The 55,946-nt window shown below is 61.1% G+C and carries 54 protein-coding genes (2 of these 54 running past the window's edge); 27 read left to right on the plus strand and 27 right to left on the minus strand.

The features are described from left to right. Positions 1 to 738, minus strand: the 5' portion of a protein-coding gene (gene rsmI, locus BW967_RS11450; protein ID WP_076485202.1) for a 16S rRNA (cytidine(1402)-2'-O)-methyltransferase. 177 nt of this gene lie to the left of the window's left edge; 738 of the gene's 915 nt are visible here — the first part of the coding sequence; its start codon is at positions 736 to 738; its stop codon lies beyond the left edge, outside the window. Between the two features lie 96 nt (positions 739 to 834). Between rsmI and BW967_RS11455 the strand changes: the two genes are divergently transcribed. The 3 genes from BW967_RS11455 to murJ are packed head-to-tail and all read left to right on the plus strand — an operon-like array spanning position 835 to position 6,368. Beyond that, positions 835 to 2,010, plus strand: a complete 1,176-nt coding sequence (locus BW967_RS11455) for a penicillin-binding protein activator (protein WP_076485203.1) — start codon at positions 835 to 837, stop codon at positions 2,008 to 2,010. A gap of 54 nt (positions 2,011 to 2,064) precedes the next feature. After that, entirely contained in the window at positions 2,065 to 4,830 is a 2,766-nt protein-coding gene (locus tag BW967_RS11460) for a [protein-PII] uridylyltransferase (protein ID WP_076485204.1), read from the plus strand. Continuing rightward, positions 4,827 to 6,368: a murein biosynthesis integral membrane protein MurJ gene (gene murJ, locus BW967_RS11465; RefSeq protein WP_076485205.1), complete on the plus strand. Its 1,542-nt coding sequence runs from the start codon at positions 4,827 to 4,829 to the stop codon at positions 6,366 to 6,368. The genes BW967_RS11460 and murJ overlap by 4 nt, the downstream gene beginning before the upstream one ends. A 15-nt stretch (positions 6,369 to 6,383) precedes the next feature. Here murJ and BW967_RS11470 read toward each other — a convergent pair whose 3' ends face one another. After that, positions 6,384 to 7,067: a rhomboid family intramembrane serine protease gene (locus BW967_RS11470; RefSeq protein WP_076485206.1), complete on the minus strand. Its 684-nt coding sequence runs from the start codon at positions 7,065 to 7,067 to the stop codon at positions 6,384 to 6,386. An 86-nt stretch (positions 7,068 to 7,153) separates the two neighbouring features. Here BW967_RS11470 and trpS point away from each other — a divergent pair, with 86 nt between their 5' ends. Beyond that, the gene (gene trpS, locus BW967_RS11475; RefSeq protein WP_076485207.1) at positions 7,154 to 8,206 is read left to right on the plus strand and encodes a tryptophan--tRNA ligase; all 1,053 of its coding nucleotides are present in this window, start codon (positions 7,154 to 7,156) and stop codon (positions 8,204 to 8,206) included. 73 nt (positions 8,207 to 8,279) lie between these two features. On the opposite strand, the gene BW967_RS11480 is transcribed toward trpS, so the two are convergent. The 3 genes from BW967_RS11480 to BW967_RS11490 are packed head-to-tail and all read right to left on the minus strand — an operon-like array spanning position 8,280 to position 10,529. Beyond that, positions 8,280 to 9,590: an MATE family efflux transporter gene (locus BW967_RS11480; RefSeq protein ID WP_076485208.1), complete on the minus strand. Its 1,311-nt coding sequence runs from the start codon at positions 9,588 to 9,590 to the stop codon at positions 8,280 to 8,282. Further along, positions 9,583 to 10,095 (minus strand): PaaI family thioesterase, encoded by a 513-nt coding sequence (locus BW967_RS11485; RefSeq protein ID WP_076485209.1) that lies wholly within the window; start codon positions 10,093 to 10,095, stop codon positions 9,583 to 9,585. Before BW967_RS11485 ends, BW967_RS11480 begins: the two co-directional genes overlap by 8 nt. Beyond that, positions 10,092 to 10,529, minus strand: a complete 438-nt coding sequence (locus BW967_RS11490; protein ID WP_076485210.1) for a PaaI family thioesterase — start codon at positions 10,527 to 10,529, stop codon at positions 10,092 to 10,094. The genes BW967_RS11485 and BW967_RS11490 overlap by 4 nt, the downstream gene beginning before the upstream one ends. 130 nt (positions 10,530 to 10,659) lie before the next feature. Here BW967_RS11490 and BW967_RS11495 point away from each other — a divergent pair, with 130 nt between their 5' ends. The 7 genes from BW967_RS11495 (at position 10,660) to BW967_RS11525 (ending at position 19,516) form a co-directional block, all read left to right on the plus strand. Further along, positions 10,660 to 11,028 carry a MerR family transcriptional regulator gene (locus BW967_RS11495; RefSeq protein WP_076485211.1) on the plus strand — a complete coding sequence of 123 codons (369 nt, stop codon included), beginning with the start codon at positions 10,660 to 10,662 and terminating at the stop codon, positions 11,026 to 11,028. 229 nt (positions 11,029 to 11,257) lie between these two features. Next, positions 11,258 to 11,641, plus strand: a complete 384-nt coding sequence (locus BW967_RS11500; protein ID WP_170952538.1) for a MerR family transcriptional regulator — start codon at positions 11,258 to 11,260, stop codon at positions 11,639 to 11,641. A 33-nt stretch (positions 11,642 to 11,674) separates the two neighbouring features. Continuing rightward, positions 11,675 to 13,450, plus strand: a complete 1,776-nt coding sequence (locus tag BW967_RS11505) for an acyl-CoA dehydrogenase C-terminal domain-containing protein (RefSeq protein ID WP_076485212.1) — start codon at positions 11,675 to 11,677, stop codon at positions 13,448 to 13,450. Between the two features lie 144 nt (positions 13,451 to 13,594). Next, positions 13,595 to 13,807, plus strand: coding sequence for a hypothetical protein (locus BW967_RS11510; protein WP_076485213.1), 213 nt, complete (start codon positions 13,595 to 13,597; stop codon positions 13,805 to 13,807). A 187-nt stretch (positions 13,808 to 13,994) separates the two neighbouring features. Further along, complete coding sequence (locus BW967_RS11515; RefSeq protein ID WP_076485214.1) at positions 13,995 to 15,206, plus strand: acetyl-CoA C-acetyltransferase; 1,212 nt, start codon at positions 13,995 to 13,997, stop codon at positions 15,204 to 15,206. A gap of 11 nt (positions 15,207 to 15,217) precedes the next feature. Beyond that, a complete protein-coding gene (locus tag BW967_RS11520) occupies positions 15,218 to 17,404 on the plus strand; it encodes a 3-hydroxyacyl-CoA dehydrogenase NAD-binding domain-containing protein (protein ID WP_076485215.1) in 2,187 nt (728 codons plus the stop codon). 93 nt (positions 17,405 to 17,497) lie between these two features. After that, positions 17,498 to 19,516, plus strand: coding sequence for a M3 family metallopeptidase (locus BW967_RS11525; RefSeq protein ID WP_076485216.1), 2,019 nt, complete (start codon positions 17,498 to 17,500; stop codon positions 19,514 to 19,516). A 6-nt stretch (positions 19,517 to 19,522) separates the two neighbouring features. Here the strand turns inward: BW967_RS11525 and BW967_RS11530 are convergent, their stop codons facing one another. From BW967_RS11530 to BW967_RS11545, 4 genes are all read right to left on the minus strand, one after another. Further along, a complete protein-coding gene (locus BW967_RS11530; RefSeq protein ID WP_076485217.1) occupies positions 19,523 to 19,951 on the minus strand; it encodes a hypothetical protein in 429 nt (142 codons plus the stop codon). Positions 19,952 to 19,955: 4 nt separating this feature from the next. Next, the gene (locus tag BW967_RS11535) at positions 19,956 to 20,291 is read right to left on the minus strand and encodes an ElaB/YgaM/YqjD family protein (RefSeq protein WP_076485218.1); all 336 of its coding nucleotides are present in this window, start codon (positions 20,289 to 20,291) and stop codon (positions 19,956 to 19,958) included. 63 nt (positions 20,292 to 20,354) lie between these two features. Next, the gene (locus BW967_RS11540; protein ID WP_076485219.1) at positions 20,355 to 21,239 is read right to left on the minus strand and encodes a cation diffusion facilitator family transporter; all 885 of its coding nucleotides are present in this window, start codon (positions 21,237 to 21,239) and stop codon (positions 20,355 to 20,357) included. A gap of 52 nt (positions 21,240 to 21,291) precedes the next feature. After that, a complete protein-coding gene (locus BW967_RS11545; RefSeq protein WP_076485303.1) occupies positions 21,292 to 21,771 on the minus strand; it encodes an SH3 domain-containing protein in 480 nt (159 codons plus the stop codon). A gap of 207 nt (positions 21,772 to 21,978) precedes the next feature. Between BW967_RS11545 and BW967_RS11550 the strand changes: the two genes are divergently transcribed. Further along, a complete protein-coding gene (locus BW967_RS11550) occupies positions 21,979 to 22,965 on the plus strand; it encodes a 2-hydroxyacid dehydrogenase (protein ID WP_076485220.1) in 987 nt (328 codons plus the stop codon). A 73-nt stretch (positions 22,966 to 23,038) separates the two neighbouring features. Here BW967_RS11550 and BW967_RS11555 read toward each other — a convergent pair whose 3' ends face one another. Then, positions 23,039 to 23,686 (minus strand): hypothetical protein, encoded by a 648-nt coding sequence (locus BW967_RS11555; RefSeq protein ID WP_076485221.1) that lies wholly within the window; start codon positions 23,684 to 23,686, stop codon positions 23,039 to 23,041. A 120-nt stretch (positions 23,687 to 23,806) separates the two neighbouring features. Then, complete coding sequence (locus BW967_RS11560; protein WP_076485222.1) at positions 23,807 to 24,607, minus strand: hypothetical protein; 801 nt, start codon at positions 24,605 to 24,607, stop codon at positions 23,807 to 23,809. A 216-nt stretch (positions 24,608 to 24,823) separates the two neighbouring features. On the opposite strand from BW967_RS11560, the gene BW967_RS11565 reads away from it, so the two are divergent. Then, positions 24,824 to 27,325: a GcvT family protein gene (locus BW967_RS11565; protein ID WP_076485223.1), complete on the plus strand. Its 2,502-nt coding sequence runs from the start codon at positions 24,824 to 24,826 to the stop codon at positions 27,323 to 27,325. Positions 27,326 to 27,451: 126 nt separating this feature from the next. Here the strand turns inward: BW967_RS11565 and BW967_RS11570 are convergent, their stop codons facing one another. The 6 genes from BW967_RS11570 to carB all read right to left on the minus strand — a co-directional run bounded on the left by BW967_RS11570 (position 27,452) and on the right by carB (position 35,145). Beyond that, complete coding sequence (locus BW967_RS11570; RefSeq protein WP_076485224.1) at positions 27,452 to 28,276, minus strand: GH25 family lysozyme; 825 nt, start codon at positions 28,274 to 28,276, stop codon at positions 27,452 to 27,454. 111 nt (positions 28,277 to 28,387) lie between these two features. Continuing rightward, positions 28,388 to 29,128, minus strand: a complete 741-nt coding sequence (locus tag BW967_RS11575) for a hypothetical protein (protein WP_076485225.1) — start codon at positions 29,126 to 29,128, stop codon at positions 28,388 to 28,390. Positions 29,129 to 29,217: 89 nt separating this feature from the next. Then, complete coding sequence (locus BW967_RS11580; protein WP_076485226.1) at positions 29,218 to 29,568, minus strand: carboxymuconolactone decarboxylase family protein; 351 nt, start codon at positions 29,566 to 29,568, stop codon at positions 29,218 to 29,220. A 46-nt stretch (positions 29,569 to 29,614) separates the two neighbouring features. Beyond that, the gene (locus tag BW967_RS11585) at positions 29,615 to 30,688 is read right to left on the minus strand and encodes an NAD(P)/FAD-dependent oxidoreductase (protein WP_076485227.1); all 1,074 of its coding nucleotides are present in this window, start codon (positions 30,686 to 30,688) and stop codon (positions 29,615 to 29,617) included. A 227-nt stretch (positions 30,689 to 30,915) separates the two neighbouring features. Then, a complete protein-coding gene (locus BW967_RS11590) occupies positions 30,916 to 31,614 on the minus strand; it encodes an outer membrane beta-barrel protein (RefSeq protein WP_076485228.1) in 699 nt (232 codons plus the stop codon). Positions 31,615 to 31,812: 198 nt separating this feature from the next. After that, on the minus strand, positions 31,813 to 35,145 hold the full coding sequence (gene carB / locus BW967_RS11595; RefSeq protein WP_076485229.1) for a carbamoyl-phosphate synthase large subunit: 3,333 nt from the start codon (positions 35,143 to 35,145) through the stop codon (positions 31,813 to 31,815). A 312-nt stretch (positions 35,146 to 35,457) separates the two neighbouring features. Here carB and aspS point away from each other — a divergent pair, with 312 nt between their 5' ends. After that, complete coding sequence (aspS, locus tag BW967_RS11600) at positions 35,458 to 37,239, plus strand: aspartate--tRNA ligase (protein WP_076485304.1); 1,782 nt, start codon at positions 35,458 to 35,460, stop codon at positions 37,237 to 37,239. An 82-nt stretch (positions 37,240 to 37,321) separates the two neighbouring features. On the opposite strand, the gene BW967_RS19030 is transcribed toward aspS, so the two are convergent. Further along, the gene (locus tag BW967_RS19030; protein ID WP_258223557.1) at positions 37,322 to 37,456 is read right to left on the minus strand and encodes a hypothetical protein; all 135 of its coding nucleotides are present in this window, start codon (positions 37,454 to 37,456) and stop codon (positions 37,322 to 37,324) included. A 134-nt stretch (positions 37,457 to 37,590) separates the two neighbouring features. Here BW967_RS19030 and BW967_RS11605 point away from each other — a divergent pair, with 134 nt between their 5' ends. Beyond that, positions 37,591 to 38,307, plus strand: coding sequence for a GNAT family N-acetyltransferase (locus BW967_RS11605; RefSeq protein WP_076485230.1), 717 nt, complete (start codon positions 37,591 to 37,593; stop codon positions 38,305 to 38,307). A 4-nt stretch (positions 38,308 to 38,311) separates the two neighbouring features. Here BW967_RS11605 and BW967_RS11610 read toward each other — a convergent pair whose 3' ends face one another. Continuing rightward, positions 38,312 to 39,016, minus strand: coding sequence for a response regulator (locus BW967_RS11610; protein WP_076485231.1), 705 nt, complete (start codon positions 39,014 to 39,016; stop codon positions 38,312 to 38,314). Positions 39,017 to 39,157: 141 nt separating this feature from the next. On the opposite strand from BW967_RS11610, the gene mce reads away from it, so the two are divergent. Beyond that, complete coding sequence (mce, locus tag BW967_RS11615) at positions 39,158 to 39,562, plus strand: methylmalonyl-CoA epimerase (protein WP_076485232.1); 405 nt, start codon at positions 39,158 to 39,160, stop codon at positions 39,560 to 39,562. A gap of 18 nt (positions 39,563 to 39,580) precedes the next feature. Here mce and BW967_RS11620 read toward each other — a convergent pair whose 3' ends face one another. Continuing rightward, entirely contained in the window at positions 39,581 to 40,270 is a 690-nt protein-coding gene (locus BW967_RS11620) for an EI24 domain-containing protein (protein ID WP_076485233.1), read from the minus strand. Then, positions 40,267 to 40,872, minus strand: coding sequence for a nitroreductase family protein (locus tag BW967_RS11625; protein ID WP_076485234.1), 606 nt, complete (start codon positions 40,870 to 40,872; stop codon positions 40,267 to 40,269). Before BW967_RS11625 ends, BW967_RS11620 begins: the two co-directional genes overlap by 4 nt. A 97-nt stretch (positions 40,873 to 40,969) precedes the next feature. Between BW967_RS11625 and BW967_RS11630 the strand changes: the two genes are divergently transcribed. The 8 genes from BW967_RS11630 (at position 40,970) to BW967_RS11665 (ending at position 48,055) form a co-directional block, all read left to right on the plus strand. After that, positions 40,970 to 41,218, plus strand: coding sequence for a DUF167 domain-containing protein (locus tag BW967_RS11630; RefSeq protein ID WP_076485235.1), 249 nt, complete (start codon positions 40,970 to 40,972; stop codon positions 41,216 to 41,218). Positions 41,219 to 41,336: 118 nt separating this feature from the next. Beyond that, positions 41,337 to 42,401 (plus strand): coiled-coil domain-containing protein, encoded by a 1,065-nt coding sequence (locus BW967_RS11635; protein ID WP_076485236.1) that lies wholly within the window; start codon positions 41,337 to 41,339, stop codon positions 42,399 to 42,401. Further along, positions 42,402 to 43,526 carry a hypothetical protein gene (locus BW967_RS11640; protein WP_076485237.1) on the plus strand — a complete coding sequence of 375 codons (1,125 nt, stop codon included), beginning with the start codon at positions 42,402 to 42,404 and terminating at the stop codon, positions 43,524 to 43,526. It abuts the gene before it with no gap. 7 nt (positions 43,527 to 43,533) lie between these two features. Next, positions 43,534 to 45,468, plus strand: a complete 1,935-nt coding sequence (locus BW967_RS11645) for an AAA family ATPase (protein ID WP_076485238.1) — start codon at positions 43,534 to 43,536, stop codon at positions 45,466 to 45,468. Next, on the plus strand, positions 45,465 to 45,770 hold the full coding sequence (locus BW967_RS11650) for a hypothetical protein (protein ID WP_108188589.1): 306 nt from the start codon (positions 45,465 to 45,467) through the stop codon (positions 45,768 to 45,770). The genes BW967_RS11645 and BW967_RS11650 overlap by 4 nt, the downstream gene beginning before the upstream one ends. A 6-nt stretch (positions 45,771 to 45,776) precedes the next feature. Continuing rightward, complete coding sequence (locus BW967_RS11655; protein WP_076485240.1) at positions 45,777 to 47,189, plus strand: DUF6638 family protein; 1,413 nt, start codon at positions 45,777 to 45,779, stop codon at positions 47,187 to 47,189. Then, positions 47,186 to 47,452, plus strand: coding sequence for a hypothetical protein (locus tag BW967_RS11660; protein ID WP_076485241.1), 267 nt, complete (start codon positions 47,186 to 47,188; stop codon positions 47,450 to 47,452). Before BW967_RS11655 ends, BW967_RS11660 begins: the two co-directional genes overlap by 4 nt. A gap of 9 nt (positions 47,453 to 47,461) precedes the next feature. Beyond that, positions 47,462 to 48,055, plus strand: coding sequence for a DUF1523 family protein (locus BW967_RS11665; protein WP_076485242.1), 594 nt, complete (start codon positions 47,462 to 47,464; stop codon positions 48,053 to 48,055). A 49-nt stretch (positions 48,056 to 48,104) separates the two neighbouring features. On the opposite strand, the gene BW967_RS11670 is transcribed toward BW967_RS11665, so the two are convergent. Both BW967_RS11670 and deoC read right to left on the minus strand, forming a co-directional pair. Further along, positions 48,105 to 50,279, minus strand: a complete 2,175-nt coding sequence (locus tag BW967_RS11670) for an aldehyde dehydrogenase family protein (protein WP_076485243.1) — start codon at positions 50,277 to 50,279, stop codon at positions 48,105 to 48,107. A gap of 7 nt (positions 50,280 to 50,286) precedes the next feature. Then, on the minus strand, positions 50,287 to 51,240 hold the full coding sequence (deoC, locus tag BW967_RS11675; RefSeq protein ID WP_076485244.1) for a deoxyribose-phosphate aldolase: 954 nt from the start codon (positions 51,238 to 51,240) through the stop codon (positions 50,287 to 50,289). Between the two features lie 72 nt (positions 51,241 to 51,312). Here deoC and BW967_RS11680 point away from each other — a divergent pair, with 72 nt between their 5' ends. Further along, positions 51,313 to 51,759 (plus strand): hypothetical protein, encoded by a 447-nt coding sequence (locus BW967_RS11680; protein ID WP_076485245.1) that lies wholly within the window; start codon positions 51,313 to 51,315, stop codon positions 51,757 to 51,759. 252 nt (positions 51,760 to 52,011) lie between these two features. Then, the gene (locus tag BW967_RS11685; RefSeq protein ID WP_076485246.1) at positions 52,012 to 52,554 is read left to right on the plus strand and encodes a hypothetical protein; all 543 of its coding nucleotides are present in this window, start codon (positions 52,012 to 52,014) and stop codon (positions 52,552 to 52,554) included. A gap of 20 nt (positions 52,555 to 52,574) precedes the next feature. Here BW967_RS11685 and cowN read toward each other — a convergent pair whose 3' ends face one another. The 3 genes from cowN to BW967_RS11700 all read right to left on the minus strand — a co-directional run bounded on the left by cowN (position 52,575) and on the right by BW967_RS11700 (position 54,766). After that, positions 52,575 to 52,853, minus strand: coding sequence for a N(2)-fixation sustaining protein CowN (gene cowN, locus BW967_RS11690; RefSeq protein ID WP_076485305.1), 279 nt, complete (start codon positions 52,851 to 52,853; stop codon positions 52,575 to 52,577). A gap of 162 nt (positions 52,854 to 53,015) precedes the next feature. Then, positions 53,016 to 53,411, minus strand: coding sequence for a VOC family protein (locus BW967_RS11695; protein ID WP_076485247.1), 396 nt, complete (start codon positions 53,409 to 53,411; stop codon positions 53,016 to 53,018). Positions 53,412 to 53,470: 59 nt separating this feature from the next. Then, positions 53,471 to 54,766: an Nramp family divalent metal transporter gene (locus BW967_RS11700; protein WP_076485248.1), complete on the minus strand. Its 1,296-nt coding sequence runs from the start codon at positions 54,764 to 54,766 to the stop codon at positions 53,471 to 53,473. Positions 54,767 to 54,900: 134 nt separating this feature from the next. Here BW967_RS11700 and mntR point away from each other — a divergent pair, with 134 nt between their 5' ends. After that, positions 54,901 to 55,332, plus strand: coding sequence for a manganese-binding transcriptional regulator MntR (mntR, locus tag BW967_RS11705; RefSeq protein WP_076485249.1), 432 nt, complete (start codon positions 54,901 to 54,903; stop codon positions 55,330 to 55,332). On the opposite strand, the gene BW967_RS11710 is transcribed toward mntR, so the two are convergent. Then, positions 55,329 to 55,946 carry the 3' portion of a TIGR03915 family putative DNA repair protein gene (locus tag BW967_RS11710; RefSeq protein WP_076485250.1) on the minus strand. Its footprint extends 219 nt past the window's final position, so 618 of the gene's 837 nt are visible here — the last part of the coding sequence; the start codon falls outside the window, past its right edge; the stop codon is at positions 55,329 to 55,331. The genes mntR and BW967_RS11710 overlap by 4 nt on opposite strands.

Raw genomic sequence — 55,946 nt, forward strand, 5'->3', positions numbered from 1 at the left:
GACCACAATCTCACCCTTGATGGGCGCGGTTTCGAGGCTCTCGATCAGTTCCGCTACGGTGCCCCGGCGCACTTCTTCAAAGCGTTTGGTGAGTTCGCGGCACAAAACGGCGCGACGCTCGGGCCCAAAGGTTTCTGCCAAATCGGCGAGCATGGCCGCCACCCGTTTGGGTGATTCATAGAAGATCACCGTGGCTTGCAGATCAGCCATTTCAGAAAGCCACTTGCGGCGCGCGCTTTGCGTGTTGGGCGGAAAGCCCGCAAATAGGAACCGATCCGACGGCAGGCCAGAGACGGTCAGCGCGGCGAGCACCGCCGATGGGCCGGGCGCGGCAAAGACGTCATAGCCCTCGGCAATGGCGGCGCGGCCCAATTGAAAGCCGGGGTCCGCCACCAAGGGCGTGCCTGCCTCAGATGCGTAGCCGACCGATTTGCCTTCGGCCAAAGCCGCCAAAAGACGCGGGCGGGCTTGTTCGCCATTATGATCGTGATAGGCGACCACCGCGCGGCCATTGAGCGGAATACCGTGAATTTCCATCAGATGGCGCAAGGTGCGCGTGTCTTCGGCGGCAAGCACATCTGCCATGCGCAAAATATCCAGCGCGCGCAGGGTAATATCGCGCGCGGTGCCGATGGGGGTGGCAATGAAGTGCAGCCCCGGTGCCGGTTTGCGCGGCGCGCCGCCGAAGGTTTCGTTTTGCATCGGCACGCTTTCGCCCAAGTCGTTATCCGCTGTCATGGTTATGCGTCCCGCTGCCAAGCCAAGTTTACTTATTAAGGCGGAACGCTTAGGGTTCGCCACAGTTAAACCCCCGCCGATCCGGAGGCCCATTTCATGTTCGCTACTTTGCGCATCTCCCGCAACCCCCTGTTGCGGCTGTTCATTCTGTTCTCAGCTTTGTGGCTGGCAGCTTGCGAACCGATTCCCGGTGGCGGTGCTGGTCCGAGCCTTGGCGCGGGCGAAGCCGTGCCCGTGGCGCTTCTTGTCCCCTCGGGCTCGGGGGAGACGAATGACGAATTCTTGGCAACGTCGCTGCGCCAAGCAGCGGAATTGGCGATTTCTGACCTCAATGGCGTGAAGATAGACCTGCGCATCTACAACACTGGCGCACAGCCCGCGCAGGCCGCTGCGATGGCGACAAAAGCCGTGGATGAGGGGGCAAAGATCATTCTTGGCCCGGTTTATTCCGGCTCTGCCAATGCGGCAGCTGTCGCGGTGGCGGATCGTGGTGTGAGCGTTCTGGCCTTTTCCAACAACACCGATATCGCGGGCGGCAACCTCTTTGTCTTGGGGCCGACTTTCCCCAATACCGCGAACCGGATGGCGTCCTTCGCCGTGTCGCAAGGCAAGCGCCGGATTTTGGTTGTGAGCGAGCAGACGCTTGCGGGCCAAGTGGGCGCCAGTGCGATCAAAACCGCCGTTGGGCGCTTTGGTGGCTCGGTCGCGGGTGAGGTGAGCTTCCCCTATTCGCAAACCGATGTGGTCAATGCCGTGCCGCAAATCGCCAGCCGTGTGAAAGCGGGTGGGGTGGATGCGCTCTTTATCACCTCCGACGCGGGCGGTGCGCTGCCGCTTTTGGCGCAGATGTTGCCCGAGCAGGGCGTGAACCCCGCCGTCACCAAATTTATCGGCCTGACCCGGTGGGACACGCCGCCTGCCGCAATGGCGCTGCCGGGGCTGCAAGGGGGGTGGTTCGCATTGCCTGATCCGAACCTGAATGAGCGGTTCAGCGCGCGCTATCAAACGGCCTATGGCTCCGCGCCGCATCCGATCGCCGGGCTTGCCTATGATGGGATCGCGGCGATTGGTGCGTTGGTGAAATCGCGCAATCCCGACCCGCTGGGCCGTGCCGCGCTGACCCAACCCTCGGGCTTTGTTGGCGTGAATGGTATCTTCCGTCTGCGCCCCGATGGCACCAATGAACGCGGCCTTGCTGTGGCTGAAATTCGTGACGGGCGGGTGGTCGTGATTGATGCGGCGCCGCGCTCTTTCGGCGGGTTCGGCTTCTAAGCCGACCGCCCAACCCAACCCGTGCCGCGAGGCCAATAGGGACATGAGGCTCACGTGAGTGACACTAAACTGATCGCCCCGGCAGATGCCGGGGCGCCCTTGCTTTTCGATACCCCCGCACTTTTGACTGCGCTCGATGCGCGGCTGACGGCAACGGATGCAAAAGGTCTGCGGGCAGAAACGGTGAAGTTCCTCTCCGAACAGCGAGAGATGGCGCTGCCGCAGATCGTGGCGGATTTCGAGACCCATCCTCGCAGCGCCGAAGCCACGGTGCAGGCCTATGCCAATATGACCGATGGGCTGGTGTGCGCGGTTTTCCACGTTGCGACCACGCGGCTGCATCCGGTACAGCCGCGCACCGCGGCGGAGAATATCTCGGTGCTGGCTGTGGGCGGTTATGGCCGTGCCGAGATGGCACCGTTTTCTGACGTCGATCTCTTGTTCCTGACGCCCTACAAGATCACCGCTTGGGCCGAGAGTGTGATCGAAAGCATGCTCTACATGCTGTGGGATCTGAAGCTGAAGGTCGGCCATTCCTCCCGCACGGTGGATGATTGCCTGCGCCTTGGCCGTGAAGATATCACGATCCGCACCGCGCTTTTGGAAAACCGCCCGATCTGTGGCGATGCGCCTTTGGCCGAAAAGCTCGACCAGACCCTGCGCAACGACCTTTTCAAATCCACCGGGCCGGAGTTCATTGAGGCGAAGCTTGCCGAACGGGCCGAGCGGCACCGCCGCCAAGGCGGGCAACGCTATGTGCTTGAGCCGAACGTGAAAGAGGGCAAGGGCGGGTTGCGCGACCTGCAAACGCTTTACTGGATCGCCAAATATATCCACGGCGTGAATGATACCGCCGATCTTGTGGGCTTGGGGGTGTTCACCGTCGAGGAATTTCGGGCTTTCCAACAGGCCGAAGACTTCCTTTGGGCGGTGCGCTGTCATTTGCATCTGATCGCCAACCGCGCCTCGGATCAGCTTTCTTTCGATGCGCAAGTGGAGGTGGCAAGGCGCATGGGGTTCAGCGACATGGCGGGCCGCCGTGGGGTTGAGGTCTTCATGCAGCATTACTTCCGCCATGCCACGCAGGTGGGGGAGGTCACGCGGATCTTTTTGACGGTGCTGGAACAACAGCACGCCAAGCCCGCCCCGGTGCTCAAGCGGCTGTTCCGTCGCCGTCGCCCGCTGATGGCGCCTTTCATTGACGACATCGGCCGGATCAATATTTCGGACCGCGATGCTTTTCTGTCGGACCCGCTCAATTTCCTGCGGATCTTTGAAGAGGCTTTGCGCACGGGGATGTTGATTCACCCTGATGCGATGCGGCTGATTTCGGCCAACCTGCGCCGCATCGACGACAAAATGCGCGAAGACAAGGAAGCCGCGCGGATCTTTCTTGATCTGCTTTTGAAGCACGGCAACCCGGAACGTGCTCTGCGGCGGATGAATGAAATGGGCGTTTTGGCCGCCTTCATCCCCGAGTTTGAACCGATTGTGGCGATGATGCAGTTCAACATGTATCACAGCTACACGGTGGACGAGCACACGATTCAGGTGATTTCGACGCTCGCGCAGATCGAGCGCAGTGAGTTGACCGAAGATCTGCCGCTCTCGTCGCATATCTTGGACGAGGGGGTGAACCGCCGCGTGCTGTATGTGGCGCTGCTTTTGCATGACATCGGCAAAGGACGGCCCGAGGATCATTCGATCCTTGGGGCGAAAATCTCGCGCAAAGTGGCTCCGCGCTTGGGGCTGAATGCGGAAGATTGCGAAACCGTGGAATGGCTTATCCGCAACCACCTGCTGATGTCCGATGTGGCGCAAAAACGCGACCTGAGCGACCCGCGCACGATCCGCGAATTCGCCAAACAGGTGAAAAACCGCAAGCGGCTCGATCTGCTCACGGTGCTGACGGTTTGCGACATTCGCGGCGTTGGTCCGAATGTGTGGAACAACTGGAAAGCCTCGCTTCTACGGCGGTTGCATTCGGAAACCGCGCGCGCGCTGGAACATGGGCTTGAGGCGGTGAACCGTGCGCAACGCTCGGATGCCGCCAAGAAGGCCTTGCGCGAAGCGCTTGCGGATTGGGATGCCAAAGATCTGCGGGCGGAGCTTGCCCGCCATTATGACCCGTACTGGCAGGGCCTCACCACCGGCACCCATGCCGATTTGGCCAAGCTTTTGCGCGGTTTGGGCGATGACGAAATTCGCATCGACCTGCACCCAGACCCGGATCACGACGCTACGCGTGCCTCTTTCGCGCTGGGCGATCACCCGGGTATCTTCTCGCGGCTTGCGGGGGCGCTGGCGCTGGTGGGCGCAAACGTCGTGGACGCGCGCACCTATACCTCGAAAGACGGCTATGCCACGGCGGTCTTTTGGATACAGGATGCCGAGGGTCACCCCTATGAGGCCTCGCGCCTGCCGCGCCTGCGCAAAATGATCGAGCGCACGCTCAAGGGCGAGGTGGTCGCGCGTGATGCGCTGAAAGACCGCGATAAGCTCAAAAAGCGCGAACGCGAGTTCAAATTCCCGACCCATGTCACCATCGACAACGAAGGCTCGGATATTTACACGATCGTCGAGGTGGATACCCGCGACCGGCCCGGCCTGCTTTATGATCTGACGCGGGCCTTGGCGGCTTCGAACATCTATATCGCCTCTGCGGTGATCGCGACCTATGGCGCGCAGGTGGTCGACACCTTCTATGTCAAGGACATGTTCGGGCTGAAGCTGCATTCCAAATCGCGCCAAGAGGCGCTGGAAAAACGCCTGCGTGAGGCGATCACGCGTGGGGCCGAAAGGGCGGCAGAACAATCATGACACCGATCCGTTTGGTGCGCGGCTTTTTTACGGTGGGCGGCTGGACGATGGCGAGCCGCATCCTTGGCTTCGTGCGCGACGCCTGGATTGCCGCTGTTTTGGGGACCGGGCCTGCCGCGCAGGCCTTCATCGTGGCGTTTTCGCTGCCCAATATGTTTCGTCGCTTCTTTGCAGAAGGCGCGTTCAACACCGCCTTCGTGCCAATGTTTTCCAAAAAGCTGGAAAGCGGCGCCGGGGCGGAGGAGTTTGCGCGCGAGGCAATGGCGGGATTGGCGACGGTCGTGCTGGCCCTGACGCTCGTGGCGCAACTGTTCATGCCCGGTCTTGTCTATCTTATGGCCTCTGGGTTTGAGGGCGAGAAGTTCGATCTGACCGTCGGCTTCTCGCGGATCGCCTTCCCCTATATTTTCTTCATCTCGCTTGCTGCGCTTGCCTCGGGTGTTCTCAATGCCTCCGGGCGTTTTGCGGCGGCGGCGGCGGCGCCGGTGCTTTTGAACCTTACGTTTGTCGCGGCGCTTTGGGCGGTACCGCGGTTTGGGCTCGATCCGGGGCTAGCCATCACGTGGGCGGTTCCTGTGGCTGGGGTGGCGCAGCTTGCGCTCGTTTGGGAGGCGGCGCGGCGCGCGGGTATCCGCCTGATCCCACGCTTGCCGCGGCTTTCGCCCGATATGAAGCGGCTTGCTGCGGTGGCTGCGCCGGCCATGCTTGCGGGCGGGGTGGTGCAGATCAACCTGCTCGTCGGGCGGCAGGTCTCCAGCTATTTCGACGATGCGGTGGCGTGGCTTTATAACGCTGACCGGCTTTATCAATTGCCGCTTGGCGTGGTGGCGATTGCGATTGGTGTGGTGCTGTTGCCGGACCTGTCGCGCCGCTTGCAAAACGGCGATGCCGCAGGCGCGCGGCATAGTTTTAACCGCGCGACCGAGTTTTGCCTTGCCCTCACGCTGCCCGCCGCCGTTGCGCTGGTCGTGATCGCCGAGCCGTTGACGACGGTCTTGTTTGAGCGCGGCCGCTTTGGCCCGGAAGACACGGTGGCGACAGCGTTGGCCGTCGCGGTATATGGCGTGGGGCTGCCCGCTTTCGTGCTGCAAAAGGTGCTGCAACCCTTGTTCTTTGCCCGCGAAGATACCCGCAGCCCGTTCCATTACGCGCTCGTTGCGATGGTGGTGAATGCGGTGCTCGCGGTGGGGTTGGCGTTTCTTTTGGGCTATATCGCCGCCGCGCTGGCCACCACACTCGCCGCTTGGGTGATGGTGGTGCAGTTGTGGCTTGGTAGCCGCGCGATGGGCGAAAGCGTCACGCTGGATGATGGCTTGCGCAAACGCGCGCCGCGCATTGCCGTGGCCTCTGCCGTGATGGGGCTGTGCCTTTGGCTTGGCGATCTGTTCCTTGACCCCGCGCTGCATATGGCAAGCTGGCGCTACTTGGCGCTTGCCGGGCTGATTGGCATTGGGATTGTAAGCTATTTCGGGTCCGGTGCGGTGATTGGCGCATTCCGGCTGAGCGATTTCAAATCGGCGGTGCGGCGGGGCCGGTAACGGCCCCCGCCAATTTTAGCGTTTGCGCAGCTTGCGCAGCAGGTGCCGCCAGCCGCCGGGCGCGACGATGAAGCTGAGCAAAAATCCCACGCCAAAGCCCGCGAATTGCGCGATCCAATCGGGGCGCGCACCGAAAAGCGCGCCAAAGACCAGTTGCAAACCCGCTAGCATCCCAATCAGCGAAAACGCCCGCATCCGGTTTGGATCACCGGGGCCAAGCTTCATCCACAAAAGCCAGGTAAAGGCGCCAATCAGCCCATAAGCGCCCGGATAGCCGCCGATCAAAAAGCCGCTGGTAAAGGGCATAAGCGCATAGACGAGCCCGCCCAAGATCGAAGCCCCCAGAAAGACCGCGGCAACGGCCCAACCGGCAAACACCTCGCCCACGAATTTGCCAATCGCAAGGGTGAACACCACCACAAAGGCCGCATGCGTCAGGCTTGTGTGCACAAAGGCATAGCTGATCAGCGTCGCGAGCGGGCGCACCGACCAATCTTGCACCGCGATCATGCGCCGGAAGCCCTCTGGGTCGAAGCCCAACTGGCCCAAAATTTCATAGCGCCAGCCAATCGCGCTGGTGCCCATAACGCCCGTATTTGCCAGCGCAAAGATGATCTCAGTGACGATCATCGGCGCGACCAGTATCCAAACCACGGTGGGCAGCGGGTTGACTGGTTTTTCGTTATAGCCGTGATGCATTGTCTCTCCCTTCGGGCGCAACATTGCGCCGCGCGCCCTTTAGCGATAAGCGCTGATGGTCCGTATTTCCAGCCCGGAGCCCTATCATGACTGCCAAAGCCCTAGAAACTCCCGAAGATATCAACGCCAAGTTCACGCCGCGCATTTTTTCCGGCATCCAGCCCTCGGGCAACTTGACGCTGGGCAACTATTTGGGGGCGCTGAAGCGTTTTGCACAAAAGCAAGATGAGGGGATCGAGACGATCTATTGCTTGGTCGATCTGCATGCGATCACGGTGTGGCAAGACCCGGAAGCCTTGAAGCGGCAAACGCGTGAAGCGGCGGCAGGGTTCTTGGCCTCGGGCATCGACCCGTCGCGCTCGATCTTGTTCAACCAAAGCCAAGTGTCGGCCCATGCAGAGCTGGGCTGGGCTCTCAACTGTGTCGCGCGGATGGGCTGGATGAACCGCATGACGCAGTGGAAGGACAAGGCGGGCAAAAATGCCGAGAAGCAGTCGCTTGGCCTGTTTGCTTACCCCTCGCTGATGGCGGCGGACATTCTGGTTTACCACGCGACGATGGTGCCGGTGGGCGAGGACCAAAAGCAGCATGTGGAGCTGACGCGCGACATCGCCGCGAAGTTCAACCATGACTATGGGGTCGATTTCTTCCCCGCGCCGCTGCCGCTGATCGAAGGGGCCGCCACGCGGGTGATGAGCCTGCGCGATGGTTCGAAGAAAATGTCGAAATCGGACCCGTCGGATGCAAGCCGGATTAACCTCACGGATGATGCCGATACGATCGCCAAGAAGTTCCGCAAGGCGGTGACCGATCCCGAGCCGCTGCCGGAAACGGTGGAGGGGCTTGAGGGCCGGGCCGAGGCGCGCAACCTTGTGAACATCTATGCGGCGCTCGCCGATATGACGCCCGCGCAAGTGCTGGGCGAATTCGGCGGGCAGGGCTTTGGGGCCTTCAAACCAGCTTTGGCCGATTTGGCGGTTTCGAAATTGGAGCCGATCAGCACGGAAATGAGCCGCTTGATGAACGACCCTGCCGAGATCGACCGGATCTTGGGCGAAGGCGCGGCGAAGGCCGATGAGATTGCGCAGCCGATCTTGGCGAAAACGCTGGAGATCATGGGGATGATCCGCTCGCGCTGAGCCAAAGGCCGTGGGCGCTGCCCCCGGACCCCCGGGACATTTCGACAAAGTCGAAGGTAAGATTTGGCGGCCCCTAGAGCGATCTGGGGGCCGCTTTCAATTCGGCGCGCGGATAAAGCCGCCCCATCGCCACGCCGCGCGTGGCGTTGAGCACCATCAGCGCTGCCCAAAGCCCGTGGTTGCCAAAGGTGGGGACCAGCACGAAAAGCGCGGCAATATAGACCGCGACGGAAAAGATCATCGCATTGCGCATCTCGCGCGTAAGTGTGGCGCCGATGAAGATGCCGTCAAACATCCATGAGGCAATGCCAATCAGCGGTGCCGCGATGAGCCAAGGCAGGAAATCTCGCGCGACCTCGCGCACCATCGGGGCCGTGGTCATGAGGTCAATGATTGGTCCGCCAAAGAGCGTGAACACCACCCCAAGCGCCACTGCGCCCGCGACACCCCATTGCGCCGAAACGATGGCGGCGCGTCGCAGCCGTGCGGGGGCCCGTGCGCCCACGGCTTGGCCGACAAGGCTTTCAGCGGCGAAGGCAAAGCCATCCAGCGCGAAGGCGGTGATTTGCAAAAACTGCAACAGCACCTGATTGGCGGCGAGTTTCACATCCCCTTGCCCCGCGCCAAGGAACAAGAAGGTGGTGAAGCTGCCTTGCAAGATCACCGAACGGATCATGATATCGGTATTGACGCGTGCCATTTGTTTGAGCGGCGCGGCTGAGAAGAGCGCAGCCCGGCTAAGCCCTGCAGCAAAAGTCGTGCGGGTGAGCCACAAAGCCAAGGCCAGCCCGGCGAGTTCTGAGATCAAGGTGGCCCCAGCGACGCCTTGCACGCCCCAGCCAAAGCCCAACACAAACAGCAGATCGAGCCCGACATTCAGCCCGTTCATCGCCACTTGCAACAGCAGCACCGCGCGGGTGCGTTCCAGCGCGATTAGCCAGCCGGTGAAGGCGTAAAGTGCAATGGTGGCGGGGGCGCCCCAGATGCGGATGGCTAGATATTGCCGCGCCAAAGCTTCCACCTCTTCTGAGGCGGGGGCGATCTGGAAGGCAGCCCAGAAAAGGGGCAGTTGCAAGGCGATCAGCCCGAGCCCTGCCGCCCCGGCGATAAGAAGCGCGCGCAACAGCCCGGCGGCGACCTCTTGGGCATCTCCCTCGCCCTTGGCCTGGGCGACAAGCCCGGTGGTGCCCATGCGCAAAAAGCCAAAAATCCAATAGACCGAGGCGAGGATCACCGCGCCAATCCCGACCGCGCCAATAGGTGCCGCCGCCCCCATTTGGCCGACAACGCCGGTATCCACCGCGCCCAGTAGGGGAACGGTGGCGTTGGAGATCACGATCGGGGCAGCGATTTTTAAAACGCGGCGGTGGGTAACCTCAGACATCCGCGCTGCGGTCCGGCATCAGAAAATGCCCTGTGGCTTGGGCAAACAGCTTGGCGCGATTGTCTTGCCACGCCTCCACATGCACGGAGGCATAGCGCCGCCCGGAGCGATTTACCCGCGCGCGGGCATAGGCATCGCGCGGCAGGCCGGAGCGCAGATAATCCACAGTGAAGTCAATGGTTTTGGGCAGGCGCGGCAGTACCGGATCGGGCGCGGTCAGATCAATCCGCCCCGCTTCGATATCTTCCCAAAGCGTGGACCAGCTCAGTTCCATAATCGCGGCCACTTCCATGAACGCCGCTGTCACACCGCCATGCAGCGCGGGCAGCAATGGGTTGCCGATCAGCTTGTTGTCATAGTTCAAAACGGCGGTCAGTTCATCGCCGCGGCGTTCAAACTCAATGCCCAAAAAGCGGATATAGGGCACGCCAGAGACCAGCGCGCGCAAAGCGGCATCGCGGCGTTGTTTGACCACTTGAACGGGTTCGGGTTTCGGGCGGCTCATTGCGCACCCCCTTTCGGGCGTTCGACGGTAAAAGCCCCGGTTGCGGTGGCCACGGGCAGCCCATCTTCTTCATCATGTGCGGTGGCACGCAAAAAGGCGACGGTGCGGGTCATGTGATAGACCTCTGCGCGCGCGGTAATACGCTGGCGGGGCGTCGCGGCGCGCATATAGTCGATCCGCAGATCAATCGTCGCTGTGCCTGCGGGCGTTTCTGGGTGGCTGATCACGGCCGCGCCACAGCAGGTATCCATCAGTGCGGAAACTGCGCCGCCATGAATCACCCCGGTGCGCGGATCGCCGACCAATTCCTCGCGCCACGGCATCGACAGCACGGCTTTGCCGTCGCCAAGGGATTCAAACCGCATTTCCAGCGCCTGCGCATGCGGGATCGCCTCGATGAATTGCCGCGCCAAAGTGAGTTTATCCGCGCTCATGCTGCCCTCCGTTTGGCAAACGATGCCGCGACGGCGCGCCAAGCGCAAGCGGATGGGGAGTTGAAGCAGCCTGTCCCAAGCGTTAGCTTCCGCGCAGACAGTCTGGATCGCCCAGGGGAGGGGGGAGACCATGGCAGATGTGCTAAGCTTTAAGGAGATGTGCGCGCGCTTCGATGTGACGCCGCGCACCTTGCGTTACTACGAATATATCGAGCTGCTTTCGCCGCAAAAGGAGGGGCGGGCGCGGTTTTATGGGCCCCGCGAAGTGGCGCGGATGACGCTGATTTTGCGCGGGCGGCGCTTTGGGTTCAGCCTTGAGGAATTGCGCCAATGGCTGCTGATCTATGATCACCAAGGCACCGAGGCGCAAAACCGCGCTTGGATCGAATTGGCGGATCGCCAGCTAGGCGTGCTGACAGGCCAACTCGACGATCTTCAAGCTGCGATCACCGATTTGCGGCAATTGCGCGACGATGTCGCGGAAACGCTTAAGGATTAGAAAGAGATACGATTGCGTAGGGCGCGGGCGCTTTCGATCGCCCGCCGCGACGGTATGACAATGGATCGTAACGGTTTTTCCATTTTCCTGCTGTTTTCTTCCTGACATTACGTCAACGTCACTGTGACGCGACGTTACGGTGACGCGAACGTCAACTTCAAATGTAATATGGGCTCGGAAAATTCATCCGCCGCCCTACATTACCCTAAGGAAAGCATGGGGCGGCACGATGAGTGACGAACTGATGACGATCCGCGAGATGTGCGACGCCTTTGAGGTGACGCCGCGCACCTTGCGGTTCTACGAGGCGAAAGAGTTGCTGTTTCCGCAACGTGAGGGGCAGAAGCGGCTGTTTACTCGGCGTGACCGGGCGCGGTTGAAGCTGATTTTGCGTGGCAAGCGCTTTGGCTTCAGCCTTGAGGATATTCGCCAGCTTCTGGACCTCTACGACATGGGGGACCAGCAGCGCACGCAATTGGCCGAGACGCTGAAATTGGCGCGTCAACGGCTGGAGGAGATGGAGCGCCAGCGCGACGAACTCGGTCAGGCGATCGACGAGTTGGCGAAGCAGATTGCTTGGGGCGAGGAGAAGCTGGCCAATTCGGCCGAGTGATCCTGTCCCCGGGTCGGGAGAAGGGAGAGGATCATGACGAGTTACACCGCCAATGTGCGCGATATGCAATTCGTGCTGCATGAATTGCTGAAAGTGGCCGAGCAAGATGTGCCGGGCTATGCGGATATGGAGCGCGATTTCACCGAGGCTGTGCTTGATGCTGCGGGCAAGGTCTCGTCTGAGGTGCTGGCCCCGCTGAACGCGGTTGGCGATCACGAGGGCTGCGTGCTGGAAAATGGCGCTGTGCGCACCCCCAAAGGCTTTGATGCTGCCTTTGCCGCGATGAAAGAGGGCGGCTGGACCGCGCTCGATTGCAACCCGGAATATGGCGGGCAGGGCATGCCCTATGTGCTCAACTGCGCGGTGGGGGAGATGTTTGTGTCTTCCAACATGGCGTTCAACATGTATCAGGGGCTGACGCATGGCGCGGTCTCGGCGATTGAGGCGCATGGGACCGAAGAACAGAAAGCGACCTTCCTGCCGAAGATGATCGCTTGCGACTGGACCGGGACCATGAACCTGACCGAGCCGCATTGCGGCACCGATCTGGGGCTTTTACGCACCAAGGCCGAGCCGCAGGAAGATGGCAGCTACAGCATCACCGGCACCAAGATTTTCATCTCGGCGGGCGAGCACGATCTGGCCGAGAATATCATCCACCTTGTGCTGGCCAAAGCGCCGGGCGGGGGCGAGGGCACGAAGGGGATTTCGCTTTTCATCGTGCCGAAATTCCTTGTGAACGCGGATGGCAGCTTGGGCGCGCGCAATGCAGTGAGCGCGGGCAAGGTGGAGCATAAAATGGGCATCCACGGCTCTGCCACCTGCGTGATGAACTACGATGGCGCGACGGGCTACCTGTTGGGCGATCTGCACAAAGGCATGCGCGCGATGTTCACGATGATGAACGAAGCCCGGCTGGGCGTGGGCTTGCAAGGCTATGCGGTGGCCGAGGCGGCCTATCAAAATGCGGTCGCTTACGCCAAAGACCGGCTTCAAGGCCGCGCTGTGACCGGGGCGGAAAATCCGGGGGGCGCTGCCGATCCGCTGATTGTGCACCCCGATATTCGTCGCAGCTTGATGGATCAAAAAAGTTTCCTCGAAGGGGCACGGGCCTTCACCTATTGGGGGGCGACGCTGATCGACCGCGCGCATCTGATGCAAGATCACGAGGCCGAGGGGCTGATTTCGCTGATGACCCCGGTGATCAAAGGGTTCCTGACCGACAAAGGCTTTGAAGCCTGCGTGCAGGCCCAGCAGGTCTGGGGCGGGCATGGCTATATTGAAGAACAGGGCATGAGCCAGTTCACCCGCGATGCGCGGATCACGATGATCTATGAAGGCGCAAACGGGGTGCAGGCGCTTGACCTTGTGGGCCGCAAGCTCGCCGCCGATGGGGGCAAGCCCTTGATGGCGTTCTTTGAAATGGTGAAGGCCGAATGCAAAGCGCATGAGGGTGATGCGCGGATGACACCCTTCACCGAGGCGCTGAAGGTGGCTTCAAAGCAGCTGCAAACGGCGGGGATGTTCTTCATGCAAAACGGCATGAAAAACCCCAATGCGGCGCTCTCTGGCAGCTATGACTTCATGCATATGATGGGGCATGTCTGCCTTGGGCTCATGTGGACCCGGATGGCCAAGGCCGCCTATACCGCACTTGATGGTGGCGCGACGGATACCGCGTTTTACGAGGGCAAGATTGCCACCGGGCGCTATTACATGGCGCGGCAATTGCCGGCTTGTTCCATGCATTTGACGCGGATCGAAAGCGGGGCCGACCCGGTGATGGCGCTCTCGGCGGATCAGTTCTAAGATCCCGGAAGTTCGGAAAAGGGGGCCGCTCTGGCCCCCTTTTTGTTGCGCTCCGGTTCTTGTTTCGCGACTTGATGGTATTGGGTTTTCTCTGGCCTTCGGCGCGCCGCCCCCTTACCTTTGACGCAAAGCAAGGACCGCCCAATGCCCAAACGCCTGCGCCTGACGCGCCGCTTTCCGGTGGCGATGACCAATGACGCCTATCGCAGCCTGCACCGCTTTGCGGCGGAGGCCGAGATCACGCCCGACGAGGCGCTTTGCTTCTTGTTTGAGCATTTCAATTCGGTCACCAATGCCGAAAACCTGACCGCGCGGCTGCGGCTCTTTAAGGCCGAATTGCCGGATCGAAAGGCGTAAGCGCCCCTTTTTGCTTGGCATCTGTCCGCGAAGCCCCATCATCTGCCTTGCCTGCTGCGTGACGTTGCGCCACGAGGCTTGCTTGCCCCTTACGCGCACGTCAATTCGTTGCAATATGGTGGGGATCAAGCGGCGCGCGTGACGTGCCCTGACAGGATACCGGCCCGACCGGGTCAGAGGAGGAGCAATGACCGAAGCCTATATCTATGACGCCTGCCGCACCCCGCGGGGCAAAGGCCGCCGCGATGGCAGCTTGCACGAGGTGACCTCGCTCGCGCTGTCGGCGCGGCTTCTGAATGCGGTGAAGGAACGCAATGGTCTGTCGGGCCATGCGGTTGAAGATGTGATTTGGGGCAATGTCACGCAGGTGGGCGAGCAGGGCGGCTGCTTGGCGCGCTCTGCGGTGCTGATGTCTGGCTTGGATGAAGCGATCCCGGGGCTCTCGATCAACCGGTTTTGCGCCTCTGGCATGGAGGCGGTGAACTTGGCCGCGAACCAAGTGAAGGGTGGGGCGGGCCAAGCCTATATCGCGGGCGGTGTTGAGATGATGGGCCGCGTCGCGATGGGCTCGGACGGGGCTGCGATTGCCGTGGACCCGGCGCTTGCGCTGAAAACCTATTTTGTGCCGCAGGGCATTTCGGCCGATCTGATCGCCACCGAATACGGTTTTAGCCGCGAAGACGCGGATGCTTTGGCGGTGGAAAGTCAGCGCCGCGCGGCGGAAGCTTGGGCCGAAAACCGCTTTGGCAAATCCATCGTTCCGGTGCTGGATCAAAACGGGCTGACGATCTTGGGCCATGATGAATTCATGCGGCCCGGCACGACGATGGAAGACCTCGGCAAGCTCAAGGCCAGCTTCAAAGATATGGGCGAGGTGATGCCCGGCTTTGATAAGGTCGCGCTGCTCAAATACCCGCATCTGGAAAAGATTGAACACATCCACCATGCGGGGAACTCCTCGGGGATTGTGGATGGCGCTGCGGCGGTGCTGGTGGGCTCCAAAGAGTTTGGCATTGCGCATGGGCTCAAGCCCCGCGCGCGCATTCGCGCCACCGCGAAAATTGGCACCGACCCCACCATCATGCTGACCGGCCCGGTGCCGGTGACCGAAAAGATCCTGCGCGACAGCGGGATGGCGATTGGTGACATCGACCTGTTTGAGGTGAACGAGGCCTTCGCCGCAGTGGTGCTGCGCTTCATGCAGGCGTTCAACGTCAGCCCCGATAAGGTCAACGTCAACGGCGGCGCGATGGCGATGGGCCACCCGCTGGGCGCGACCGGCGCGATTATCATCGGCACGCTGCTCGATGAACTGGAGCGGCGCGATCTATCGACCGGCCTTGCCACGCTTTGCATCGCATCCGGCATGGGTGCAGCCACCATCATCGAACGGGTCTGAGGGAGGAAACCATGACCGATTTCACCTATGACCTTGGCGCCGATGGCGTGGCGACCATCACTTGGGATGTGGTCGCCAAGTCGATGAATGTGATGAGCACGGAAGGTTTGATCCTGCTTGATCAGTTGATTGATCAAGCCTTGGCGGATGAAGCTTGCAAGGGCGTGATCATCACCTCGGCCAAGAAAGATTTCGCGGGCGGAATGGATCTCAACGTCATCGCGCAAATGCGCGCGGGTGGCGCGCAGGCGATGTTCGACGGCGTGATGCAATTGCATGGTGTGCTGCGCAAGATCGAACGTGCGGGGATGGACCCGAAAACGCTCAAAGGTGGCAAGCCGATTGTGACGGTGCTGCCGGGCACGGCGCTGGGCATTGGGTTGGAACTGCCGCTCGCCACGCATCGAATCTTTGCGGCGGATAATCCGAAGGCCAAGATTGGCCTGCCCGAGATTATGGTGGGCATCTTCCCCGGCGGTGGCGGCACCACGCGGTTGGTGCGCAAAATGGGGGCAATGGCCGCCGCGCCCTTCTTGCTGGAAGGCAAGCTTTCCAACCCGAAAGCGGCGAAAGCGGCCGGGCTGATTGACGAGGTCTGCGAAGACCCGATGGCCGCCGCGCGAGACTGGGTTTTGAGCGCGAAAGACGGCGATCTGGTCAAACCGTGGGATGCCAAGGGGTATAAAATGCCCGGCGGCGCGCCCTATCACCCGGCGGGGTTCATGACCTTCTTGGGCGCCTCAGCGATGGTGCATGGCAAGACGATGGGGGTTTACCCCGCTGCCAAGGCGCTTTTGTCGGCTGTCTATGAAGGGGCGCTTGTGCCCTTTGATACCGCGCTCAAGATCGAGGCGCGTTGGTTCACCAATCTGCTGTTGAACCCGTCGTCTTCGGCGATGATCCGCTCGCTTTTCATCAACAAAGAAGCGCTCGAAAAAGGCGCGAACCGCCCGCAGGTCGAGGATCAATCGGTCAATAAAGTCGGCATTTTGGGCGCGGGCATGATGGGCGCGGGGATCGCCTATGTCTCTGCCAATGCGGGCATTGAAGTGGTACTGATCGACGCCAGCCAAGAGGCCGCGGATCGTGGCAAAAGCTATTCGACCGGCATCCTCGACAAGGGCATCCAACGCAAGAAGGTGACGGAAGAGAAGAAGGCCGAGGTGCTGGCTCGCATCACCGCCACCACCGATTATGCCGCGCTTGAAGGCTGCGATCTGATCGTCGAAGCGGTGTTTGAAGATCCGGGCGTGAAGGCCGAAGTCACCGCCAAAGCGGAAGCCGTGATCCCCGAAACGGCGATCTTTGCGACCAATACCTCCACCTTGCCGATCTCACACCTTGCGAAAGCCTCCAAACGCCCTGAGCAATTCATCGGCATCCACTTCTTCTCGCCCGTCGATAAGATGCTCTTGGTCGAGATCATCAAGGGCGCGCAAACGGGTGATGTCGCTGTGGCGAAGGCGCTCGATTTCGTCCGCGCCATTCGCAAAACGCCGATCGTTGTGAATGACGCGCGCTTCTTCTACGCCAACCGCTGCATCATCCCCTATATCAATGAGGGCATCCGAATGGTGGCCGAGGGGGTGAACCCGGTGTTGGTGGAAAACGCCGCGAAGCTGGTGGGGATGCCGCTCGGCCCGCTGCAATTGGTCGATGAAACCTCGATTGATTTGGGTGTGAAAATCGCCAAAGCCACCAAAGCGGCGATGGGCGATGCCTATCCCGATGGCGCGGTGGATGAGGTGGTGTTCTGGATGGCCGATCAGGGCCGCTTGGGCAAAAAGGCCGATGCGGGTTTTTACAGCTACGCGGGTGGTAAGCGCGCGGGGCTGTGGGCAGGCTTGGCCGATCAATACCCCCGTGCCGAGGAGCAGCCCGAATTGACCGAGGTGCAGCACCGTTTGCTGATGGCGCAGGTGCTCGAAGCCGTGCGGGCCTTTGAACAAGGCGTGCTGACCGATATTCGCGAAGGCGATGTCGGCGCGATCTTGGGCTGGGGGTTCGCGCCGTGGTCGGGCGGGCCGTTTGCCTGGCTTGATATCATTGGCGCGCCCCGCGCGGTGGAAATCTGCGAGGCGCTTGAAGCAGCCTATGGCCCGCGCTTCAATGCGCCCGCGCTTTTGCGCGACATTGTCGAGAAGGGTGACAGTTTCTATGCGCGCTTCGGTGGCGGGCAGGCGGCGGCAGCGGCCTAACCTTTTGAAACGGCTGAAAGGGGCGGTGCTGCGGGCGCCGCCCCTTTTCCTTTGCGCCCCCGCAGCCTAGCTTGTGGGCAAAGGAGACCTCTCATGACCAATCCGCTTTTGGCGCCGGGCAAAGGCCCTTTCGCGCTGCCTGATTTCGCCAATATCACCGATGATGATTTTGCCCCCGCCTTTGAGGCGGCGCTTTCCGAGGCGCGTGTGAATATCGCCGCGATTGCCGAAAACCCTGATGCACCCAGCTTTGCCAACACCATCGATGCGATGGAACTGGCCGAGGCGACGCTAGACCGGGTCGCGGGCGTTTTTTACAACCTCTCGGGCGCGGATAGCACGCCTGCGCGCGAGGCATTGATGCGCGATCTGGCGCCAAAGATGGCGGCCTTCGCTTCTGAGGTCACGATGAACCGGCCGCTGTTTGCGCGGATCGAGGCGCTTTGGAACGCGCGCGAAACGCTGGAGCTAACAAGCGAGCAGGCACGTGTGTTGGAGCTTTACTACAAGATGTTCATCCGCTCTGGTGCGGCGCTGGAAGGGGCCGAGGCCGAGCGGATGACCGCGATTAAAGCGCGGTTGGCGGTGCTGTCGACCCAGTTTTCGCAAAACCTTCTGGCGGATGAGCGGGATTGGTTCCGCACCTTGGCTGAAGACGAGTTGGAAGGTCTGCCAGACTTCGTGGTTGAGGCAGCAAAAGCGGCGGGCGCGGAACGCGGCCAATCTGGCCCGGTGCTGACGCTGTCACGCTCGCTCATCGTGCCGTTTTTGCAATTCTCGCCACGCCGCGATTTGCGCGAGATCGCTTATGAGGCTTGGACTGCTCGGGGCGCGAATGGCGGTGAAACCGATAACCGCGCGATTGCGGCCGAAATTCTGGCGCTGCGCGAGGAGCGCGCGAAGCTTTTGGGGTACGAGAGTTTCGCGGCCTATAAGCTGGAACCTGAAATGGCGAAGGAACCAGCCCAAGTGCGCGAGTTGTTGATGCGCGTTTGGGAGCCCGCCAAGGCGGCGGCAGAGGCCGATGCCACCAAACTGACCGAGATGCTGCAAGAAGATGGTCTCAACGGCGATCTGGAGGCATGGGATTGGCGTTATTATTCCGAAAAGCGCCGGGTGGCCGAGCATGATTTTGATGAAGCGGCGCTGAAGCCTTACCTCTCGCTTGAGGCGATGCTGAACGCGGTGTTTGACACTGCCAACCGGCTGTTCGGGCTTGAATTCAAACCGCTCGACGGCCCCTTCTACCACCCTGATGTGCGCGGTTGGGAGGTCACGCGCGGCGGCAAACATATCGCGGTCTTCTTGGGGGATTACTTCGCCCGCGCTTCCAAACGCTCCGGCGCGTGGTGTTCGGCGATGCGCTCACAATCCAAGCTTGGGGGCGAGACGCGGCCCATCGTGGTCAATGTGTGCAACTTTGCCAAAGGGGACCCTTGCCTTTTGAGCTATGATGATGCGCGGACGCTTTTCCATGAATTTGGCCATGCCCTGCATCAGATGCTGTCGGATGTGACCTATCAATTCGTCTCTGGTACGTCTGTCGCGCGCGATTTCGTGGAACTGCCAAGCCAGCTTTATGAACATTGGATGGAAGTGCCCGAAGTGCTGCAAAAGCATGCGCGCCATTGGCAAACTGGCGCGGCGATGCCCGAAGCTTTGTTGCAAAAGCTGCTTGCCGCCAGCACCTATGATCAAGGATTTGCGACGGTGGAATTCATCGCCTCGGCGTTGGTGGACCTTGCCTTCCATGAAGGCGCAGCCCCCAAAGACCCGATGGCGAAGCAGGCGGAGGTTCTGGCCGAGATTGGCCTGCCCAAGGCCATTCGGATGCGCCACGCCACCCCGCATTTTGGGCACGTCTTCTCAGGCGACGGCTATTCCTCGGGCTACTACAGCTACATGTGGTCAGAGGTGATGGATGCTGACGCTTTTGCCGCGTTTGAAGAAGCGGGCAGCCCGTTTGATGAAGCCACGGCGAAGCGGCTGGAAGAGTGCATTCTTTCCGTTGGCGGCTCTGTGCCCGCCGATGCGGCTTGGATGGCGTTTCGCGGCAAAAAGCCCGGCGTTGAGCCGCTACTGAAGGGGCGCGGGCTTTTGGATGTCGCCTAAAGCGGCTTAACGATCTGGGCGCGGGGTGAGGGCAAAAACCAGCCCCGCGGCCACTGCCAAGGTTGCGGCAGGATGATCGGCGATAAGCTTCGGGATCGTTTGTAAAGCGGTCTCGGCCAACGCTGATTGCAGGGCAGCGGACCGGGCGGCCTCGGCGCGCGCCTTGGCTCGCGCGTCAAGAACCGCCGTCACCGCCCACACAACCAACACGGCCAATAGAGCCAAGCCCGCCAAAACAAGGGCGGACAAGGCCGGGCCAATCAGCGGCATCAGCGCAAACCAAAGCGCCACTGCTGCCGCCACATAGGCCGTAAGACCAAAAATCGCGATCAGCCCAGTGCCAATCGCGGCGCGGCGCGCCTTGGCCACGGGCGGGGCAAACCCGCCCATCAGCGCGCCCAGAAGTTCGGGGGCTAGCTGTGCCAATTCGCGCATGATCTTAGCGCTTCATCAAAAGGGCTGCGAGAAAGCCGACACCTGCGGCTACACCAAGCGCAGCCATCGGGTTGGCGCGCACGCGGTCCTCGACCGCGCCTTCGGCATCAAGGAACCGCTCGCGCGCGATTTCGGCAGCTTTTGCGGACCGGTCGGCCAATTCGGCGCGCAACTCTTGCGCCTGTTCGGCCAATTTCTCGCCGCGCGTCGCGCCATAGTCGCGCGCGCTACGGCTCAACTCGGCCAGTTCGGCGCTGAGCTTTTCGATTTGCTCTTCAAGCTTCGCGACCTCGGCGGGAACCTTGCCATTCGATTTGGAAAGGGGTTGGGCGCTGGCCATGAAAGCCTCCTGTCTTTGGTTGCGGTTGTCGGATCAACGCAAACCAAGCCGGGAGAGTTCCCCTTAGCCGTGCCAGACATCCATGTGGATGATCACATCCGCTTGCGGATGGGCGTCCAAAATCGCGCGTTTGAGGCTTTTGGCAATCGCATGTGCGGCCTCTAGGCTTTGCTCGCCATCAAGTTCGATATGCAGTTGCACAAAGAGTTTTGCGCCTGCGGTGCGGGTCTTGAGGTCATGGAACCCCCGCACACCGGGCCAGATTTCTGCGATCTCGGCAATGCTCTTTACAATGCTGTCGGGTGCTGCGCGGTCCATCAGTGCGTGCCAGCTTGCGACAAAGATCTTGGACGCGCCACGCAGCATGATCGCGGCGGCAATGATCGCAATCACGCTGTCGGCGCGGGTCCAGCCAAAGCGGGCCGAAAGCCAAAGCGCGAGCATCGCCCCCAAGGTGGGCAGCAAATCGCCCACGTAATGCAGCATATCCGCCGCCACGACCTTGTTGCCGGTGCGCGCGGCCACCCGGCGTTGCCAAAGAACGAGTGCGGCCGTCAGCAGTGCCGAAAGCGCCATAACGGCAATGCCAGCGCCTTCATCCGCAAGGACGGGCGGGGTGGTGGCAATCAACCGCTCCACCCCAGTCCACAGGATCGCGGCACCAGAAGCGGCTACGAAAATGGCTTGGCCAAGCGAGACCAGATCTTCAACCGAGGTATGGCCAAAGGAATGGTCTTCATCGGCGGGGCGGGCGGCATAGACAATCGCGATCAGCCCCGCCGCAGAGATCAGCAGATCAAGCGCCGAATCCGCCAAAGAGGCCGCGATGGACAGCGCCCCCGTTGCCCAAAGCGCCCAGAGCTTGAGCCCAACCAAAACCGCCGCGACAGAGACAGAGGCCGCCCCAGCAGACAAGTTCAGTTTTTGCGAGGGCGTAGAATAGGGCATGGCACGATTCGGCTGGCTGGCGTGGGAGCCCTGCCTAGCTCAAGCGCGCTGCTTAGTCACGGATTTCATCGGGGGTAACGCCCCAGATTTTCTCCTTGGGCACCCAACCATCGGCATCGCCTGCCAAAATCTCACACCAATCGCGGTTGCAATCGCCGAGCCGGGCAATGGCCCCCATCTCCGCCAGTGCGACCACCGGGGCACGGGTATCGGCACGGGCATGCAATTCGGTCATGTCATCCTCGACAATCACCGTGCGCACGCCCGACAGCAGCGAGTAATGCACCCAGCCGCCTGCCCCATCACGGTCTTCCACGCGGCGCCAGTGGCCGAATTCGGCGGTGATCCGAAGCGGCATGCCCGCATGTTTGAACACCCAATCAATACGATGCGAGAGCGAGGGACCGCGCCGGGCATTCCCCTCATCCCCCTTGAGCGAGACAAAGCGCGGCAGCGGCAAATTGGTGACTGGACCGCGGTCGGGTTGCGGGGAAACTTTCACTTCAGGCAGGGCATCACTGTCTTGTGCCATAGCGGGCGCCCCCGAAAGCCCCGCCAGTATAAGCAGCAAACAGGCGAAACCTGCCTTTTGCCTGCGCATCCGCGCAAGCGGCGCGCAAGAAAATTGCGCCAAAAGTCCAAAAAGCGTCATTTCTGCTCTCTCCGGGCCTTGTAACTTGCCCCTTTGGCGGTCAATTTGCACCCAAGTCAGACGCATTGGAAGAGAGGAGAGCCAACCATGCCCGCACCGCGGCTGAGTGTTGTCGTGACGCGACGGTTGCCCGAAGTCGTCGAGACCCGGATGAAAGAACTGTTCGACGTTGAACTGCGCGAAACCGATGCGCGGATGACGCGCGAAGAATTGGTGGCTGCGATGCATGATGCCGATGTGCTCGTGCCAACGCTGACCGATCATATTGATGCCAATATGCTCGCGCAGGCGGGCGACCGGTTGCGGCTGATTGCCAATTTCGGGGCCGGGGTGGACCATATTGACGTCGCCTCTGCGCGTTCGCGTAACGTGCTGGTCTCAAACACGCCGGGGGTGGTGACGGAGGACACCGCCGATATGGTGATGTCATTGATCCTTGGCGTGACGCGGCGCGTGCCCGAGGGGTTGGCGTTGATTAACCGAGGCGAGTGGCAGGGCTTTTCGCCCACCGCGCTTTTGGGCGGCCGCATCGGCGGGCGTCGGCTCGGCATCATCGGGATGGGCCGGATCGGTCAGGCGGTGGCGCGGCGCGCGGCGGCCTTTGGGATGCAAATCCACTACCACAACCGCCGCCGTTTGCGCCCCGAGACCGAGGCAGAGTTGCAGGCGACCTATTGGGAAAGCCTTGACCAGATGGTCGCGCGGATGGATGTGATCTCGGTCAACTGCCCGCATACGCCCTCGACCTTCCACCTGCTGAACGCGCGGCGGTTGAAGCTGATGAAGCCCACAGCCGTGATCGTGAACACTTCGCGTGGCGAAGTGATCGACGAAAATGCGCTGACGCGGGCGTTGAAAGCGGGGGAATTGGCGGGGGCCGGGCTTGATGTGTTTGAGCACGGGACCGAGTTCAACCCGGTGCTGCGCGAAATGCCCAATGTCGTTCTTTTGCCGCATATGGGGTCTGCCACGATCGAGGGGCGGATTGAGATGGGCGAGAAAGTGATCTTGAACATCAAGACCTTCGCCGATGGCCACCGCCCCCCGGATTTGGTTGTGCCGGGTGTTCTTTGAAGCCTTCCCCCGAATGAACTGAAAACGGCGGTCCCGAGGGGCCGCCGTTTTCAGTTCATGATCTTTCTGGCTTTTACATCCGCACCTGCACGGCACCGCCGCCTTGCCCCTGCGTACTCACAGCTGCCAAAGATGCGTTGGAATAGCTGTTCTCGGCATTGGCCTCGGCCATGCGTTGTTCCATCTTTTGCGCAAGGTTGACACGGGAGTTGGCCTTCGCCTCTGCATTCGAGGCTTCGATGCTTTGCTCGGTGATGCTGCGCTGCTTGGCCAACTGCTCGGTGACATCGGGGCGGGTTTGCGACAGGTCCACCTTGCCCAACTCGGTCGACTGGGCGATCATGTCGGTCAGTTCCGTGATCGTTGCCCCCGGTTCGCCTCCCGCCTGCTGCTTGCGGATTTGCTCGACCGGGGTCGGCTCGCGCTGCTTCATTTCCGCAAGGTTTTCGGCGCCGATCTCTTTGCTCATCGCCAAAGCGCCGGTTTTTTGCGTTTTCGCCTCGGCTGCAGCTTTCACAAGCGTTTCGGCGGCGGCGTTGGTGGGCAGGGAACGCCCCGTGCGCGCAACCTCGGTGGGCGTGCTGCGCTTGCTCGCCGAACTTTCAGCGGTTTGCGCGTTTCCGCCTGCGGCCATAGCGGCAGCGGGGGTGGCACGGCGGGCCATCGCGGCACTTACCGAGGTGGCGGCGGAAGAGCTGGAAATCTGTCCATCGAAGGGCATGGCAAACTCGCTACGCAAGCGTGGGCTAATGTTTCGCCTTCCTTCTTACCGTAACTGTGCCCTCGTTTCACGCGAGAGCTTGCGAGTTGGTAAATTGCAGAGGTCGAGCGTGCGGTTGCGTCAGAGCGTCAGCCGGATGCTATGACCCCGTTGCGCCTCATGGCCCACCACGGCCAAAGAGAAGGTGGAATAGGCGCCCTGCGTCACGCTCATCCCGGTCATTTGCGACATCAGCGCCTCCATCGCATCGCGGCCCCGGCTCATTTCGGAAACACCAGCGGCCACAGAATCCACCGGGTTTGCGGCGGTGGCGATGCTTTCCAAAATCGCTTCGCGGCGGTTTGCATCAACGCGCATTTCTGCAAGACGGCGGGCATCAGATTCGGTGGCGCCACTGTCTGCATCGAACAAGCTGCTCAAGTCGATGACCGTGTCATTGCCGTCTTGTGTGGCGGCGCCAGCTTCAACAAGGCGACCAAGCAGCGCTTCCAGAACCGACTGGGCATTGGCATTTGTGACATGCGATTGCGCGTTCTCTAGGCCAGCTTGCGCGGCGCTTGAGCCTTGACCCGCAGTGTTTTTGGATTGCGATGCGTTGGTCTGCGCGGCCGAGGAAGCCGCGTTTTGTTGCGCCCCGGCCAGAGCGGCAGTGGTGTCGCTCGTCTCAGTCTGCGCATTGGGGAGCGCATTGGTGCCGCTCTCTGCACCGCTTTGCCCCGACAACATTGATTCGACCGCCAAACCCACTTGGCCAAGCCCCTCGGTTTGCGGGGCCGGGGCCGCGGGTTCGGTCGCCGCAGTCGGGGTTGTCTTTGCCGGGCTTTGTGAAGACGCCGATGATTGGGAGGATTGGCTTTGGCCATAGCCCTGCCCAGACAGGATCATATGCAAAAGTGCTGAAACATAGCCGAGAATAGACATGGCGGGACTCGCTGGGAATTGTGTCAAATTGTTTGTACCGCGCCCGGGCCGCCGATTCACGCGGAAGCTTACGAATTGGTAAACCCCTGCGGCTCAGGCGGCATGCCAATTCACCACCGCGTGGGTATGTCGCTTTTCGCTGCCAAATGTCGGGCACGCTTGTCCGAAGCCCGGTCAAACTGCCACAACGGGGAAAACCCCCTTCAGGAGAGTCCGATGAAAACCCATGTCAAAGCTCTGGTCGTCGGCGGCGGTGCCGTTGGCTGCTCGGTCGCCTATCACCTCGCGAAAGCGGGCTGGGAGACGATGCTGGTGGAACGCGATGAGCTGACCTCGGGCTCGACGTGGCACGCCGCGGGTCTGCTGCCGCTCTTCAACATGAGCTACGCCACGACCCACATCCACAAATACTCGGTGGATTTCTACAAAACGCTGGAAGCCGAAACCGGGCTCAATGCAGGCTTTTCGATCTGCGGCAACCTGCGCATGGCGCAAACGCAAGAGCGGATGGACGAATACATGCTCTATTCGTCGGTCGCGGAAACGGCTGGCGTCTACCATGAGTTCCTGACGCCCGCGCAAATGAAAGAGCGCTGGCCGCTTCTGAACACCGAAGATCTGCGTGGCGCGCTGTTCCACCCGCAAGACGGCTACATCAACCCCGCCGACGTGACCCAAGCGATGGCCAAGGGTGCGCGTCAGCGCGGCGTGGACATTGTCCGCAAGCTGCAAGTGAACGCCTATAAGTGGACCGGCTCGGAATGGATCGTCACGCTTGAGAAGATGGTCGAAAAGGGCGGCAACCTCGTTGGTTCCGGCGAGATGATCGACGTGCATGCCGAACATGTGGTCACCGCGACGGGCAACCACGCGCAGCGCACCGCGCGGCTTTTGGGCATCAAAATCCCGGCGATCCCGGTCGAGCACCAATTCATCGTCACCGAGCCCGATCCGATGCTGGTCAAATGGCGCGCCGAGGGCAACCCGGAGCACCCGGTGCTGCGTGATTCTGATTCGAAATGGTATGTCCGCGAAGAGCGTGGCGGCTGGATCTTGGGCCCCTATGAGCGTGGCGCGCCCGCGCGGTTCCTTTATGACGTGCCGGAAACCTTCCGCGCCGACCTCTTCCCGCTCGATCTGGAGCGGATCGAAGAAGAATATATGTCGATGATCCACCGCCTGCCGACCTCGGAAACCGTGGGTCTGAAAGACGATTTCAACGGCCCGATTTGCTACACCCCCGATGGCAACCCGCTGGTTGGCCCGGCGCCGGGCCTGCGCAACATGTGGCTGGCCGAAGGCTTCAGCTTCGGCATCACCGCGGCGGGCGGCACGGGCTACTATCTCGCCCAGATGATGGTCGAGGGCGAAGCCGAGATCGACATGGCGAGCCTTGATCCCAAGCGTTACGGCTCGTGGATGACCACCGAATATGCTGCACGCAAGAACGAAGAATGCTACGAGCACGTCTTCATTTTGCACCACCCGGACGAAGAGCGCGAAGCCTGCCGTCCGCTGCGCACCGCCCCGGCCTATGACCGCCAGCTCGCGCTCGGCGCGCAAATGGGGCAGGTGAACGGCTGGGAACGCCCGAACTATTATGGCCCGGTCGATGCGCCGGCGGACTTTGACCACAATTCGCGCAGCTTCCGCCGTGGCGGCTGGTGGCAATATGCCAAGGCTGAAGCGGAGGCCGTGCGCGAAACCTGCGGGATCATTGATGCCTCCGCCTTCACCAAGCACCTTGTGCGTGGCCCCGGCGCGACCGCCTTCCTTGACCACTTCACCTGCAACAAACTGCCGAAAGTGGGCCGGATCAACCTGACCTACGCGCTGACCGATGCGGGCACCACCCGCACGGAATACACGATCGTGCGTTTGGCCGAGGATGAATACTACCTGATCTCGGCAGGCGCTTGGACGGCCTATGACGCCGACTTCCTCAAGCAATCGGCCGAGGATTTCGTCGCCAATGGCGGTGGTTACATCGACATTCATGATGTCACCACGCAATGGGGCGTCTATGCGCTCGCAGGCCCGACTGCGCGTGCGCTGCTCAATGAAATCGTCAAAGATGCGGCGCCCGAAACGGTGCTGAGCAACAAACGCTTCCCGTGGCTGAGCTACCGCGACATCGAACTGGGCATGTGCCCGGTGCGTGCGGTGCGCGTGGCCTACACGGGCGAATTGGGCTGGGAGCTGCACTTCCCGGTCGAATTTGGTCGCTACCTGTGGGATTTGATCTGGTCGGTGGGCGAGAAGCACGGCCTCAAGCCGGTGGGCGCGCGCGCGCAAAACTGGCTGCGTCAGGAAAAATCCTACCGCGCCTTCGGCAACGAATTGGGTCGCGACGCGACGCCGATGGAAGCCGGGCTCGACCGCTTCATTGATCTGGGCAAAGAGTTCCGTGGCAAGCAAGCGATGATCGACACCGGCATCCGCGCGAAATGCGTGACGCTGCTGATCGACGGGCCGGAAGATTGCGACCCGTGGGGCAAAGAAGCGATCTTGTCGGATGGCGAAAAGGTTGGCCGTCTGACTTCGGGCGGCTGGTCGGTTGCTTTCGGCAAACAGATCGGCATGGGCTATGTCCGCCCCGATCTGGCCGAGGTGGGCACCAAGCTCAAAGTGAAGATGCTGCTGCAAGAATGGGACGCGGTTGTGGCCGAAGACAGCCCGCATGACCCGACCAACGCGCGCATCCGCATCGACGGCTAAGCGCTTTCACATGAACAAACTGCGGGGCGGGGGGGGGGCAACCTCCGCCCCGTTTGCTTTTGGCCGGGGCCTTTTCATCTTGCCGTCAATATCCCGGGGGTCTGGGGGCCGCGCCCCCAGCGTGGCTTATTGCGCGCGCCCGGCAAGCCAGTTGGCCCAGCCCTCGCGCGAGCCGCCAAAGGCGTTCAAATCCACCGTGCCGCCAATGCCGGGCACCACCCCGGTGCCGGAATATTGCCAAAAGCTCCAGCGTTCATTGGGATATTTCTCCGATGGATGCGCCGTGACGGTCCGCAGCCAAAACTCTACGCCCGCCATCTGACCAAGGTCATTATCGGCGTAGAATTTGGGGTCGGTATAAACGACCGGCTGGGTGCCGTAATGCGCTGCAAGCGCGTTGAGGAAAACGCGCATTTCCGCGCGCACGGTGGCGGCTGGCGGGCGCAGCTGACAGGTCGGGGAGGTGTGGTTCCATTCGATATCCAGCACCGGCGGCAGATCGCCCTTGTGCTTGGGCACATTGCGGATGAACCAATCGGCCTGCTCAATTGCCGGGCGGCAGAAATAGTAGAAATGATAGGCCCCGACGGCGACGCCGGCAGCCCGAGCCCCTCCGGCATTGGCGCTAAAGCCGGGGTCGATATGATCACCGCCCTCGGTCGCTTTGAGCCATGCAAATTCTACGCCATTGGCATGGGCTGTGCGCCAATCAATCTTGCCTTGGTAGCGGGCGGCATCAATGCCGTGCACCGGATAGCTGGCAGGGGTTCGGCCTTCCCAAGGATGCGGGTCTGTGTCGCCAAAGCGTGCGGGTAGACCGGGCGCGCGGTAATCGGCCGCCACCAGAGCCGCGGGGGCCATCAGCTCGGTGCGGACTGGGCCAGAGCCCGGGCCGCAGCCCCACAATGCCAGACAAACCAACCCTGTCGTAGAGACCCAACCAAACCGCATTGCAGCCCTCCCTTGGCGCGTTTTGGGAAGGGTGACGCAAAATCGCCCAGCTGTCACGCGGCAGCCGGGCGCTATGGAATGGCTCAAGAGGACGTGATCGCAGGACCGTGGTCAGCGGCGGGGGCCGAAATCATCGGGTGTAATCACGCCATCGCCGTTCATGTCGCGCATGGCAAACCAATCCTTGGTGCCATCGACAAATTCGAGCTTGGTCACTTTGGCATCGCGGTTACGGTCAAAGCGCATCATCTCATCTTCGGCGGCGGCAAAGAAGCCCGAGCCTTGCATCGCGGAGCCCGGCCCCATGCCTTGGCCGCGCATCGGTTGGCCCTGCGGGCCCTGACCTTGCATGCCGCGCCCTTGCGGCCCCATGCCTTGCGGGCCACGGCCTTGCTGTTGCGCCATCATGCCTTGACCACGCCCTTGGCCCTGACCGGGGCCCATGCCGCGCCCCTGCGGTTGCATACCTTGCCCCATGCCGCGGCGCGGTTGCATCTGTTGGCCTTGCGGCGGGGCCATACCTTGCGCGCGCATCCCTTGGCCCGGTTGCATCCCTTCGGGCATCTGATGGCCGGGGCCCATGCCTGCATCGAGTTGGGCAAGTTTAAACTCATCAATGCCCTTAAGTTCCTCGGGCGAGAAGCTGCCGTTTTCATCTTCATCGAACATGGTGAAAATGTCGGAGCGATGTTCGCGGGCTTCGTCCAACGTGACCTGACCATCGCTATCAAGATCCCACATCAGCATGAATTCTTGTCCCGGCACGACCGGTTCTGGGGCGTCTTGGGCGAGCGCGGGTACCGAGCCAGCAACAAGGGCAAGGGCAGCGGTGAAGGTGATCAGGCGTTTCATCGGACGATCCTTTCGTTCCAAGATTGCCTGAAAAACGCGCAGGCCCGCAACTTCCGTCGCGGGCCTGCCTAAATCACGGCGATGTGAAATTAGCCTTGGGTGCTGTCGGCGGCCAATTCATCCCAGCACGCCAGCGCATGGGCGGCATACATCATGGCGGGGCCCCCGCCCATTTGGATCGCCACGGCGCAAATATCGGCCAGTTCTTCACGGGTGCCGCCTGCCTTCATCAGCGCCGAAACGTGGAAATTCACGCAAGGCTCGCAGCGGATCACAATACCCATCGCCACCGCGAGCCATTCCTTTTGGCGTTTATCCAGCGTGCCGTTTTCGGTGATCGCCTTTTCCATCGCACCAAAGCCGCGCATCGCATCGGGGATCGCTTTGCTCATCACGCGCAATTCGGCGCGTTGGTCTTCCATCTTTTGTTTGTAGCTCATGGGAGGTCTCCTTTTGGCGCTACATGAGTATTCATAGATTGGAATGTCAACCAAAACGCTTGGGATCAAGCGCAGAGAGGATCGCGGCCTCGACTGATGGCACGCGCCCGCCAATGAGATCCGCCACCAGTTCCGCCGCCGCAGGCGCGCTTTGGAACCCATAGCCACCTTGGCCCGCGAGCCAGAAGAAGCTGGGGTCTTTGGCGTCAAAGCCGATCACCGGGGCTCGATCGGGCGCGAAGGTGCGCAAGCCTGCCCAATTCGCCAAAAGCCGGGTGACAGGTTCGGTCACGGCTTCTTCATAGCGCGCCAGCCCCTCGGCCAGCACCATATCGTCGGCCCAGGCGTCATGCGGTTCAACCGGGTCTTCCTCGGCGGGGGAGACGATCAGCGCGCCTGCGTCGGGCTTGCAATACCAATCCTCCGCGCCGCCAATCACCATCGGCCAGCGGCTGACATCATGGCCGCCGGGGGCCGGGATGCGCGCCATGGAACGGCGCAGCGCCTTAAAGCCCAAGGGTGTCACGCCTGCCATCTGCGCGACTTCATCTACCCAAGCACCGGCGGCATTGATCAGCAGTTTAGCGGTGAATGTCTCGCCCCCAGCCTCAACCCCCCAGCCACCTTCAAGGCGCGTGATGCGGGTCGCTTTGGCTTTGGTGCGGATGCTGGCACCTGCGGCGCGCGCTTCGCGGGCATAGGCCTGCACCAGCGCATCGGTATCAATGTCCCACGCATGTTCGGCATAGCCCGCGAAGGTCACCGTTTCGGGGTTCAAGATCGGAAACAGCGCTTGCGCCTCGGTGAAGCTGAGCTTTGCGACCTCAAATGCCGCCGCCTGTTTGTTGAACCGCGCCTCATGCTCCGGCCCGTCCACAATCATAAAGCCCCGGTCGCTGAGAAGGCCCGAGCCGTGATAGAATTCGCCCGAGGCGAGCGAAAGCGCCACCACCGCCGGGTTGCCATAGCGCGGTTCGTAAAGCGCCGCAGAGCGCGAAGAGGCGTGATGGGCCAGATGGTCTTCCGTCTCAAGCAGCGTCAGGCTGCCCAAGGGCGCAAGCCGGGCCGCCGCGGAAAGACCCGCGATACCGCCCCCAAGGATAAGGAAATCGTTTTGCATGGGCGCACGCTAGACCTGCGCTGCGGCGAAGAAAAGAGCGATTGCGCGGCGCTTGCAGGAGCGTAAGCTCAAGCCATCGAAGGAGGCTGCTATGAAACTTGCCTTGGCCCTTGGCCTGATTCTTCTTGTGAGCGCTTGCGGCGACAGCGTGCCGATCATTCCGTTCATCTGAAAACGAAAAAACCGCGACGGCTTGCCGTCGCGGTTCGGTTTTCTGTGCGGTGCCCTTAGAGGCCGGGGATCACTTCAAGCAGACCACGGCGCTCGAAAGTTGTGCCGCGCTTTGCGCCGAAGTTCACGCGTGCGCCCAAGCCGAAGTAGCCCTCAGACCCGGCGTCCTCGATATCAATAGTCCCGATCTGTGCGGACAGCGTGACCTTGTCCATATGATATTCGGCCTCAAGCTGGGTGCGCGAGGCGTCAAAGCCCTCAACGTCGAGACGGTCATGCGAGGCCCCAAACGCGAAACTGTCTGAGGTGTTATACATCACACCCAGCCCCAACAGGCTCCCATTGATGCCATCGCTGTCGGCGGTGCCAACATAGGCTTCGCCTTCCAGTTTGCCTTGCTCAAAGCCACCTTCGAGACCGAGGTAGTTGAAGCCATTTCCCTCAACGTCATCACGCCCAACAAACGCACCGACCGAGGCATTCGCGCTGGCATGATAGATGCCGTGCAATTGCAGGGTGCTGGCATCGGCGTTGGACAGGCCAAAATCCATCATGGCGAGATCGCCTTGCACCGAGAAATCGCGCGTGAAGCCGTATTCCAAGCTTCCTTTGAGTGAGGTTTTGCTAAGCGTCCCGGCGCTGTCGTCATTGAAACGGCTGTAATCAAGCCCGACATAGGCGCCGGTGACGTCTCCGGCGAATGCGCCATGCGCACAAAGCGCGGCGACAAGCGCCACGGGCAATACTGCTTTCATTGCTGCCTCCAAAAGGTAGTGTTTGTGATTTCTTTTATTGCCCTTTTGGATAGGTCGGCATTTTGTGCTTCGCAACAAGATCATACAGAATACGGGGTGAAATCTTGTCGCATCCCCAAGATGTTATGTTTTCGCTCAGAAATGAAACAAGGCGCTGCCGGGGCAGCGCCTTGTGATTTAGCTCGGGTGTATGTCCGCTCAGTCTTGCAGCGAGCGCACGCCAATTTCTCCTTCAGCACGGCTTTTCATCGCCGCGACAGCGGCGACAGAGGCTGCGGCCGTGGTGAAATAGGGGATCTTGTCATAAAGCGCGACGGCGCGGATTTCGCGGCTGTCAGCGATGGCTTGATTGCCCTCGGTCGTGTTCAGCACCAGCCCGATATCGCCATTTTTGAGCCGGTCGACAATGTTCGGGCGGCCTTCATAGACCTTGTTTACGATTTCGGATTCGATACCGCGTTCTTTGAGCCACGCGCCGGTGCCACGAGTGGTCACAAGGCCAAAGCCCATGGCGATCAGATCGCGCGCCGCATCGGCCAGTTCGTCCGATTTGTCAGCATCTTTGATCGAGATAAAGACGCGACCGGATTCGGGCAGATGCGTGCCCGCGCCAAGCTGCGCTTTCAGGAAGGCACGCGGGAAGTTGCGATCCCAGCCCATCACCTCACCGGTGGAGCGCATTTCCGGCCCCAAAAGCGTATCAACGCCGGGGAAGCGCGCAAACGGCAGCACCGCTTCTTTGACCGAGAACCACGGTGTGTTCGGATCCGCCAGCGTCAGCGGGTCGGCAAAGGGCAGCGGCGTTTCCGGGCCGACCCCTTCGGGATAGGGCGCGCGCTCGGGGAAGTTCGCCATCGGTTCGCCCGCCATCAGACGCGCGGCAATCGAGGCAATCGCCGAATCGGTGGCCTTGGCGACAAACGGCACGGTGCGCGAGGCACGCGGGTTCACCTCAAGAACGTAAATCACGCCATCTTTGATCGCGAATTGCACGTTCATCAGGCCGACGACGCCAAGTGCCAGCGCCATCTTCTCGGTCTGCACCTTCAGTTCCGCCACGGTTTCGGGCGAGAGCGAATAGGGGGGCAGCGAACAGGCGCTATCGCCCGAGTGCACGCCGGCTTCCTCGATATGCTGCATGATGCCCGCGACATGGACGGTTTTACCGTCGCTGAGCGCATCCACATCCACTTCAATCGCGCCCGACAGGTAGCTGTCCAAAAGCACGGGGCTATCGCCGGAGACGTTCACGGCGGTGGAGATATAGCGCTTGAGCCCCTCAAGGTCGCGCACAATTTCCATCGCGCGGCCACCGAGCACGTAAGACGGGCGGATCACCAGCGGGTAGCCCACGCGGCCCGCAATCTCAAAGGCCTCAGCGTCCGAGCTGGCGATACCATTGACCGGCTGTTTCAGTTCCAAGTCGTTGAGCAGTTTTTGGAACCGCTCGCGGTCTTCGGCCAGGTCGATGGCGTCCGGCGTGGTGCCCAAAATCGGAATGCCTTCGGCTTCAAGCGCATTGGCGAGTTTCAAGGGCGTCTGGCCGCCGAACTGCACAATCACCCCATGCAGCGTGCCGTTGTCTTGTTCGACGCGCAGAATCTCAAGCACATGCTCCAGCGTCAGCGGTTCGAAATAGAGCCGGTCCGAGGTGTCATAGTCGGTCGAGACCGTCTCGGGGTTGCAGTTGATCATGATCGTTTCAAACCCGGTCTTGGTCAGGGCGAAACAGGCATGGCAGCAGCAATAGTCAAACTCGATCCCTTGGCCGATCCGGTTCGGACCCCCGCCCAAGATCACCACCTTCTTGCGGTCAGACGGGCGGGCTTCGCATTCCACATCGCCCATCGCCGGGGCTTCATAGGTGGAATACATATAGGGCGTTTGCGCCTCAAACTCGGCGGCGCAGGTGTCGATGCGTTTGAACACCGCCGTCACGCCAAGGTTGCGGCGGGCACGGCGCACTTGCGCCTCATCCCGGCCCGTCAGCTTGGCCAGGCGCGCATCGGTGAAGCCCATCATCTTAAGCTTGCGCAGCCCGGTTTCATCGAGCGGCAGACCATGTTTGCGGATCGCGGCCTCGGCCTCGATGATCTCGCGGATGCGGGCAAGGAACCATGGGTCAAACGCGGTGGCGGTGACAATCTCATCGTCCGTCAGCCCGTGGCGCATCGCTTGCGCGATCAGCCGCAGCCGGTCCGGCGTTTGTTGCGAGATCGCCTTAATCACGGCAGCTTTGTCGGGCGCGCCTTCAATGGCGATTTCGTCAAAGCCCGAGAGGCCCGTTTCCATCGAGGCGAGCGCCTTTTGCACCGATTCGTGGAAGGTCCGGCCAATCGCCATCGCCTCGCCGACCGATTTCATCGCGGTGGTGAGTTCGGGCTTGGAGCCGGGGAATTTCTCAAAGGCAAAGCGCGGGATCTTCGTCACGACATAGTCGATGGTCGGCTCGAAGCTGGCGGGCGTCACTTTGGTGATGTCGTTATCAAGTTCGTCGAGCGTGTAGCCGACGGCGAGCTTCGCGGCGATTTTCGCAATCGGGAAGCCGGTGGCTTTCGAGGCGAGCGCCGAAGAACGCGACACGCGCGGGTTCATTTCGATCACGACCATCCGGCCATCGGCGGGGTTGATCGCCCATTGCACGTTCGAACCGCCGGTTTCCACGCCGATCTCGCGCAAAACGGCGATCGAGCCGTTGCGCATGATTTGGTATTCTTTGTCGGTCAGCGTCAGCGCCGGGGCGACGGTGATGCTGTCGCCCGTGTGCACGCCCATCGGGTCCACGTTTTCGATCGAACAAACGATGATCGCGTTATCCGCTTTGTCGCGAACAACCTCCATCTCGTATTCTTTCCAGCCCAAGAGGCTTTCATCGACCAAGATCTGCGCGACCGGCGAAGCATCAAGGCCCGAGCGGCAGATCGCTTCGTAATCATCGCGGTTGTAGGCCACGCCACCGCCGGTGCCACCAAGCGTAAAGGCGGGGCGGATGATCGCGGGCAAGCCGATATGCTCCAGTTCCACCAGTGCTTGCTGCACGCCCGCATTGATGTCGTATTTGCCGTTTTCGAGCTTGGGCGCGGAAATGATCGTGGCTTTCGGGTTTTCCAGCCCGATCCGGTCCATCGCCTCGCGGAACAGCTTCCGGTCTTCGGCCATCTCGATCGCTTCGCGATTCGCGCCAATCAGCTCAACGCCGAATTTTTCCAGCACGCCCATGTCAGCAAGCGCGAGCGAGGTGTTCAGACCCGTTTGCCCGCCCATCGTCGGCAAAAGCGCATCGGGGCGCTCGGCCTCGATGATCTTGGCCACCACTTCGGGGGTGATCGGCTCGATATAGGTCGCATCGGCCATTTCCGGGTCGGTCATGATCGTGGCCGGGTTGGAGTTCACCAAGATGACCCGGTAGCCCTCTTCGCGGAGCGCTTTACAGGCTTGCGCGCCCGAATAGTCAAACTCGCAGGCTTGGCCGATGATGATGGGCCCTGCGCCGATGATGAGGATGGACTTGATGTCGGTTCTCTTCGGCATGGGGACCTCTTGCTATCTGGCGCGACAAAACGCACCGGCCGGACGGGCAGTGCGCAAATTGATGGGGGTTATAGTCACCTTCGGGCGCGGCGCAAGCGTGATTGCGCAGGCTTTGGACGAGTTATTTTCTATGGCTGCTCTTGCACTCTCGCCTTAACGCTGTTGGCTCTTCATGCCGCTGAGGCGCTTATTTCGATAGGGGGTGCCGTTGTCGGGGGGCGAAACGCCTCCTTTTGCGTCGGGCGCTTGACTTTCCGGGGCCAAAGCGCTTGATCAGCGCGACTGATGCCAGCCCGCCGAAAGGGGAGAATGATGCACGCCTACCGCAGCCATACCTGCGCAGATCTGAGCGCCGCCGATGCCGGCAAAGATGTCCGCCTGTCGGGTTGGGTGCACCGGGTGCGCGACCACGGTGGCGTGCTCTTCATCGACTTGCGCGACCATTACGGCATCACGCAGGTGCTGTGCGATGGGGACAGCCCCGCCTTTGCCGCGCTGGAAAAGGTCCGCGCGGAATGGGTGATCCGCATCGACGGCAGCGTGAAGCTGCGCGACGAAAGCCTGATCAACGCCAAAATCCCGACGGGCGAGATTGAAGTCTACGTCCGCGACGTGGAAGTGCTGGGCGCGGTTGAGGGCGATCTGCCGGTGCAAGTGTTCGGTGAACCCGAATACCCCGAAGAAACGCGGCTGACCTATCGCTTCCTCGACCTGCGCCGCGAAAGCCTGCACAACAATATGATGCTGCGCTCGAACGTGGTGCGCTCCTTGCGCAACCGCATGTGGGACACGGGCTTCACCGAGTTCCAAACGCCGATCATCACGGCCTCGAGCCCTGAGGGTGCGCGCGACTTCTTGGTGCCCTCGCGTCTGCATCCGGGCAAATTCTACGCGCTGCCGCAAGCGCCGCAGCAGTTCAAACAGCTGATCATGGTGGCGGGCTTTGACCGCTACTTCCAGATCGCGCCCTGCTTCCGCGACGAGGACCCGCGCGCCGACCGCAGCCCGACCGACTTCTACCAGCTCGACATCGAAATGAGCTTTGTCGAACAAGAAGAAGTCTTTGCGGCTGTGCAGCCGGTGATTCAGGGGCTCTTTGAGGAATTTGGCGGCGGCAAGCGGGTCGATGCCGATTGGCCGCGCATCGCCTATAAAGACGCGCTGATGTGGTATGGTTCGGACAAGCCCGACCTGCGCAACCCGATCAAAATGGCCGATGTGAGCGAGCATTTCCGGGGCTCTGGCTTTGGCATCTTCGCGAAGCTTTTGGAAAACGAAGGCACGGAAGTGCGCGCGATTCCCGCGCCGACGGGTGGCTCGCGCAAATTCTGCGACCGGATGAATGCGTTTGCGCAACAAAACGGCCTGCCGGGGATGGGGTATATCTTCTGGCGCAAGGGCGATGCGGGCGCGATGGAAGCCGCAGGCCCGATCGCCAAGGCCCTTGGCCCCGAGCGCACCGAAGCCATTCGCGCTCAGCTTGATCTGAACGAGGGCGATGCCGTCTTCTTCTTGGGTGGCAAAGCCGAGCAATTCGAAGGCGTGGCGGGCCGCGCCCGCAACGAGATCGGCCGCGAATTGGGCCTGACGGAAACCGACAGCTTCCGCTTTGCGTGGATCGTCGATTTCCCGATGTATGAAAAAGACGACGAAGGCAAAATCGACTTCTCGCACAACCCGTTCTCGATGCCGCAAGGCGGGCTTGAGGCGCTGATGGGCGACCCGCTCAAAGTGCTGGCCTACCAATACGACCTCGCTTGCAACGGCTATGAACTGGTTTCGGGCGGTATTCGGAACCACCGCCCCGATATCATGTTCAAAGCCTTTGAACTGGCGGGCTACCCGAAGGAAGAAGTGGAAAAACGCTTCGGCGGTATGGTCAAGGCGTTCCGCTTTGGCGCGCCCCCCCACGGTGGCTGCGCGGCAGGCATCGACCGGATCGTGATGCTTTTGGCCGACACCGCCAACATCCGTGAAGTGATCATGTTCCCGATGAACCAACGCGCCGAAGATCTGATGATGGGCGCGCCTTCGGAACCGCTGAACGAGCAGCTGCGCGAATTGCGCCTGCGGGTGCTGCCGAAAGAAGACTGATCCGGCAAGCGGAGCAAAAACACAAAGGGCGTCGCGATATGCGGCGCCCTTTTGCTTTGCGTCGGGGAGGTTTGGGGGCCGCTTAGGCGAAAAACGCCGTCCAAGCGGTGCCGCCCACGGCAACGGCCAAGCTCAGCGCGCCAAGGCTGAACACGGTCCAATGAGTGGCTTCGATTAGGCGTTCGTCGTTGATCAGGCGAAGGGCGTGGTCTTTCATCTGCAATCCTCTGGCAGGGGGATGACTGACCATCGCGGCGAAATGCGGCGAGAAAGCGGAAGCAATCGTGCCTTTGCGCGGCAATTGCGCGGGCGCACGGGCTGCGCTAACCTTCTTGAAAACGGGAGGAAATCATGGCGGGCAAGCAGTTCGGGGCGCCAGTGGTCGGGTGGCAGGCACCACGTTTTCCCGATGCCGAGGTGATTGAGGGGCAATGGTGCCGGTTGGAGCGGCTCTCGGAACGCCATGCCGATGCGCTGTTTCGTGCCAATGCCGAGGATGATGCGATCTGGGATTACCTGCCCTATGGGCCTTTTCCGTCCGAGGCGGGCTATATCCGCTGGGTGGCGGAGATGGCGGCCTTAAATGACCCGTTCTTTTATGCCGTGGTCGATCGTGAAACCGGCTTGGCCTCGGGGGTGATGTCTTATTTGCGGATCGTGCCAGAGATGGGCGTGATCGAATTGGGGCATATCAACCTTTCTCCGCGCCTGTCGCGGTCCACCGTGGCAAGCGAGGCGATGATCTTGATGATCGACTGGGCCTTCCGCGTGGGGTATCGGCGATTTGAATGGAAATGCGATGCGCTCAACATTCCGTCGCGCCGGGCGGCGCAACGCTTGGGGCTGAGTTATGAGGGTACCTTCCGCCAAGCGACCATTGTGAAGGGCCGCAACCGGGATACAGCATGGTTTGCCGCGACGGATGGTGATTGGCCAAGCTTGCAAGCCGCCTATGAGGCTTGGCTTGCGCCTGCGAATTTCGATGCGCAGGGACAGCAGCGCGAGCGGCTCTCGGATCTGACGCGGCTGGTGCGCGTGGCGTCAGACCCGGTTTTGGCGCGGCTTTAAGGGTTCAAAAGCCCGACGCAGCCGCCAGGCGCGCCTGCACCAAGCCGGTGAGCTTGGTGATGTCACGGCTGCGGCGCTGGTCGCCCAAAGCCTCTGCCGCGGCTTCAAGGTCTTCATCATGCGAAGACCGCGCGATCCCGGTCAGGAAGTGGGCGACATAGTCAAGCGCGGCACTGTCGGGGCCCGCAGCCAGCACCTCGGCCACATGGCTAAGGTCATCGCGCAGCGCGAGCGGGTCGGGGGAGACGGTTTCATCATCGACCACGCGCAGCCCCAGTGGGCGCTCTTCTGGCGGTAGCACCGAAAGCACGGCTTGCTGGAACATCGCCAACGATTCAAGCGGTTTGGGCATGAACGCATCGGCCCCGGCGGCCAAAGCCTCCGCCTCTTTGCCGGGATCGCCCGAAAGGCCCAAGACGGCAGGGGCACCGTGGCCACCCTGCTTGATTTGGTGGATCAGATCGGCACCGGACCCATCAGGCAGACCCATATCCACAATCACCACACCGGGGCGATAGGTGGCGAGATGCCGATGCGCAGAGCGCAGGCAATCAGCCCGGCGGATGCGCGCACCAGAGCGCAGACATAACAGCCGCACGGCCTCAGAGGCAAAGCGGCTATCTTCCACCAAAAGGACTGTCAGGCCCAGAAGGGGACGTTCCGCCGAAGCGGGACGGGTGGCGAGAAACTTACTCAGATCGTCAGACATTGCGTCACCTTGGCGCAGGAATCGCTACACCATTCATTAAGGGCAACTTTGACTAACGAAGGGTTAACGCAAACGGTAAATCCCACGCTTGCATCGTGCAAATGCCCCCCCTATGCCGAATGAAGCTTTAGGGAGGCCCAAATGATTGGACGTTTGAACCATGTCGCCATTGCCGTGCCCGACCTCGCGGCAGCGGCGGCGCAATATGAAAATACGCTTGGGGCAAAGGTCAACCCGCCGCAAGACGAGCCCGACCACGGCGTGACCGTGGTGTTCATCGAACTGCCCAATACCAAGATTGAACTGCTTTATCCGCTGGGCGAGAACAGCCCGATCCAAGGGTTCTTGGACAAGAACCCCTCGGGCGGCATCCACCATATGTGCTTTGAGGTCGAAGATATTCTGGCCGCGCGCGACAAGCTGAAGGCCGAGGGCGCGCGGGTTCTAGGCACCGGCGAGCCGAAGATCGGCGCGCATGGCAAGCCCGTTCTGTTCCTGCACCCGAAAGATTTCAACGGCTGCCTGATCGAGTTGGAGCAGGTCTAAGCGATAGCGCTGGCGCGGTTAATTCCGCGCCAGCCGATGAAATAGGTGGGTGAAGGCCGCAGCCCCCACCACAGGCACCGCAAGGTTCAAAAGCGGGACCGTCAGCGGCAATGCCATCAGCGCGCCCGCCATCCAGACCGTCACCTTGTTTTGCCCGTAAAGCATGGCGACCTCAGGCCGGCTCATCCGCCGCGCGGCGACCATTTGGAAATATTCCCGCCCGAGCAGGTAGCCGTTGAGCGCAAAGAACAAAAGCGGCGCGAGCGGGCCGACGAAGAAGTAAAGAAACAGCGCCACGAAGTTGGCGAGCAGGACCACGCAGAAAAACCGCAAACTGTCGCCCAAGGTCTCCGCAAGGCTCAAACTGCGCACCTCTGGGAGGCCGGGGTAATGCGCGGTTTCTACGACTTCGGCCACCTCATCCAGAAAGAACCCGGTAAAGACCGAAGCGACCGGGACCATCAGGAAAATGGACGCAATCAGCATCACGCCGATTGAGGCAATCGACAGCGCCGGGTCGATCCAGCCCACCGGGCCGATCCACGGCAGGGTGATCGTGTCGGGGACGAACCAGCTAATGAGCTCAAAAAGCCCAAACCAGACCCCAAACAGCAAGAGCACTGCGAGCCCGATCCCCTTGAGCAAAACCTTCAGCGCGCGGGGGCGGGCTAGATCGGCCCAGCCGCGCAGAAAAACCTCAAAAATCATGCCTCTACCCATGTGGTGATGGCGTCCATATTCGGGCGGGGGCGCTCGGGCGGCTGATGCGCCTCGGTGCCGATATGAATGAGCCCGGCGACCCATTCGCCCGCTTTCAGCCCAAAGGCAGGGCCGGTGAAGCGTTCATCCAACGCAACCCATCCGGTCAGCCAAGAGGCCCCCCAGCCCGCCGCCAGCGCCGCATTCACAAGCTGCATCCCCGCCGCGCCAACAGACAGGGTTTGTTCGATTTGCGGCACCTTATCGGTGGGGCGCGGTACGGCAATCAGCGCGACACACAGCGGGCTTTGCGCGAATTGGTTTACGCCCTTGGCGGCTTTGTCTTCGGGCAGGTTATGGGTGGCCGCAAAAACAGCTGCCTCTTCGGCCAGCCGATCCAGCGCGGCCTTTTCCAGCACCACGAAGCGCCACGGTTCCAGCTTGCCATGATCTGGCACCCGCGCGGCAATTTCCAAGATCTCGCGCAAAGCGGCGCGGTCGGGCGCGGGGGCGGCCAGCATTTTCGGGGGGCGCGAGCGGCGCGTCGCCAAAAAGCTCAGCGCATCTTCATTGCGTTTGGCAGGGTTGATCGTGCCGGGGGGGAAATCCATTTTCGTCCTCCTATTGCGTTTGATATCGGGGGGGCGGGGCGCAATTGCAAGCGTTGGAACGGTTTCGCTTTGCCCGCACCCGCGTTATGAAGCGCGTATGAGCGACCTCAGCCATCTTGCCGTTCCCGGCGCGGAAATCGCGCTGCGGGTGACCCCAAAAGCCTCGCGCAACCAGATCGTTTCGGGGGAGGATGGTCTGCGCGCCTATGTCACCGTGGTGCCCGAAAATGGCAAAGCCAACGCGGCGGTGGTGAAGCTATTGGCCAAAAGCTTGGGTGTGGCGAAGACGCGGCTTACGCTTATTCGCGGCGAAACCGCGCGCGACAAGGTCTTTCGGCTGGATTGACCTTTCGGGGCAGAAAGGCTGGCCCCGCTAAGCCGAATTCGCTACGCTTTTGCCGCAGGGACTTACAATGCCGCTTTGGCATCCCAATTTGTAAAGTGCATTAACATTGGAGGGCCAGATGAGCGGGTTGGACGCACAGATTGCGCAAAGCAAGCAGCAGGTGGCGCAGGCGCAAGCAAAGATTTCAGCGGTGACGGCGAAAATCTCGCAAGCGCGGGCCGAGCCGGGGCAGGCGCTCGATATCGAAAACGCCACCCTTGCCGATGTGCAGGCCCATACCGACGCGATGAACGCCAATATCGCTGAACTCATCATGGGGCTTGATGATGTGACGACCGGCTTTTCAAAGGAATTTGACGGGCTGCGCTCCAAGTCGGGGATGGAAAGCCTTGTGGGTTTTTTCTCCAAAACTAAGGCGGAATCGATGCGGGCGGAGCGGCTGCGCGCGGCCTCGATTGACGCAAAGCTGCAAGATCTGATCGCCAAATCCGATACGATTGTGACCCTGCTTGAGGGGCAACTGGCCGTGCTCAATGAGCAAAAGGGCAAGGTCGAAACGAACCTGAAAGCAACGCTTGATGAGCGTGAAGCCACCGTCGCCGCGCTGGAAAAGACCCGCGCCGAGATTTTGGCGATTGATCCCAAAATCATCGAATTGGAAAACAAGATCGCGGTCGAGCAAGATGCCGCCGCGCGCACCCGGTTGGAAACCGAGCTGGCCGATTTGAACCTGCGTTACAATGCAATGGTGCAAGATGAGCAGGTGCAGCTTGCGAAAAGCCAAACCTTGGAACGCTACATTGAGCAGGGCAAAACATGGGTCGATAGCCTGACCAATCAGGCGGCGACGCAGATGGTACTGATCAACAAGCTGATGACCGACACCAAGCAGCGCGTGGTGCTTTATGATGCGCTGACGAAATCGCTCAAAACCGCGCAGCAACAAGACATTGCTCACCGCATCAATGAGATCGGCGTGAAAACCGATCAAGAGGCGCAAGCGGCGATGGCGGGGATTGGCGCGGCGACCAATCGGCGTATGGCCGAGATGCTGGAAGCCCATGGCGACCAAATGGTCTTTGCCCGCAAGGTTCTGGAAGACAAAGCAAAAGCCGATGAGCGCTTTGCCCGCCGTTTTGCCGCGATTGTCGAGAAACACGATAAAAACCTGTATGGGGGCTAAGTGGTCGAGACCGATCTGACCCGCGATCACAAGCCGCTTGAGGATGAGGCTGCGGCGCGGCGCTATTTTGCGAAATTCGAGCGCATCACCGGGCTGTTGCAAAGCGTGGTGCGCGAGATGGAAGCGGGCGGGAGTTTCGCGCCCTCTGAAAGCGCGGTGCTTGTGGGCTATGCGCAGGCGCTCGCCGCAAGCTTTCGGGCGCTCTCGCTCAAATATCTGATCGCGGGGCGGTTGACGGGCGTGGTGAACCGCCATCTGACGATTGACCTGCATGAAAGCGGTTTTCCTGTTTTTCAGGAAATTCTGACAATGGCAAATGATGCCGCGCAGGCGCAGATGCAGCTTTCGCGGATGGAAAGCGCGGAGGTTCTGAAAGAGCAGATGGTGCAGCGCATCATCGCGCGGCGCGAAGTGCCAACCGATCTGCAATATGCGCTCAGCCAAAGGCTTTATCTGGAGGCTTTGGGGGAGGGCGGCCTTTTCTGGCCGCAAATGCCGCCCGCGTTTGATCATTTGGGCGTGGTTGATGGCCGTGCCCGGCTGCGGTTGCATTGGGCAGTTTACGACAGCACGTTAAACCTGCCGGTGATCTATATTCTTGATCTTGAAGACACGGGCCGCTTGCCGCTTTCGCAAGATGCGGGGCGGCGCGCGCGGCTTGAGGCGCATCTGCTGGCGCAGTCGATCACCGATCTGAAACTGCTCACCATCGCGCGCGGGATTGATGCCGATTTTGACGATCTGCACCCCAAGCGGCTTTTGCGCATCCATCTGGGGCCGATGTATTCGCACGCCTACACGCTGCAAACCGGCCCCATTCGCGAGGTGTTAGAAACCGCGCGCGCGCCAGAAGGCGATGATTGGGCGCTGGCTTGGACGGTGGAGGAATTGGAAAGCGCCCGGGTGGAGTTGGAAAAGGGCTGGTTTTCCGCAACCGAGCGCGAGGTGTTTCAACTCGATCCGCTCAGCCCCGCCGGGGCCGAGCGCGGGGCTACGCGGATGCGCCGCGCGCTGATTTTGCCGCAGCGCCCCTATCAGGCTTTGGCCGAATTGAATCCACCCGGCTTTGCCGATGTGCGCAAATTTGTGGTCGGCGCGGGCGACCGGGTGATTGTTTCACAATGAGGATTTTATGAGCGGACAACGCGACGAAATGGAACTGCGCGAAGAGGCAATCCGCGCGCATTACCCCGCCGCCGAGGCGATGCTGGAGGGGTTTGACCATGTGCCGCGTTTGGCCAAAGCCTCCGCGCCTGTTGGGCAGGAACGCTCTGCGGGCATCACCACCGGCACGCGGCGGTTTCGCTCCACCACGCCGGGCTTGGTGACGCGCCCCACCGCGCGCAGCGAGGGCGTGCGGCTGCTTGAGCGGATCAATGATGCCACGGGCGATGCGCTGCCTACACCCGCCGCTGCGACCGTCGCGCAAGACCTGCGCCGCGCCTTGGCGATTTCTTTGGCGATTGGCGAGAGTTTCTCCGAAGTGACCGGGCTGAAAGAGCTGAAAAAAGCCAATCTTGAAGGCCGCTTGCCGCAACCCCGTCGGGCGGAATTTTCCGAACTTTTGGCTGCAGAAAGCTTTGCCGTTTTGGGTAGTTTCGCCAATGCGCTCGCCTTCTTGCTGGCAGATCAGGCAGGCGAGGCGGTGGTTGAAATTGGGGCCGTGGAAGAGGTGCTGAGCGATAATGCGATCTTGGCGCTGCACGGGGCGCTTTGGGAGTTGGATCAAGACATTGCCACCTTTGCCGAGGATGAAAGCAAGCTGATCGCCACCGTCTTGGCCTTTGCCGAGGAATTGTCGGCCAAGGCGGCTGCGCGCGGGGAAGCCGCGCCGCGGATTGGCGCGTTCACCCGCGCCAATTGGCGGGTGGAGGCCGATGATCTGCCGATTGCAGGTTTTGCGCCGCCCCGCAAGGCGCGCGGCTCCACGCTGGTGATGCAATTCAAACGCCCGCAAGAGGTCGTGGGCAACCATATCGCCAAATATCAGGCGATGCGGCTTGCCAAAATGCTGATGGCCTATGACTTCGAGCGCAAGCTGAACCCCTTTGCGGAACTCGGTGGTTTCATCTTCACTTTCATGGGCGATGGCGCGCCGGGCACGGGGAAAACCACGCTCATTCAAATGATGGCGGGGCTGTTGAACGATTACTGCAAGGTTGCGGGCTATCCGTTCCGCTACCAAAACTTTGGCATCGATAATATCGACAGCTATCAGGGCAAATCGGGTCAAAACGCCAAGGCGTTTATCTCCGAGATTATGGACCCTGCCGTGATCGGTTTTGGCACGGTGGATGACATCGACCAAATTGCGGGCAAACGCGGGGATCGGCAATCCTCGGCGGGGCAGCAAGAAGTTACCGCCGTGTTGATGGAGGCCTTTGCTGGCGCCAATACTGTCGTGCGCGGCAATTGCACTTTTGGCATGTTTTCCAACTTTCCGGAAAATGTGGATGATGCGTTGCGCCAGCGCGCGGGGGCACGCTTCTTAGTAGATGGCCCACAAACCCGCGCAGATTACATTGATATTTTGACGCTGCTTTTGGGCAAGAAACACGCGATCCCGCTTGGCGATCACGACCTTTATGCCGAGCAGGAAATTCAGCGCGCAGTGGCCGAAAGTTTTGCCCGCCACAGCCAGCCTACGGAACCGGGGCTGCAAAGCGTGTTTGCGCAGGTGAGCACCCAGCTTGGTGCCCTTGATACGCTAGAAAAGCTGGGCGCTTACCTTAAAGCGATCCAAGAAGCCGACCCGCGCTTTACCGGTCGCGCGATCAAGAACATCACCGATGCGGTCAAGGTCCGAGCGATGGATTTTGAACTGCCCGATGATTGGATGGAAAACCCCGATATTTTCCTGTTCCAGCCCTATGACCGCAAAGCAGAGATGATCGCGGAATTGCGCCGCCCGATAACGGCAGAGATGGTGGTGCAAGAAATCAACCGCTACGCCGATAGCGAATTCCGCTATGCCGACAAATCCGATGAGGTCGCGATTGAGGGCATGGTCCGCGACATGCAGCGCGCAGAAGAGGCGAAGCGGCGCTATCTGGAGGAAAAACAATGACCATGTTCGCACTCTATTTCGGCCTCGTGGCGCTTTTGGTGGCGTTTTTCCTCTCCCGTGCGGGCTGGGGGAAGATGCTGGTCTTGGTGCCCTTTGGCGCTTTGGTACCCGCCTATTTTGGCACCGGCACCATGTGCGGCGCGGATTTCGTGATCCGCCTCACCGCCGCTGAAAGCTGCACCGTGCCCGGCGCCCCATACGAACTCTTTGCCGCTTATTTTGTGTTCGGGCTTGTGGCTGTTCTGGGGGCGAGTGTGATCGTCAAAAGCGGGCGCGTTCTTTTGGCAAAATTGCGGGGCTAGGAGCCGATGAAACGCCTGATCGACAAGGGGTTGATGTTTGGCAATCTGATCCGGGTGGAAAGCCCGGCGTTGATTGAGCGCTATAACCGCGCCTTGCAAAAGCTGACGGGCAAGACCACCGGGCTTGACGCCTTTCATATCGACATTTCGGGCTACAGCCCCGAGGTGGGCGACGAATTGGGCAATAGCCGCTACCTCAACCCCAATGGCGTCAATCGGCAGTTCATTTTGCTCAGCCCCGAGCAGAAAACCGCGCCGCTTCTGGAGGCGACCTTCTCCACTGAACGCGCGATTTTGCGCGAGTTCATCGAGGCGAATGAAGCGCAGCTTTTCTCGCTCACCGCGCGCGATGCGGTTTTGGGGGAGGTGGAAGATACCGTCTATAGCCTAGAAACCCCCGCGCAGCTCATCGGCCTGCGCTATTTCAATGTGGCCGCCGATACGACCGGCAACCATGTGGCGGAAGCTGAGAAACTGGCTGGGCTGATCACCCGGTTTCGCACCGATCCTGCGGGCTGGTATGACGATGCGCTGATCGGCGAGATGATAACGCTCGCCGATAAAACCGGTGATGTGACGCGCCACCCGGTGAAATTTGGCAAAACCCAATTTGATGCGCCAGATTTTTGGACATCGCATTTTGGTGGTGTTTATCTCTTCCGCACGCCGCGCCATAAAGCGGTGATCGGCATGGGGGAGCTGCTGCAAGGTCTGCCCCATGACATGATCAGCGGCACGGATCGCAATGCGATTGCGCGGTTTTTGGATGTCAACGGCCTTGTCGAACCTATCGTGAAGGCGCGCGGCACCGATGCGGGCGCGATCTTGCGCCAGAAGATGGATTTCATTCTGGTCTCTGCCGCCGCCGAACTGGGCCTTCCTATTGGTGCAGGCGACCGGCGGGCGCTGCGCGGCGTGGCGGGGCAATTGGGCAGTGTGCTGCCGCGTGAATTTGAGGCGCTCGCGGCGCTGTTGCGCTGGGTCGAGGCCGGTGGTGCGTGGCCCGAGATTGACAGCAACCATCCGGCTTATTTCTACACCCTGCGCGCCCGGCCCGGCCCGCTGCGCGATCTGGTGAACCGGCTCTTGGCCGAACTCAGCCCGCTGGATGTGCGGCAATTGTTCATCTGTCACAAAGAGCTTTTCTACCGGCTTTATGCGGGCTGGCCCGAGGTAAAAAAGGCTTGGGTGGCGGAATTTCTCGAAACGGAGTACCAAATCGATAAGGCCGGTGCGCGCAAACGGCTCTTTGGGTCGGAACCGGGCATGGAAGAGGCCACGGAGACAGCCAAGGCACCTGTGCCGGTGCAGGCAGGCCCTTGGGGCAGCCCGCGCAAATCGCCACCGCCCCCGCTGCCCAGCCGTGACCCGATTGATCTCGTCGGCCCTTGGGGGGCCGTGTTGAGGGGGCGGACATGATCGGATTTACCAGACTTCTGCTAATTGAAGCGGCTTTGGCTTTTGTAACCTATTGGGCGCTTCGACTTTACATCACCTCGCGAAAGCGCGAAGCCCTTGAAAACGCTTGGGACCGGGGCGAAGCCGGCGGAGCAATGGAACGCGAACCCTTTATCGACGTTGAGATGGAGGCGTTCAAAAAAAGTTGGGTGCGGCGGGGCCTGTGGCTCGTCGTGCTGGTGCCCTACCTTGTGGTGGGTGCGCTGATCTATTTCGTGAACTGAGAGGCTGCAATGACCTATGTGAAATGGACTTTCTGGACGATCGTTGCGGTGATCGTTGGTGCCTTCCTGCATTACACGCTGCCGCAGCACGATGTGGTGCGGGTGGTGAACACCTACCAAGAACGGCAAGATCTGGGCGACTGGACGCGGATCTTCTGGGCCAGCCCCGAAGATCAATCGTCCACGCTGGTGAACCGCGATGTGCAATTCATCTCGACGGTGACGGCGGATGGCAAACCGGTTGTGTTCCGCAACGAAGATACCGGTTGGGGTTGGCCGCCCTATTTCAAATTTGACACGGCCAACCTGCAAACCGAAGCCGATGACCTGAAATCCTCGCCCGAAAACCCGAAATGGGCGGTGGTGACGCACTACGGCTGGCGCAGTGAGATCTTGTCGATCTTCCCCAATGCCGTGGCGATCCAACCGGTGGAGAGCAAAGACGCCTCGGTGATCCCGTGGTTCAACATCATCTTCCTGACGCTGTTTGGGATGCTGGTGCTGACGATCCGCGCGCTGTGGATTCAGTTCCGCCGCCGCTCAATCGACCCGATGATGGAAGAAGTGGCCGACCGGATCGAAGATGTGACGGATCGGTTCTAAGAACCATTGCCTAAGCGAATGAAGCCGCGCCCCTTGGGGCGCGGTTTTTTCATGCGCCGTAGGGCAGCCAGATGGTTTTGCTTTGGCGCGCTTGGGCAAGGGTTTCGCTGAGCGGTTGCGCGGACCAATCGCGTTCTGTCGGGCACCATGTGGCTTTCAGATTGCCCGCGCTTTGGCGTTCCGCCAAGGCCGCGCCCTCTGCATTGCCCGCGTACCAAAGCGCCGCCACCCCGTCATGGCGGGCAAGCGTTTGAACCCAAGTATCGCGCGGACCGTTGACGAGGGACAGCACGCCGCCCGGCACCCCCGCTTTGGTGAGCATCTGCGCCAGATCCGGCAGGATCTGTGCCAACGAAGGGGCGGAGATCGCGACCACCCGATTGCCCATCGCCAGTGCGGGCAGCACCAGCGCGGCAAAGCCCAAAAGCGGCTGCGTCACCGGGCAGGCGACGCCCAGAACGCCCCAAGGCAAGCTTTGGGCAAGGGCCAAGGTTTTGGGAGCGGGCCGCAGCGCCTCATCTGCCCCGGTTTCGGCATGGGCCGCGCAGCGATAGGCCAAGCGGATCGCTTGCGCCGCCTCTTGTGGGTCATGGCCGAGGCTTTGCAAGCGCTCTGCGATCCGCGCTTGTTGCACCGCAAGCTCTGCGCTAAAGGCGCGCAAGACCTGCGCCCGGTCAGCACCAGTCTTCTGGCTCCAGCCGCCTGCTTTTTCAGCCTGTGCCACCGCCTTGGCAACATCGCTTTCCCCCAGCACGCTTTCCGGGATCATTACCGCCGGGGGCTCTGGCAGGGCAGGCACAGTGCTCGGGGCGAGGTAGGCCGCGAGCCCCGCCTGAGAAACACCGCTTTCGCGCAGACCCTCTTGCGGTGCGCCGGGGGCGCTCAGGTCGCTGCTGTTGATCCAAACAGTGCCGGTTTCGATCTGCGCCGCGATATCGGTTGCGAGCGTGATATTTTCCGACCAGACCGCCGCAGCGCGCCCGAAACGGCTGTTATTGGCAAGCTCCACCGCCTCGGCTGGGGTGCGGAAGCTGGTGAGCGTCGTAGTCGGGCCCAAGGTTTCTGCATCAAAACACGGGTTGGCGGGGAAGACATGAAGGAGCAAGCCGGGGCGGCAAAACTGCCCGTTTTTCGGTAGGTGCACGCTCAAGTTCGGTTGCACCAACTCCGCCCCGGCCTCGACGCCTTGCGCAATACGGGCGCGGATCTCCGCCAAGTGCGACGGGGGCACGGTGATCCCAAGATCTGTGCCCTTGTCGAGCGGATCGCCTATGCGCAGCGTTTCCAGCCGCCGGGTGAGTTTTTGCGTAAAGCGCTCAAGTACCGCTTCGGCGACCAAAAGCCGGGGGCTGCTTTCAAGTGCGGTCACCACGCCTTCGACCGCAGCATCCAGGTCTGCATCGGCAAAAATCAGATGGGGCGGCCTGCCGCCAAGCGCCAAAGCCAAGGCTTTGCCAGACCCCGCCGTAGCAATGCGCAGGGCGCGGCCCGCCTCGGTCGGGCCGGTGAAAGACAGCATCTCGATCTCGGCCTCGGCGAGGGTCTGATCCAGTTCTGCCCCGCCGGTAACAACATTGATCACCCCGGCAGGCAGACCTGCCTCGGCGCAGATCGCCGCAAAGGCGAGCGCGGTCAGCGGGGCTTCTGCGGCGGGTTTCAAAACGAGTGTATTTCCTGCGGCAAGCGCTGGGGCCACTTTTGCGGCCAAGGTCACAAAGGCGCGCTGCACGGGCAAGATGATCCCCACAATGCCATGTGGCGCGCGACCGGGGAAGGTCTCGTCCAGAAGTTCGGCGCGGTGGGCGAAATGGGTGAACTGCGCAATCGCCTCCGGCACGTCGGTCGCAGTGGTGGTGTGGATCGCGCGCCCGCTCTCTCGCGTTGCAAGTTGGGCGAGCACCTCTTGTCGTTTGCGCAAAAGGGCGGCGAGCTTGGTAAGATGCTCGGCGCGCTCATGCGGAGGGAGGGCGGCCCAACCTGGGGCGGCCGCACGGGCGGAGGCGACAGCGCGCGTCACGTCATCGGCGCTGCCTTCGGCCACCTGTGCAAGCTCTTTGCCGGTTGCGGGGTATGGCAAAGCTTGACCATTCGCCGCTTCGGTGAAAGCTCCCCCGATAAAATGGCCTAGGGGGCTATGCGCCTTAAGCCAGTCCTGCGCGGGCCGGTCGCTTACGGGGGCGGCGCCATAGTCCATCATCTCAAGGATCTCGGTCACGGAAGGCATCTTTCCCTCAGGCAATTGCGTGGCGGTGGCTGGCGGCAAGGCGCCCGGTGACATGCTGGCTTAGCGCCAATTCGATATTGCCCAGCATCGACGAGGCCCCAAGCCGGAACAAGTCAGGCTGAAGCCAGTCATTGCCGAGTTCTTCCTTCATCAAGATCTGCCAATTCAGGGCATCTTGTGCCGTTTTCATCCCGCCTGCGGGTTTGAAGCCCACGCGCGCCCCCGTGCGGTCCCCATAATCGCGAAGCGCCCGCACCATCGTGAGCGAGACGGGCAGGGTGGCATTCACCGCTTCTTTCCCGGTCGATGTCTTGATGAAATCGGCCCCCGCCTGCATCGCCACCATCGAGGCTTTATAGACATTCGTCAGCGTTTGCAGATCGCCCGTCGCCAAGATCGCTTTCATATGCGCGTCGCCGCAGGCGTCTCGCATCGCAGCGATTTCATCGTAAAGCGCCGCCCATTCACCGCGCAAAACATGGGCGCGGGTGATCACGATGTCGATCTCGGCGGCACCTTCTGCGACAGCATAGTTAATTTCTTGTAACCTTAAGGCTAGGGGCATTAACCCCGATGGAAAGCCTGTCGCCACGGAAGCGACTGGAATGCCTGACCCATCGAGCGCGCGCACTGCCGAACGAACCATGGTAGGGTAAACGCAGACGGCGCCAGTCGTCAGATGGTCCAGCCCCAACGCACAAAGGATAGGCTCGGCAATCGGACGGCGGGCCTTGGCACAAAGTCGTGCCACCCGTGCCTCGGTGTCGTCGCCCGCAAGCGTGGTTAGGTCCATGCACCGGATCGCATTGACGAGCCAAGCGGCCTGCCATGTCCCTTTGAGGGGCCTGTTGGCGGTCAGCTTTATGGCGCGTTCTTCGGCTGCGGGGGTGTTAACGGCCACGTCCTCGAGCCACGAGGGGGTAAGGGCGGTGCCGGGGTTACGAGTTTGGGGGTGCGTCATGGCCGACCTGTGCTTGTGTGCGGGCAGGCTAGCCGTTGCGGCGGGTGGCTTCAACGGGGATGCCTTCGGCATGTGTCTGCCGACCCATGGGTTCACAAATCGAAAGTTGGGGAAAACTACGCCAAAGGCATTGCGGCTTGCCCGGAATTGCGGTTGGTGGGATCGTTCGAGGTGACGATGACCGTGATGTCTTTGCGAATCGAGGAACGGGTGGCGTTTGCCATCGAGCGTTTGATGCGCAGCGATGACGCATGGCGTAGCCTTGTGCGGGACATGGTGGAGCGCTGGCCCGACGAACCGCCACTGGAACTGGGTTTTGCGCTGGTCTCGGCAGCTTCGGCGATTGAAAGCTCTTTCACGAAATCAAGCCCGGTGCGCGATGCCGCGATGCAAGGGTATCGCTTGGCGGCGCTGATCTCGATGGATGTCTATGCGATGGAACTGCTGGGCATGCCCTGTAAGAAGGCGCGTGATTTGATCGCCTATTGGGATATCGACCCGTTCTTCGCGCGTCTGTAACCCTCAACTGCGTCCACGGGCGCGCGAACCTATTCAAATGATTGGTGAAAGGCACGGGGCGCCTTTGCGCCCTTTGTGTTGCTGTGACTGCAGTCACATGGATTCATCTCAATTTTGAAGTGAAGAGAGCGCCGTTTCCGGCTGCTGCTCACCAGCCGTTAACAGAGATTGTGTTTCCTGTTCGTTGGGTCGTCGGGCGCAGGTGGATCAAAGGCCACGCCCCGGCGTTTGTGGAACGAAGGGGTAAACCTCATGCAAGGACAGGCGCAGAGCCTGTGCAGGCGGCTGCGTGTGTATGTTGCGCGGTCGCTACGGGCAGTTGTTATTTTCGGGCTTGTCGGTGTGATTGCCAATCCTGCGCAATCTCAAGACATCCTCTGGACCGCCAGCAGCAGCACCTTGGTCGTGCGCTCTGACTGGGGCGGCTATCTTGCCAAGCGTCGCCGCGAGATCGACACCTTGCGCGCCTCGGGCACGCGGGTTGAATTGCGCGGCACCTGCATCTCGGCTTGCACAATGTATCTAAGCTTGCCGAATGTCTGTGTCGCGCCCACCGCTGTGTTCGGTTTTCATGGGCCAAGCCGCAGTGGCACGCCGCTGCCACGCGAGAAGTTCGACTATTGGTCAGAGATCATGGCAAGCGGTTATCGCGAGCCCTTGCGCTCTTGGTACATGAGCACCGGGCGCCACACGATTGTTGGCTATTACGAGGTCACAGGCACGCGGTTAATCGAGATGGGCTATCCGCCTTGCGAAACGGATCGCGCCCCGCGCAAGGCGGGGCGCCGGTTTTGACTGCGCGCTAAGCCCGCAAATCAGCAGCAGTGATATTCGAGGTGGTGAAGCAGGACGAGCGCCTCTTCGTCGTCTTCCTCTTCGAAGAAGCTCATCAGCGCATTCACCTGCGCACCGACGAAGCGCAGCATGTCGTGGCCCATGCGCGTATTCTCGGCCAGTTTTTTCTCGAAATAGCCCACCCAAGGCGAGTCATTCCCCGCCATTCGAGCTTGCAGCATCTGATAAAGCCGGTCGGCCTTGGCATCGCAATCGAGGCCAAGGAAGGTCACATAACGGTCGGGCGTCTCGTCGTTCATCTTCATAGTCCTGTCTGTCTTTTGCCTGACTGTCGTTTGTGCGACAGCACAGGCATGCATTCTGTCAGGTCCGCGACAGTTCCAGCACAATAGCCGGGCTGCCCCGCCCTCCCCGCAAAATTGCAGCAAAAAGCGCGCCAGCCGTGCCCGATGTTCAAGCGCTTAGAGGTAACGCCCGCCGCGTTCGAGCACCTCGATCTGGTAGCCGTCCGGGTCGGCAATAAAGAAGAACCGCGCGATCACGGTGCCAGCGGGCGCAAAATCAACAATCTTGCGCGGGGCGAGGCCCGCCGCTTCCAGCCGCGCATGTTCCGCCGCCACATCGGGCACTGATACCGCCAAATGCCCGTAGCCATCGCCCAGATCATAGGGCGTTTCGCGGCCCTTGTTCACGGTCAGTTCAAGCTCAAAGGTGCTCTCGTCATTGGAAAGGTAAACCAGCGTGAATTCGGGAAAGTCGAGCCGATCCGCGACCTTCAGCCCAAAGGCGGTTTGGTAAAAGGCAAGTGAGCGCGCTTCATCCAGAACGCGGATCATTGAGTGGATCATTTTGGCCATGCTGCCCTCCGTTTTGTCCGAGCCTTACAAGGCTTGCGGGTGGGCGCAAGGGTGGGGCGTTATTCAAGGAACGGCATGGCAATCCCGAAAGCGCCCGCCAAAAGCACAAAGTTCAGCCCGAGCACCAGCGCGGCGCCGAGCCCGGCCAGGGCTTGAATATACTGGCGCGGCACAAAAGCGCCCATGACCTCGGGCTTGCGAATGAGCCACAAGAGCGCCAGCATCGGTACGGGAAGCGCGATCGACAAAACGACTTGGCTCATCACCAGCGCTTGTGTGGCATTCGCCCCCCAAGCCACCACCGCAAACGCGGGCAGCATCGTCACCGCGCGGCGTAGCCACAGCGGAATAGTGATCCGCAAGAAGCCCTGCATGATCAACTGCCCCGCCATCGTCCCCACCACGGAAGACGAGATCCCAGAGGCGATCAGCGAGATCAAAAACGCCCCTGCCGCCGCTGCGCCCAAAAGCGGCGTCAGCATGTGATAGGCGGTTTCAATCTCGGCCACTTCCGCATGGCCACGATGGAAGGCAGAGGCCGCCATGATCACCATTGCCATATTGATCAGCCCCGCCACCGCCAGCGCGACGATTACCTCAATGTTGGAAATCCGCAGCACGCGGCGGCGCTCGTCATCATTGCGCAACACTGCGCGGCCCTGCGTCAGTCCCGAGTGCAGAAAAATCGCATGCGGCATCACGGTCGCGCCAATGATCCCCACCGCAATCGTCAGTGCCCCGGCATCGGGCAGGTCCGGGGAAACAAGGCCAAGGCCCGCCGCCGTCCAATCCACCGGCGCAATCAGGATTTCTGCCAAATAGCAAAGACCAATCAAGCCAACGAGTGTGCCAATGGCAATTTCCATCGGGCGAAAGCCGCGCGCTTCCATCAGCAAAATCGCATAGGTGATGATTGCCGTGATCACCATGCCCCAGATCAGCGGAATGCCCAGCAGCAGCGAAAGACCAATGGCCCCGCCGAGAAATTCCGCCAAATCCGTGGCCATCGCGGCGATCTCAGAGATGAACCACATCACATAAACCAGCGGGCGGGGCAGGTGATCGCGGCTCAACTCTGCCAAGTTGCGCCCGGTCACAATGCCCAAGCGCGCCGAAAGCGCCTGAAACAGCATCGCAATCAGGTTCGCCATCAACACGACCCACAACAGCGCATAGCCATAGCCCGCGCCCGCTTGGATGTTTGTCGCGTAATTGCCCGGGTCCATATAGGCGACCGAGGCAATCACCGCCGGGCCCACAAAGGCCAGCATCGCCAACGGGCCGCGCCGCTCGCCGCTGATCACGGCGGACATCGTGGCGCGGGTGCGCCCGGTCAGTGAGCGGTCATTCTGCATTGCGGCACTCCCGTTGTCTTGACCTTGATTTATAGCCCTGGCTACATTTCTGTCAAACAGCACGGAAACGCAGTTTTGTGAACGATTTGCAAAACCCGGGCAAAACTGCCAAAACCAAGCCGGGAGGACGGCAGATGAGCGACAACACCGCAGACGAGGGGCAAGTTCCCACGCCCGAGCGCTTTACCCAAGCGCGCGCGGCGCAAAGCATGGCGGTGCTTGAAGACTATGCCGAGATGATCGACGATCTGGCCCAAGAAATGGGCGAGGCGCGCATCACCGATATTGCCGCGCGCATGGGCGTGACCCATCCGACCGCGACCAAAGCCGTGGCGCGGCTCAAGCGCGAGGGCCTCGCTGTGTCGCGCCCCTATCGCGGGGTGTTCCTAACAGAAGAGGGGGCCGCCTTGGCGGCACGGGTGCGGATGCGCCACCGGGTTGTGGTGGATCTGCTCGTGGCTGTTGGGGTGCCGCAAGAGACCGCTGAAATTGATGCCGAAGGGTTGGAGCACCACGTCTCTGATGTGACGCTTAAAGCGTTTGAGGCGTTTTTGGCCCGCCGCTAATCTTTGATGCGCTGAGCGGCAATCGCACTTAGTCGTTTTTGTAAACGTGGATCGGGCATCTGTGCCTCAGCCTCCCGCATCGCTGCCACCCGCGCGGGCGCCGAGCGGATCAACTCCGGGATCAAATCCGCCTCGGGCAGGTTTTTCCAATATTTGCGCGGCATGTTCGATTGCATCGCCTGCACCATCAACCGCGCCGGGTTGAAGATATTGGCAAAATAGACTCGCCAAAGATGCTCGGTTGCATCCGCAGGCGGGGGCCTCGTGTCACAGGTTTCAGAAATTTGCATCTCGCCACATTCAAAGCGTGCGGTCAGTGTGGGCGTGGCGATCAGCCAATCCATATCGCCAAAGCGGCGCGCAAAAAACGGCGCGCCTGCCTCTAGAATGTGGTGATCGGGCTCAAACCACGCGGCAAAGGCGCGCCGGTTCGCGCCCGGTGGCGTCACCTCGCGAAAGCGCACAAAGGCATGCATCTTGTGAATGTCGCGCCGCACGGCTTTTTCTTGGTCAAGCACGCGGCGCATCATTGGGTCAGATCGGTCGCCCCAGCGCAGCTCCCGTCGCGAAAGCCGCAACACCAGCGCATAGGCGCGCGCAAACCGTTCCGGGTC

It is taken from the genome of Rhodobacter aestuarii (assembly GCF_900156655.1).
In the GTDB taxonomy this organism is placed as follows: Bacteria; Pseudomonadota; Alphaproteobacteria; order Rhodobacterales; family Rhodobacteraceae; genus Rhodobacter; species Rhodobacter aestuarii.

Excerpts from the sequence above, each read along its gene's own strand:
- BW967_RS11455 (WP_076485203.1), top strand. The coding sequence starts at position 835 with ATGTTCGCTACTTTGCGCATCTCCCGCAACCCCCTGTTGCGGCTGTTC.
- murJ (WP_076485205.1), top strand. The coding sequence starts at position 4,827 with ATGACACCGATCCGTTTGGTGCGCGGCTTTTTTACGGTGGGCGGCTGG.
- BW967_RS11470 (WP_076485206.1), bottom strand. The coding sequence starts at position 7,067 with ATGCATCACGGCTATAACGAAAAACCAGTCAACCCGCTGCCCACCGTG.
- trpS (WP_076485207.1), top strand. The coding sequence starts at position 7,154 with ATGACTGCCAAAGCCCTAGAAACTCCCGAAGATATCAACGCCAAGTTC.
- BW967_RS11480 (WP_076485208.1), bottom strand. The coding sequence starts at position 9,590 with ATGTCTGAGGTTACCCACCGCCGCGTTTTAAAAATCGCTGCCCCGATC.
- BW967_RS11485 (WP_076485209.1), bottom strand. The coding sequence starts at position 10,095 with ATGAGCCGCCCGAAACCCGAACCCGTTCAAGTGGTCAAACAACGCCGC.
- BW967_RS11490 (WP_076485210.1), bottom strand. The coding sequence starts at position 10,529 with ATGAGCGCGGATAAACTCACTTTGGCGCGGCAATTCATCGAGGCGATC.
- BW967_RS11495 (WP_076485211.1), top strand. The coding sequence starts at position 10,660 with ATGGCAGATGTGCTAAGCTTTAAGGAGATGTGCGCGCGCTTCGATGTG.
- BW967_RS11500 (WP_170952538.1), top strand. The coding sequence starts at position 11,258 with ATGAGTGACGAACTGATGACGATCCGCGAGATGTGCGACGCCTTTGAG.
- BW967_RS11505 (WP_076485212.1), top strand. The coding sequence starts at position 11,675 with ATGACGAGTTACACCGCCAATGTGCGCGATATGCAATTCGTGCTGCAT.
- BW967_RS11510 (WP_076485213.1), top strand. The coding sequence starts at position 13,595 with ATGCCCAAACGCCTGCGCCTGACGCGCCGCTTTCCGGTGGCGATGACC.
- BW967_RS11515 (WP_076485214.1), top strand. The coding sequence starts at position 13,995 with ATGACCGAAGCCTATATCTATGACGCCTGCCGCACCCCGCGGGGCAAA.
- BW967_RS11520 (WP_076485215.1), top strand. The coding sequence starts at position 15,218 with ATGACCGATTTCACCTATGACCTTGGCGCCGATGGCGTGGCGACCATC.
- BW967_RS11525 (WP_076485216.1), top strand. The coding sequence starts at position 17,498 with ATGACCAATCCGCTTTTGGCGCCGGGCAAAGGCCCTTTCGCGCTGCCT.
- BW967_RS11530 (WP_076485217.1), bottom strand. The coding sequence starts at position 19,951 with ATGCGCGAATTGGCACAGCTAGCCCCCGAACTTCTGGGCGCGCTGATG.
- BW967_RS11535 (WP_076485218.1), bottom strand. The coding sequence starts at position 20,291 with ATGGCCAGCGCCCAACCCCTTTCCAAATCGAATGGCAAGGTTCCCGCC.
- BW967_RS11540 (WP_076485219.1), bottom strand. The coding sequence starts at position 21,239 with ATGCCCTATTCTACGCCCTCGCAAAAACTGAACTTGTCTGCTGGGGCG.
- BW967_RS11545 (WP_076485303.1), bottom strand. The coding sequence starts at position 21,771 with ATGGCACAAGACAGTGATGCCCTGCCTGAAGTGAAAGTTTCCCCGCAA.
- BW967_RS11550 (WP_076485220.1), top strand. The coding sequence starts at position 21,979 with ATGCCCGCACCGCGGCTGAGTGTTGTCGTGACGCGACGGTTGCCCGAA.
- BW967_RS11555 (WP_076485221.1), bottom strand. The coding sequence starts at position 23,686 with ATGCCCTTCGATGGACAGATTTCCAGCTCTTCCGCCGCCACCTCGGTA.
- BW967_RS11560 (WP_076485222.1), bottom strand. The coding sequence starts at position 24,607 with ATGTCTATTCTCGGCTATGTTTCAGCACTTTTGCATATGATCCTGTCT.
- BW967_RS11565 (WP_076485223.1), top strand. The coding sequence starts at position 24,824 with ATGAAAACCCATGTCAAAGCTCTGGTCGTCGGCGGCGGTGCCGTTGGC.
- BW967_RS11570 (WP_076485224.1), bottom strand. The coding sequence starts at position 28,276 with ATGCGGTTTGGTTGGGTCTCTACGACAGGGTTGGTTTGTCTGGCATTG.
- BW967_RS11575 (WP_076485225.1), bottom strand. The coding sequence starts at position 29,128 with ATGAAACGCCTGATCACCTTCACCGCTGCCCTTGCCCTTGTTGCTGGC.
- BW967_RS11580 (WP_076485226.1), bottom strand. The coding sequence starts at position 29,568 with ATGAGCTACAAACAAAAGATGGAAGACCAACGCGCCGAATTGCGCGTG.
- BW967_RS11585 (WP_076485227.1), bottom strand. The coding sequence starts at position 30,688 with ATGCAAAACGATTTCCTTATCCTTGGGGGCGGTATCGCGGGTCTTTCC.
- BW967_RS11590 (WP_076485228.1), bottom strand. The coding sequence starts at position 31,614 with ATGAAAGCAGTATTGCCCGTGGCGCTTGTCGCCGCGCTTTGTGCGCAT.
- carB (WP_076485229.1), bottom strand. The coding sequence starts at position 35,145 with ATGCCGAAGAGAACCGACATCAAGTCCATCCTCATCATCGGCGCAGGG.
- aspS (WP_076485304.1), top strand. The coding sequence starts at position 35,458 with ATGCACGCCTACCGCAGCCATACCTGCGCAGATCTGAGCGCCGCCGAT.
- BW967_RS19030 (WP_258223557.1), bottom strand. The coding sequence starts at position 37,456 with ATGAAAGACCACGCCCTTCGCCTGATCAACGACGAACGCCTAATCGAA.
- BW967_RS11605 (WP_076485230.1), top strand. The coding sequence starts at position 37,591 with ATGGCGGGCAAGCAGTTCGGGGCGCCAGTGGTCGGGTGGCAGGCACCA.
- BW967_RS11610 (WP_076485231.1), bottom strand. The coding sequence starts at position 39,016 with ATGTCTGACGATCTGAGTAAGTTTCTCGCCACCCGTCCCGCTTCGGCG.
- mce (WP_076485232.1), top strand. The coding sequence starts at position 39,158 with ATGATTGGACGTTTGAACCATGTCGCCATTGCCGTGCCCGACCTCGCG.
- BW967_RS11620 (WP_076485233.1), bottom strand. The coding sequence starts at position 40,270 with ATGATTTTTGAGGTTTTTCTGCGCGGCTGGGCCGATCTAGCCCGCCCC.
- BW967_RS11625 (WP_076485234.1), bottom strand. The coding sequence starts at position 40,872 with ATGGATTTCCCCCCCGGCACGATCAACCCTGCCAAACGCAATGAAGAT.
- BW967_RS11630 (WP_076485235.1), top strand. The coding sequence starts at position 40,970 with ATGAGCGACCTCAGCCATCTTGCCGTTCCCGGCGCGGAAATCGCGCTG.
- BW967_RS11635 (WP_076485236.1), top strand. The coding sequence starts at position 41,337 with ATGAGCGGGTTGGACGCACAGATTGCGCAAAGCAAGCAGCAGGTGGCG.
- BW967_RS11645 (WP_076485238.1), top strand. The coding sequence starts at position 43,534 with ATGAGCGGACAACGCGACGAAATGGAACTGCGCGAAGAGGCAATCCGC.
- BW967_RS11650 (WP_108188589.1), top strand. The coding sequence starts at position 45,465 with ATGACCATGTTCGCACTCTATTTCGGCCTCGTGGCGCTTTTGGTGGCG.
- BW967_RS11655 (WP_076485240.1), top strand. The coding sequence starts at position 45,777 with ATGAAACGCCTGATCGACAAGGGGTTGATGTTTGGCAATCTGATCCGG.
- BW967_RS11660 (WP_076485241.1), top strand. The coding sequence starts at position 47,186 with ATGATCGGATTTACCAGACTTCTGCTAATTGAAGCGGCTTTGGCTTTT.
- BW967_RS11665 (WP_076485242.1), top strand. The coding sequence starts at position 47,462 with ATGACCTATGTGAAATGGACTTTCTGGACGATCGTTGCGGTGATCGTT.
- BW967_RS11670 (WP_076485243.1), bottom strand. The coding sequence starts at position 50,279 with ATGCCTTCCGTGACCGAGATCCTTGAGATGATGGACTATGGCGCCGCC.
- deoC (WP_076485244.1), bottom strand. The coding sequence starts at position 51,240 with ATGACGCACCCCCAAACTCGTAACCCCGGCACCGCCCTTACCCCCTCG.
- BW967_RS11685 (WP_076485246.1), top strand. The coding sequence starts at position 52,012 with ATGCAAGGACAGGCGCAGAGCCTGTGCAGGCGGCTGCGTGTGTATGTT.
- cowN (WP_076485305.1), bottom strand. The coding sequence starts at position 52,853 with ATGAACGACGAGACGCCCGACCGTTATGTGACCTTCCTTGGCCTCGAT.
- BW967_RS11695 (WP_076485247.1), bottom strand. The coding sequence starts at position 53,411 with ATGGCCAAAATGATCCACTCAATGATCCGCGTTCTGGATGAAGCGCGC.
- BW967_RS11700 (WP_076485248.1), bottom strand. The coding sequence starts at position 54,766 with ATGCAGAATGACCGCTCACTGACCGGGCGCACCCGCGCCACGATGTCC.
- mntR (WP_076485249.1), top strand. The coding sequence starts at position 54,901 with ATGAGCGACAACACCGCAGACGAGGGGCAAGTTCCCACGCCCGAGCGC.